Annotated in this window: 55 protein-coding genes (2 of these 55 cut by a window edge); 26 read left to right on the top strand and 29 right to left on the bottom strand. The window is 32.3% G+C overall.

Annotation, left to right across the window (positions count from 1 at the left end; translation table 11 throughout):
- The 4 genes in view from IEV63_RS10970 to tsaD are tightly spaced (at most 47 nt apart) and all read right to left on the bottom strand, a layout consistent with a single transcriptional unit that may run on beyond the window.
- Positions 1–442 carry the 5' portion of a DUF4159 domain-containing protein gene (locus IEV63_RS10970; protein WP_188406863.1) on the bottom strand. 206 nt of this gene lie to the left of the window's left edge, so 442 of the gene's 648 nt are visible here — the first part of the coding sequence; its start codon is at positions 440–442; the stop codon falls past the left edge of the window.
- 2 nt (positions 443–444) lie between these two features.
- Complete coding sequence (locus IEV63_RS10965; protein WP_188406862.1) at positions 445–1,155, bottom strand: 16S rRNA (uracil(1498)-N(3))-methyltransferase; 711 nt, start codon at positions 1,153–1,155, stop codon at positions 445–447.
- Between the two features lie 3 nt (positions 1,156–1,158).
- A complete protein-coding gene (locus IEV63_RS10960; protein ID WP_188406861.1) occupies positions 1,159–1,782 on the bottom strand; it encodes a peptidylprolyl isomerase in 624 nt (207 codons plus the stop codon).
- A 47-nt stretch (positions 1,783–1,829) separates the two neighbouring features.
- On the bottom strand, positions 1,830–2,852 hold the full coding sequence (tsaD, locus tag IEV63_RS10955) for a tRNA (adenosine(37)-N6)-threonylcarbamoyltransferase complex transferase subunit TsaD (protein ID WP_188406860.1): 1,023 nt from the start codon (positions 2,850–2,852) through the stop codon (positions 1,830–1,832).
- A 163-nt stretch (positions 2,853–3,015) separates the two neighbouring features.
- Between tsaD and IEV63_RS10950 the strand changes: the two genes are divergently transcribed.
- A complete protein-coding gene (locus tag IEV63_RS10950; RefSeq protein WP_188406859.1) occupies positions 3,016–7,449 on the top strand; it encodes a translocation/assembly module TamB in 4,434 nt (1,477 codons plus the stop codon).
- 615 nt (positions 7,450–8,064) lie between these two features.
- On the opposite strand, the gene IEV63_RS10945 is transcribed toward IEV63_RS10950, so the two are convergent.
- Positions 8,065–8,415 (bottom strand): 4Fe-4S dicluster domain-containing protein, encoded by a 351-nt coding sequence (locus tag IEV63_RS10945; RefSeq protein WP_188406858.1) that lies wholly within the window; start codon positions 8,413–8,415, stop codon positions 8,065–8,067.
- Between the two features lie 47 nt (positions 8,416–8,462).
- Here IEV63_RS10945 and IEV63_RS10940 point away from each other — a divergent pair, with 47 nt between their 5' ends.
- Positions 8,463–9,536: an acyl-CoA reductase gene (locus IEV63_RS10940; protein WP_188406857.1), complete on the top strand. Its 1,074-nt coding sequence runs from the start codon at positions 8,463–8,465 to the stop codon at positions 9,534–9,536.
- A gap of 92 nt (positions 9,537–9,628) precedes the next feature.
- Positions 9,629–13,540 (top strand): FIDD domain-containing protein, encoded by a 3,912-nt coding sequence (locus IEV63_RS10935; protein ID WP_188406856.1) that lies wholly within the window; start codon positions 9,629–9,631, stop codon positions 13,538–13,540.
- Positions 13,541–13,609: 69 nt separating this feature from the next.
- Here IEV63_RS10935 and IEV63_RS10930 read toward each other — a convergent pair whose 3' ends face one another.
- Together IEV63_RS10930 and IEV63_RS10925 are read right to left on the bottom strand one after the other, a co-directional pair.
- On the bottom strand, positions 13,610–14,032 hold the full coding sequence (locus IEV63_RS10930) for a rhodanese-like domain-containing protein (protein ID WP_188406855.1): 423 nt from the start codon (positions 14,030–14,032) through the stop codon (positions 13,610–13,612).
- Positions 14,013–14,324 carry a rhodanese-like domain-containing protein gene (locus IEV63_RS10925; protein ID WP_188406854.1) on the bottom strand — a complete coding sequence of 104 codons (312 nt, stop codon included), beginning with the start codon at positions 14,322–14,324 and terminating at the stop codon, positions 14,013–14,015. Before IEV63_RS10925 ends, IEV63_RS10930 begins: the two co-directional genes overlap by 20 nt.
- Before the next feature lie 133 nt (positions 14,325–14,457).
- On the opposite strand from IEV63_RS10925, the gene IEV63_RS10920 reads away from it, so the two are divergent.
- Genes IEV63_RS10920 through IEV63_RS10910 form a run of 3 tightly spaced genes read left to right on the top strand, consistent with a single transcriptional unit; the run spans position 14,458 to position 16,157 of the window.
- Positions 14,458–14,913, top strand: a complete 456-nt coding sequence (locus IEV63_RS10920; RefSeq protein ID WP_188406853.1) for a MarR family winged helix-turn-helix transcriptional regulator — start codon at positions 14,458–14,460, stop codon at positions 14,911–14,913.
- Complete coding sequence (locus IEV63_RS10915; protein WP_188406852.1) at positions 14,913–15,551, top strand: NAD(P)H-dependent oxidoreductase; 639 nt, start codon at positions 14,913–14,915, stop codon at positions 15,549–15,551. Before IEV63_RS10920 ends, IEV63_RS10915 begins: the two co-directional genes overlap by 1 nt.
- A gap of 36 nt (positions 15,552–15,587) precedes the next feature.
- The gene (locus IEV63_RS10910; RefSeq protein WP_188406851.1) at positions 15,588–16,157 is read left to right on the top strand and encodes a YceI family protein; all 570 of its coding nucleotides are present in this window, start codon (positions 15,588–15,590) and stop codon (positions 16,155–16,157) included.
- Positions 16,158–16,230: 73 nt separating this feature from the next.
- Here the strand turns inward: IEV63_RS10910 and IEV63_RS10905 are convergent, their stop codons facing one another.
- From IEV63_RS10905 to msrA, 5 genes are all read right to left on the bottom strand, one after another.
- Complete coding sequence (locus IEV63_RS10905) at positions 16,231–17,385, bottom strand: T9SS type A sorting domain-containing protein (protein WP_188406850.1); 1,155 nt, start codon at positions 17,383–17,385, stop codon at positions 16,231–16,233.
- A 95-nt stretch (positions 17,386–17,480) separates the two neighbouring features.
- Positions 17,481–19,319, bottom strand: a complete 1,839-nt coding sequence (locus IEV63_RS10900) for a CocE/NonD family hydrolase (protein WP_188406849.1) — start codon at positions 19,317–19,319, stop codon at positions 17,481–17,483.
- 64 nt (positions 19,320–19,383) lie between these two features.
- Entirely contained in the window at positions 19,384–19,812 is a 429-nt protein-coding gene (locus tag IEV63_RS10895) for a DUF2141 domain-containing protein (protein ID WP_188406848.1), read from the bottom strand.
- A 107-nt stretch (positions 19,813–19,919) separates the two neighbouring features.
- Entirely contained in the window at positions 19,920–20,507 is a 588-nt protein-coding gene (gene folE, locus IEV63_RS10890) for a GTP cyclohydrolase I FolE (protein WP_188406847.1), read from the bottom strand.
- A gap of 11 nt (positions 20,508–20,518) precedes the next feature.
- The gene (gene msrA, locus IEV63_RS10885) at positions 20,519–21,055 is read right to left on the bottom strand and encodes a peptide-methionine (S)-S-oxide reductase MsrA (protein WP_188406846.1); all 537 of its coding nucleotides are present in this window, start codon (positions 21,053–21,055) and stop codon (positions 20,519–20,521) included.
- A 116-nt stretch (positions 21,056–21,171) separates the two neighbouring features.
- Here msrA and IEV63_RS10880 point away from each other — a divergent pair, with 116 nt between their 5' ends.
- Together IEV63_RS10880 and IEV63_RS10875 are read left to right on the top strand one after the other, a co-directional pair.
- Complete coding sequence (locus IEV63_RS10880) at positions 21,172–21,855, top strand: ABC transporter ATP-binding protein (RefSeq protein ID WP_188406845.1); 684 nt, start codon at positions 21,172–21,174, stop codon at positions 21,853–21,855.
- The gene (locus IEV63_RS10875) at positions 21,845–22,603 is read left to right on the top strand and encodes a TIGR02757 family protein (RefSeq protein ID WP_188406844.1); all 759 of its coding nucleotides are present in this window, start codon (positions 21,845–21,847) and stop codon (positions 22,601–22,603) included. Before IEV63_RS10880 ends, IEV63_RS10875 begins: the two co-directional genes overlap by 11 nt.
- A gap of 19 nt (positions 22,604–22,622) precedes the next feature.
- Here the strand turns inward: IEV63_RS10875 and IEV63_RS10870 are convergent, their stop codons facing one another.
- Positions 22,623–23,102: a hypothetical protein gene (locus IEV63_RS10870; RefSeq protein WP_188406843.1), complete on the bottom strand. Its 480-nt coding sequence runs from the start codon at positions 23,100–23,102 to the stop codon at positions 22,623–22,625.
- Between the two features lie 141 nt (positions 23,103–23,243).
- Here IEV63_RS10870 and IEV63_RS10865 point away from each other — a divergent pair, with 141 nt between their 5' ends.
- The 9 genes from IEV63_RS10865 (at position 23,244) to menA (ending at position 32,975) form a co-directional block, all read left to right on the top strand.
- The gene (locus IEV63_RS10865; RefSeq protein WP_188406842.1) at positions 23,244–24,305 is read left to right on the top strand and encodes a 3-oxoacyl-ACP synthase III family protein; all 1,062 of its coding nucleotides are present in this window, start codon (positions 23,244–23,246) and stop codon (positions 24,303–24,305) included.
- 12 nt (positions 24,306–24,317) lie between these two features.
- Positions 24,318–25,181: an FkbM family methyltransferase gene (locus tag IEV63_RS10860; protein ID WP_188406841.1), complete on the top strand. Its 864-nt coding sequence runs from the start codon at positions 24,318–24,320 to the stop codon at positions 25,179–25,181.
- 61 nt (positions 25,182–25,242) lie between these two features.
- The gene (locus IEV63_RS10855; RefSeq protein ID WP_188406840.1) at positions 25,243–26,217 is read left to right on the top strand and encodes a LamG-like jellyroll fold domain-containing protein; all 975 of its coding nucleotides are present in this window, start codon (positions 25,243–25,245) and stop codon (positions 26,215–26,217) included.
- Between the two features lie 10 nt (positions 26,218–26,227).
- On the top strand, positions 26,228–27,100 hold the full coding sequence (locus IEV63_RS10850) for a glycosyltransferase family 2 protein (RefSeq protein WP_188406839.1): 873 nt from the start codon (positions 26,228–26,230) through the stop codon (positions 27,098–27,100).
- A gap of 336 nt (positions 27,101–27,436) precedes the next feature.
- Positions 27,437–29,194 (top strand): DEAD/DEAH box helicase, encoded by a 1,758-nt coding sequence (locus IEV63_RS10845; protein WP_188406838.1) that lies wholly within the window; start codon positions 27,437–27,439, stop codon positions 29,192–29,194.
- 64 nt (positions 29,195–29,258) lie between these two features.
- Positions 29,259–30,026, top strand: coding sequence for a carboxypeptidase-like regulatory domain-containing protein (locus IEV63_RS10840; protein WP_188406837.1), 768 nt, complete (start codon positions 29,259–29,261; stop codon positions 30,024–30,026).
- Positions 30,027–30,036: 10 nt separating this feature from the next.
- Positions 30,037–30,720, top strand: coding sequence for an SIR2 family NAD-dependent protein deacylase (locus tag IEV63_RS10835; protein WP_188406836.1), 684 nt, complete (start codon positions 30,037–30,039; stop codon positions 30,718–30,720).
- Between the two features lie 11 nt (positions 30,721–30,731).
- Entirely contained in the window at positions 30,732–32,069 is a 1,338-nt protein-coding gene (purB, locus tag IEV63_RS10830; RefSeq protein WP_188406835.1) for an adenylosuccinate lyase, read from the top strand.
- Between the two features lie 3 nt (positions 32,070–32,072).
- Entirely contained in the window at positions 32,073–32,975 is a 903-nt protein-coding gene (gene menA, locus IEV63_RS10825) for a 1,4-dihydroxy-2-naphthoate octaprenyltransferase (protein WP_188406834.1), read from the top strand.
- An 81-nt stretch (positions 32,976–33,056) separates the two neighbouring features.
- Here the strand turns inward: menA and IEV63_RS10820 are convergent, their stop codons facing one another.
- Positions 33,057–33,704, bottom strand: a complete 648-nt coding sequence (locus IEV63_RS10820; RefSeq protein ID WP_188406833.1) for a hypothetical protein — start codon at positions 33,702–33,704, stop codon at positions 33,057–33,059.
- An 85-nt stretch (positions 33,705–33,789) separates the two neighbouring features.
- Positions 33,790–34,218 carry an FKBP-type peptidyl-prolyl cis-trans isomerase gene (locus tag IEV63_RS10815; protein ID WP_188406832.1) on the bottom strand — a complete coding sequence of 143 codons (429 nt, stop codon included), beginning with the start codon at positions 34,216–34,218 and terminating at the stop codon, positions 33,790–33,792.
- A 203-nt stretch (positions 34,219–34,421) separates the two neighbouring features.
- On the opposite strand from IEV63_RS10815, the gene IEV63_RS10810 reads away from it, so the two are divergent.
- The 3 genes from IEV63_RS10810 to IEV63_RS10800 are packed head-to-tail and all read left to right on the top strand — an operon-like array spanning position 34,422 to position 36,203.
- Entirely contained in the window at positions 34,422–34,961 is a 540-nt protein-coding gene (locus tag IEV63_RS10810; RefSeq protein ID WP_188406831.1) for a 3-hydroxyanthranilate 3,4-dioxygenase, read from the top strand.
- A gap of 3 nt (positions 34,962–34,964) precedes the next feature.
- Positions 34,965–35,888: a DUF58 domain-containing protein gene (locus tag IEV63_RS10805; RefSeq protein ID WP_188406830.1), complete on the top strand. Its 924-nt coding sequence runs from the start codon at positions 34,965–34,967 to the stop codon at positions 35,886–35,888.
- A 33-nt stretch (positions 35,889–35,921) separates the two neighbouring features.
- Positions 35,922–36,203, top strand: a complete 282-nt coding sequence (locus IEV63_RS10800) for a hypothetical protein (RefSeq protein ID WP_188406829.1) — start codon at positions 35,922–35,924, stop codon at positions 36,201–36,203.
- Here the strand turns inward: IEV63_RS10800 and IEV63_RS10795 are convergent.
- The 7 genes from IEV63_RS10795 to IEV63_RS10765 form a co-directional block, all read right to left on the bottom strand.
- Positions 36,193–36,783 carry a non-canonical purine NTP diphosphatase gene (locus tag IEV63_RS10795; protein WP_373283745.1) on the bottom strand — a complete coding sequence of 197 codons (591 nt, stop codon included), beginning with the start codon at positions 36,781–36,783 and terminating at the stop codon, positions 36,193–36,195. The genes IEV63_RS10800 and IEV63_RS10795 overlap by 11 nt on opposite strands.
- Positions 36,783–37,928 (bottom strand): DUF58 domain-containing protein, encoded by a 1,146-nt coding sequence (locus IEV63_RS10790; RefSeq protein WP_229737234.1) that lies wholly within the window; start codon positions 37,926–37,928, stop codon positions 36,783–36,785. The genes IEV63_RS10795 and IEV63_RS10790 overlap by 1 nt, the downstream gene beginning before the upstream one ends.
- A gap of 186 nt (positions 37,929–38,114) precedes the next feature.
- Positions 38,115–39,245, bottom strand: a complete 1,131-nt coding sequence (locus IEV63_RS10785; protein ID WP_188406827.1) for an AAA family ATPase — start codon at positions 39,243–39,245, stop codon at positions 38,115–38,117.
- 2 nt (positions 39,246–39,247) lie between these two features.
- Positions 39,248–40,465, bottom strand: coding sequence for a DUF4350 domain-containing protein (locus IEV63_RS10780; protein WP_188406826.1), 1,218 nt, complete (start codon positions 40,463–40,465; stop codon positions 39,248–39,250).
- Positions 40,458–41,123 carry a DUF4129 domain-containing protein gene (locus IEV63_RS10775; RefSeq protein WP_188406825.1) on the bottom strand — a complete coding sequence of 222 codons (666 nt, stop codon included), beginning with the start codon at positions 41,121–41,123 and terminating at the stop codon, positions 40,458–40,460. Before IEV63_RS10775 ends, IEV63_RS10780 begins: the two co-directional genes overlap by 8 nt.
- A gap of 77 nt (positions 41,124–41,200) precedes the next feature.
- Entirely contained in the window at positions 41,201–42,076 is an 876-nt protein-coding gene (locus tag IEV63_RS10770) for a hypothetical protein (protein WP_188406824.1), read from the bottom strand.
- Positions 42,060–43,028: a stage II sporulation protein M gene (locus IEV63_RS10765; RefSeq protein WP_188406823.1), complete on the bottom strand. Its 969-nt coding sequence runs from the start codon at positions 43,026–43,028 to the stop codon at positions 42,060–42,062. The genes IEV63_RS10770 and IEV63_RS10765 overlap by 17 nt, the downstream gene beginning before the upstream one ends.
- Before the next feature lie 34 nt (positions 43,029–43,062).
- Here IEV63_RS10765 and IEV63_RS10760 point away from each other — a divergent pair, with 34 nt between their 5' ends.
- Positions 43,063–43,776, top strand: coding sequence for an RDD family protein (locus IEV63_RS10760; protein WP_188406822.1), 714 nt, complete (start codon positions 43,063–43,065; stop codon positions 43,774–43,776).
- 15 nt (positions 43,777–43,791) lie between these two features.
- Positions 43,792–44,595: a transporter substrate-binding domain-containing protein gene (locus tag IEV63_RS10755; protein WP_188406821.1), complete on the top strand. Its 804-nt coding sequence runs from the start codon at positions 43,792–43,794 to the stop codon at positions 44,593–44,595.
- A 3-nt stretch (positions 44,596–44,598) separates the two neighbouring features.
- Here the strand turns inward: IEV63_RS10755 and IEV63_RS10750 are convergent, their stop codons facing one another.
- Genes IEV63_RS10750 through IEV63_RS10730 form a run of 5 tightly spaced genes read right to left on the bottom strand, consistent with a single transcriptional unit; the run spans position 44,599 to position 49,263 of the window.
- Positions 44,599–45,459, bottom strand: a complete 861-nt coding sequence (locus IEV63_RS10750) for a 5-oxoprolinase subunit C family protein (RefSeq protein ID WP_188406820.1) — start codon at positions 45,457–45,459, stop codon at positions 44,599–44,601.
- Positions 45,452–46,192 (bottom strand): 5-oxoprolinase subunit PxpB, encoded by a 741-nt coding sequence (gene pxpB, locus IEV63_RS10745; protein WP_188406819.1) that lies wholly within the window; start codon positions 46,190–46,192, stop codon positions 45,452–45,454. The genes IEV63_RS10750 and pxpB overlap by 8 nt, the downstream gene beginning before the upstream one ends.
- The gene (gene pxpA / locus IEV63_RS10740; protein ID WP_188406818.1) at positions 46,185–46,919 is read right to left on the bottom strand and encodes a 5-oxoprolinase subunit PxpA; all 735 of its coding nucleotides are present in this window, start codon (positions 46,917–46,919) and stop codon (positions 46,185–46,187) included. Before pxpA ends, pxpB begins: the two co-directional genes overlap by 8 nt.
- 11 nt (positions 46,920–46,930) lie before the next feature.
- Positions 46,931–48,154, bottom strand: coding sequence for an Nramp family divalent metal transporter (locus IEV63_RS10735; protein WP_188406817.1), 1,224 nt, complete (start codon positions 48,152–48,154; stop codon positions 46,931–46,933).
- Positions 48,154–49,263: a DUF2891 domain-containing protein gene (locus IEV63_RS10730; protein ID WP_188406816.1), complete on the bottom strand. Its 1,110-nt coding sequence runs from the start codon at positions 49,261–49,263 to the stop codon at positions 48,154–48,156. The genes IEV63_RS10735 and IEV63_RS10730 overlap by 1 nt, the downstream gene beginning before the upstream one ends.
- Positions 49,264–49,375: 112 nt before the next feature.
- Here IEV63_RS10730 and gldA point away from each other — a divergent pair, with 112 nt between their 5' ends.
- The 3 genes from gldA (at position 49,376) to IEV63_RS10715 (ending at position 55,800) form a co-directional block, all read left to right on the top strand.
- On the top strand, positions 49,376–50,275 hold the full coding sequence (gene gldA / locus IEV63_RS10725; RefSeq protein ID WP_188406815.1) for a gliding motility-associated ABC transporter ATP-binding subunit GldA: 900 nt from the start codon (positions 49,376–49,378) through the stop codon (positions 50,273–50,275).
- 10 nt (positions 50,276–50,285) lie between these two features.
- Positions 50,286–51,626: a M28 family peptidase gene (locus IEV63_RS10720; protein ID WP_188406814.1), complete on the top strand. Its 1,341-nt coding sequence runs from the start codon at positions 50,286–50,288 to the stop codon at positions 51,624–51,626.
- Between the two features lie 133 nt (positions 51,627–51,759).
- Positions 51,760–55,800, top strand: coding sequence for a S8 family serine peptidase (locus IEV63_RS10715; protein WP_188406813.1), 4,041 nt, complete (start codon positions 51,760–51,762; stop codon positions 55,798–55,800).
- A gap of 2 nt (positions 55,801–55,802) precedes the next feature.
- Here IEV63_RS10715 and trxA read toward each other — a convergent pair whose 3' ends face one another.
- A complete protein-coding gene (gene trxA / locus IEV63_RS10710) occupies positions 55,803–56,102 on the bottom strand; it encodes a thioredoxin (RefSeq protein WP_188406812.1) in 300 nt (99 codons plus the stop codon).
- A gap of 129 nt (positions 56,103–56,231) precedes the next feature.
- Between trxA and kdsA the strand changes: the two genes are divergently transcribed.
- Positions 56,232–57,050 (top strand): 3-deoxy-8-phosphooctulonate synthase, encoded by an 819-nt coding sequence (gene kdsA / locus IEV63_RS10705; protein ID WP_188406811.1) that lies wholly within the window; start codon positions 56,232–56,234, stop codon positions 57,048–57,050.
- Positions 57,051–57,197: 147 nt separating this feature from the next.
- Here the strand turns inward: kdsA and katG are convergent, their stop codons facing one another.
- Positions 57,198–57,671, bottom strand: the 3' portion of a protein-coding gene (gene katG, locus IEV63_RS10700) for a catalase/peroxidase HPI (RefSeq protein ID WP_188406810.1). The gene runs 1,854 nt beyond the window's last position; 474 of the gene's 2,328 nt are visible here — the last part of the coding sequence; its start codon lies beyond the right edge, outside the window; the stop codon is at positions 57,198–57,200.

Genomic DNA, 57,671 nt, shown 5'->3' with positions numbered 1-57,671 from the left:
GTAAGCCTTTTGGGAATTTAAAATGTGAATTAAAAATTGGATGTGTAACAGGTAATTCTACCAATTCTTTATCTGGAAAAACAGTCTTTATAGCTTCCTTAAAATAAGGTGCCATTCCGTAATTATCATCTACCAACAAAAAGCCTCCACTTAGTAAATAATCTTTTAGATTCTTTGCATCCTCTTCTGAAAAGAAAACATTACCGTGCCCTGTCATATACACAAAAGCATAATTAAACAAATCTGGACTTGCTGTTTCAACTGTAATGGGTTTTGGGTCGATAGCGGTGCCAATTTGTTGATTACTAAAATTTATTAAATTGGGTAATGCGGTAGGATTACTATACCAATCACCACCACCTTGATATTTTAAAAGTGCAATTTCTTGGCTAAAACCAAAACTACTAATCAACAACAAACAACTTACAAAAAAACGATACATTATTAAATTGAATTTTTAATTGAGAAAGTATGACATGCCACTATAGCTGCTGTTTCAGTTCGTAATCTATTTTTGCCTAAACGAATAGCTTTAAAATTATGTTTTAGAGCCGCTTGAATCTCTTGTGAGCTAAAATCGCCTTCAGGTCCTATTAATATAGCATAATTTTGATGGGGTACAATAGCATGAAGCAAATCCTGTTGTTTTAAATAATCTTCACAATGTGCAATGTATTTAACTTGACTATTTACATTTAAAGCATTTTCAAAACGTGTTAAGTTGTTTATTTTAGGAAGATGAAACTGAAGTGATTGCTTCATTGCACTTAGAATAATTTTTTCATATCGCTCTATTTTTATTCGCTTTCGCTCAGAATTTTCAGTTAAAATTGGAGTAATTTCATCTACGCCGATTTCAGTTGCTTTTTCTAAAAACCATTCAAAACGATCGTTGCTTTTGGTAGGAGCAACAAGCATATGTAAAACATAATTGTGGTTTTTAGGATAATACTTGTGTTTTAAAATTTCAATATGGCAAGCTTTGGGTTGAGCTTGCGTAATTTTACATAAAAACCAATCGCCTAAACCATTGGTTACTTCAATTTCATCTCCCACTTGTTTGCGTAAAACTTTTACAATATGTTGACTTTCATGTTTTGAAAAAACAACTTGTTTACATTCAAGGTTTAGCAAAGAGTGATAAAAAAGCTGCATAAATTATTCGTATATTAAAACTAATATTTCTCGAAGAGTAGTTGGTGTAAAAGTTTTTTTAACCAAATAATGCCAATTAGCATCTGGTAAATCTATTGAGTAAACTTCGTTGGCAAGTAATTTAGGGTCGGTAATTTTAGAAAAGAAAATAGGCACTGTTCTTTCTTTTTTAAACCATCCAGAATCTCCGCCATTGTAGGCGTTAGCATCCATAGAATACTGTCTTGCAAGCGATTCGAATTGAATACCTTTGTCTAACATTTCGTTTATTTTCGCTCGCATGCGCTGTATAGCTTTTTCTGACATTTTGTTCCCGTCTAAAAAGATATAATTAATTCGGTAATGCATTACTTCTCGTTCGGCAATTACTTCGTAATTTTTTTTACCAGTTCGTGTTTTTTCTTTGTGCTTCTTCCCTATTTTTTTATCGAATAAAATCGAAGCCAGTTTGGTGCTGTGTTTTGCTTCATTAAAAACTTCAAGTTCGCCTTCATTTTCATATTCGGCAATTTCTTCGCTGCTAAAACCAAATCCTTCTAATTCATTATACGATTGGTTAAATAATCTGCTTTGTGCAAAACTGGATACTGTAGAAATTAAAATAATAGTAAATAAAAAATGTTTCATAAGTTGGTTTGTAAATAGTTTGAATAGTTTAGGTTAAAATATTTTTTTTAAATTGTTAATCTAGCTTGTGCAAGTTTATGCTGGGCAAAATCTTTTTCTTTAAATTTATAGTATCCAACAATAGCAATCATAGCTGCATTATCGGTACAATATTCAAATTTTGGTATATATGCTATAAGTTGGTTCTTGGCATCGGCTTCTAACAAAGCTTTTCGAATAGCAGAATTAGCAGAAACTCCCCCTCCAATAGCTATGTTTTTAATTCCAGTTTGTGCAATAGCTGCATTAATTTTATCCATTAAAATGGAAACTGCGGTATATTGAAAAGATGCACATATATCCTTGATATGTTCTTCAATGAAATTTGGATTTTTCTGTGTTTCTCGTTGTAAAAAATACAATACTGCTGTTTTTAAACCACTAAATGAAAAGTTTAAACCTTCTACTTTTGGTTTTGAAAAACGAAAAGCAGTTGGATTTCCTTTTGCTGCTAATTTATCAATAATTGGGCCAGCGGGATAGTCAAGCTTCATCATTTTACCACACTTATCAAAAGCTTCGCCAATTGCATCGTCTAAGGTTTCTCCTATAACATCCATCTTAAATGCAGAATCTACCTTTACAATTTGTGTATGCCCACCACTAATTGTAATTCCTAGAAACGGAAAAGTGGGTGATTTTTGTGCATCGTCTTCAATAAAATGAGCTAACAAATGGGCCTGCATATGGTTCACTTCGATTAATGGAATGTTTAATGCCATGGCAAAAGATTTAGCAAACGAAGCCCCAACCAACAACGAGCCCATTAAACCAGGGCCTTGCGTATAAGCAATAGCAGAAAGTTCTTTGGCAGTAATACCGGCTTCAGCTAAAGCTTGATATACAACTGGAACAATGTTTTTTTGATGTGCTCTTGAAGCCAATTCGGGAACTACACCACCATAAGCTTCATGTACTTTTTGTGTGGCAATTACATTACTTAGTGGTAACCTATGGTGTAAAACAGCAGCCGATGTATCATCGCAAGAAGATTCTATACCTAAAATATACACGGAATCATTGTTTTGCATTTGGTTTATTTTGTAACGATTATTCAGGCAAAGCTAACTAAATTTGTAGCAGAATTGAAATTATTTGAAGCCTTGTTTTTAAAAAGCATTATATTTGAATTCCTTGATAAATTATACTAAACCTTAAGCTATTAAAAAGTTTATACGCATACTTGGCAAAATCATGATTGCCTTATTGTTATTCCTGCTTTTGGTAGTTGTAGTTTTTACTATTCCAAAGGTGCAGACCTATACTGCTAAAAAATTAACACAAAATATCAATGCCAAGTACAACACTACTATTGATGTTGAAGCGCTTCAAGTAAAGTTAAATGGCGATATTAATTTAAGAAATGTATTTGTTGAAGACCATCGGCAGGATACATTAATTTATATGCGTAAGTTTTCAACTTCATTCATTAGTTTAGCTTCTTTTTGGAATAATTCAGTTCAACTAAATAACACAGAAATTAATGGGCTTAGGTTCAATCTAGTTCGATATAAAGATGAGGATGAAGATAATTTAATTCAGTTTATAAATCGTTTTGATACGAATAAACCAAAAGATTCATTAATAGCTAACCATGCATTTCGACTCTCTGCAAATTTCATTTTAGCAACCGAAACACATTTTTCATTTACCGATTATGCTAAAGAAAATCCTGAATTGTTCAGCATACAAGACATGGTACTCGATGCTGAAGACTTTAGAGTTAATGGAAGTGACATTTCAACACGCATACGGAAGCTTTCTGGGACAACAGGTAGAACATTCGAAATTGAAGATTTAAGAACAAATTTTAGTTATACACCACATCAACTTCAATTGAAAGAGCTTCATTTAATTACCGATGTTTCATCTATACAAGCTGATGTAATAATGAATTACGAATATGGAGATTTTTCAGATTTCAACAATCGTGTGCAATGGGATGCAGAATTCAGAAAAACCGACTTATCTACTTCAGATTTAGCTAAATTATATAATGAATTTGGTTACGGTGAACGCATACAATTTAATGCAAACTTAAAAGGAACCTTAAATCAATTTAGCTTAGAAAATATAGCTTTAAAAGGAATGATTAATTCTGAAATAAAAGCTGAAAAGCTATACTTTTCGAATATGTTTGATCCTGAAAATGATTTTATATTAGAAGGAAATTTTACGGTTTTACAGACCCAATATTCAGATTTAGCTAACTTATTACCTCGATTATTAGGTGGTAATTTACCAGAAGAGTTGAGTCGTTTTGGGGTTTTTAATATTAAAGGATACACCTTGTTAAATGGCGTAAATTTAACTTCAGATTTTACAGCGACTACAGCCATAGGAAACGCAGATGTTAAACTTAATTTTACCGATTTAAACAACAAACAAAATGTACAATACCAAGGCGATTTAAGCTTTGATAACGTACTTTTAAACAAACTTTTACTAGAAGAAAAATTGGGTTCTGTAAGTTTCGATTTAAAGATTGATGGCAAAGGATTTAAACGAAAATATTTAGACACAGAATTACAAGGAAAAATATTTGAAATTGATATTAATAAGTATACCTATCGAAATATAAATGTAAATGGTAAATTAAAAGAGCCCGAGTTTAATGGTGATTTTAAAATTAACGACCCTAACATTAATATGGATTTTACAGGCTTAATTAACTTAGATAACGAGCAAAATCTTTACAACTTCGAAGCAAAAATCAATTATTTAAACTTGCAGGAAACCAATTTATTTACCCGCGATAGTATTTCTGAAATTGCTGGGAATGTAAATATTAATATGCAGGGAAAAGATATAAACGATTTAACTGGTAACATAGACTTAAATAATTTTATTTATAGAAATGAAAATGAACTATTAGAGTTTAGCAATTTCAAGTTAACTTCTCGAATTGAAGATGATATAAAATACATTGAAGTAGACTCGCCCGATGCTATTGAAGGAAGCCTAACTGGTATTTTTGAATTAACAGAATTACCTGAAATTACACTCAACGCATTTCGGAATTTGTATTACAGAAAAAAACCAGTTTCACTTGAAAAATTTGCTTACGTAGATTTTCAATTCAACATTAATAGCAAAATTGTTGAAGCTATTTTTCCACAAGTTCGATTTGATCCAGGCACGAGTCTAGAAGGAAGTATTGTAGCTAACGAAAATTATTTTCGACTTAATTTTATTTCACCAGAAATTGAAGCATACAATAATGTATTTACCAATATTAATCTGCAAATTGATAATAAAGATCCCTTACTCAATACACTGGTAAATATCGAAAAAATAAAAACCCCGATTTACGAAGCCAGCGATTTAGAAATTATAAATCAAACACAAAACGACACCTTGTTTATAAAAGCTAATGCAGTTGGTGGTAAAAATAATCAAGATAAATTTCAGTTAAAGTTATACCAAACTTCTACCGACCAAAACGAATTGATTTTTGGATTAGAAAAATCTAATTTTAAAATTAAAGACTACCAGTGGGAGATTCAAAAAGAAAAACAACAAAATAACCGATTGGTTATTGGCGAAAACTTTCAAAATATTGAGTTTGATTCTATCGTCGCTTCACACAAAAATAGCTTTGTAAAGCTAAATGGAATTGTACGCGATTCAACTTATAAAAATGTTTCGTTAGACTTTAACGAAGTTCAGCTTGCAACCATAACCCCAACTATAGATAGTCTTGCTTTAGCTGGTATAGTGAATGGGAAAGCTTATTTATTTCAAGACCAAGGAGAATATCAGCCCAATATAGACTTTAATATTGTTGATTTTAGTGTAAACCAAACCCCACTAGGTAAATTAGCCTTATTTGCCAATGGGAAACAAGGCTTAGAAAATTTTGATATTAAAGCTGCTTTAACTCGTAAAAATGACACTTTATTTAAAACTAAAGGAGAAATTTATAAGCAGAACAAAACACAATTTATAAATGCTAAATTATATACTAATAACTTAGATTTAAGTATGTTTTCGCCATTAGGTGGAGATGTAATTAGTAAAATGCGTGGGCGTTTAACGGGAGAAGTAGCAGTCACAAATCGATTAAATGCGCCTAATTTAGAAGGAACTTTATTGCTTCAAAAGGGTGGTCTACAAATACCTTATTTAAATATTGATTACGATTTTTTAGGAAATACAGAAATAAACGTTTTAAAAAATGCATTTATATTTACAGAAGTAGAACTTAAAGATACCAACTATGAAAGCACAGCTAGATTAGATGGATTAATTGGACATAATAACTATAGTGATTGGGAGTTAGATTTAAACATTAGCGGTGCAAACTTTGTAGCATTAGATACCGAATTTGAAGACGGAAAACTATATTATGGTACTGCTTTTATTACAGGTTATGCCGAAATAATTGGTCCTACCGACGACCTAGAAATCAATGTAAACGCTACGACCAATAAAAACACCTTATTTAGGATACCATTAGACGATTCTGAGTTTTTAACCGATGCATCTTTTATTTATTTCTTAACTGAAGCTGATAAACAAGCAAAAGCTGAAGGCAAAAGCCTAGAGATTAGAGATGTAAAAGGTTTAAGTTTAAATTTTGATTTAGATATTACTGAAGATGCAGAAGTAGAAATTGTTGTTGACCAAGAAAGCGGAAGTACACTGCGTGGTCGCGGTACTGGTAACTTGCTGATTGAAATAGATACCAATGGAAAGTTTAATATGTTTGGTGATTTTGAAGCCAAAGAAGGAATTTACGATTTTAAATATGCTGGATTAGTAAACAAAAAATTCTCGGTTGTACCAGGCGGAACACTTACATGGAACGGCGACCCATTACAAGCTAATATGAATGTAGAAGCCATTTACAGAACACAGGCAAATCCTGCAATGATTTTAGAAAATCCAAGCATTAATAGAGATATACCTGTAGAAGTAAAAATTAGCTTAAATGGAGAATTAGTTCAACCTGACATAAACTTTGATATTGATTATCCCAATTTATCATCTATTATAAAATCGGAATTAGATTACCGAATTCAAGGTAGAGAAAATACAGAAATACAAGCTATTTCTCTGGTTGCCCAAGGTACATTCTACAATATTGAAGGTATTGGTGGACAAGGTGCCATAACAGGAAATTTAGTTGAAGGGGCTTCAGGTCTTATTGATAAATTGTTTACAGACGATGAAGGTAAATTTAAGGTAGGCTTAGATTATACACAAGCTCAACGTACACCCAATCAAAACCAAACTGGAGATCGTGTGGGAATGAGTTTTCAAACACAAATTAGCGATCGCGTTCTCATTAATGGTCGTTTTGGTGTTCCCGTTGGCGGTACTACAGAAAGCTTCGTTTTTGGTGATGTAGAAATTAATTTATTGCTAAATGAATCAGGATCCTTACGAGCCAATGCGTTTAATAGAGAAAGCGATATACAATTTATAGGTGAAGAATTAGCTTACACACAAGGAATTGGTTTATCGTACAGTGTCGACTTTCAAAGTTTAAGAGATTTGGTAAAGAAAATTATAAACAAACCAGTCAAAAAACAAGACCAAACTGAAAAAGAAAGTACCGAAAAAATGAAAAATGAAAAATCAGTTTTACCCGATTATATAGAACTACCAAGTTCATTAAATTAATTGAATTTCAAGAATATGATACAAATTACACATCATAGGAATCTAGCCATCAAATGAAGCTATTTAACGCATTCATTTTTACTTCTATCTTAAGGTACACAACTACCCTAGCCAGCTAAAAAATGCATTTTCGCTATATTAATGGCATTTAATAGTCAAATTGGTATAACATAAGTGTAAACAGAAGCTAAGGAATTATTCCAACTCGATTAGAAAAAACAAATCCTGTAAAAAGTAAGGTGATAATTCAGTTAATAATTGAATACTTAAAGTATAAAATTAAGGCTCTACACCATTAAATTGATTGAAAGCGAATTTTAATTTTTCAGAACCTATGTATAATATTCAACAAGTTTAATTTTTAAACTTCCTTTCAGAAAATTGTCCAAGGAAATAGGCCAACATGATAGGTATTAAAGATAATCCTCCATACTTTTCCAGTAAGTCAAATTCCAATATAATCAACAATAAGGCTCCTGAGATAATTATAAAAAGTAAATTGAATGTTTTCTTTTTCATGTTTATTATCTTTATAAGTCGGATAAATACAGCAATAAACTACTTAAGGTAAGTATTCAAATTTAGCAATTACTAATAAAAAACGGGGTTATAAAATTATTCTTTATGCATAAATGCCTGTTTGCCAAGTAATTCTTCTTTTGTTTCTACATGTTCTTCATCAGGAACACAACAGTCTACAGGACAAACTGCAGCACATTGGGGCTCTTCATGAAATCCCATGCATTCTGTACATTTATCGGCAACAATATAATACACTTCGTCGTCTATAGGTTCTTGCGCTTCTTCTGCATTGGCTTCTTTTCCGTTAGGTAAAACTATATTTCCTTCTAAATCGGTACCATCGGCATAACGCCAATCGTCTGCACCTTCATATATTGCTGTATTTGGGCATTCAGGCTCGCAGGCACCACAATTTATACATTCGTCTGTTATCTTGATAGCCATCTTTATTTTTTTAGTAATTTTGTTCAAAAATACACAGAAAATAACTTATGGCAAAGCCAGGAAGCCTGCAAAACACAATAAATTCACTACATCAACTCGGCAGTACATTGAGTGAATTTCTTCAAGAAAATACAAAAGCAAATCCTTCATTTAAAGATGAATTACAAGCAGAATTGCATCAAATTGTTCAATTAGCAAAACACCATAATTCTTGGTTTACTGAAAATGAAGTTCTGTACTGTTTACAATCTTGGAGTGAAGCTTTATCTCATTCAAATTTAACTACATGGCTAGCAAAATATAAGTTTGAAGAAAAATCTCCAAAACGTGTAGGCTTGGTACTTGCAGGAAATATTCCTTTGGTCGGATTACACGATATAATTTGTGTTTTACTTTCAGGAAATGATGTGGTTGCTAAATACTCATCAAAAGATAAGTTGCTTGTGCATTGGATTGTGAAATTTTTAATTCACACCGATTCATCTTTTGGCTGCAGAATTGAACTAACCAAAGACCAATTGAAAAATTTTGATGCTGTAATTGCAACAGGAAGTAATAACACCGCTCGCTATTTTGAATATTATTTTAGAGATAAACCACACATTATTCGGAAAAACAGAAACAGCCTTGCTGTACTTACAGGCGATGAAACCGAAACAGATTTTGCCAATCTAGCCGAAGATATTTTTCGTTATTTTGGTTTAGGTTGCCGAAGTGTTTCAAAATTAATGGTTCCAAAAGGCTATGATTTTACACCTTTTTTTGAAGGTATTTACCATAGAAAAGACTTGCTACAGCATGATAAATACACCAATAATTACGATTATAATAAAGCTGTGTATTTAATGAGTAGTGTAAAACTTTTCGATAATGGCTTTTTAATTTTAAAAGAAGATAAAACCATGACATCTCCAATTGGCTGTTTGTTCTTCGAATTTTACAATTCTAAAGCAGAATTGGAGAATACAATAAATCAACAAAAAAATAATTTACAGTGTGTGGTTGGAAATCTTCAGTTTTCTTCTCGAATTAATACAGCTTTTGGTCAATCTCAACAACCTAACTTATGGAATTATGCAGATGGTATCGACACTTTAGAGTTTCTAATGAAATTAAAATAAGCATTTACTCCTAGTTTTTCATAAAATATCTTACAGAAGTCTTCTCTTGAAGTTTCTTTTTTTCATATTTTTAACGCAAATTAAATTATTTTATGAAAATTTTTTATTTGCCCTTCGTATTACTATTTACTTATTTTGGATACAGCCAGGATTTTAATTGGACATCCGATTTTAACGATACCGACCAGATAGATACCTGTAATGCAACGCTTGCACTCAATAATAATGATGGCAACTTAAGTAACCAAAACAAGACGCTTACCATTTGCCCTAGCGACCCAGATGAAGTAATTTCTTTAGAATTTATCAGTTTTAGTTTAAACACTACATTCAGTACCCTAGAAATTTATAATGGTAATAGCACAAATTCACCTTTGGTTTTTGAATATGTAAGTGACGCTATTCCACCAAATCCTTCTTATATAGCATCTAATCCGAGTGGCTGTATAACTATAAAATTTACAACAACTTTTATTCCTAGTATTATTAATATTGGCTTTGGTGCACAATTTGTATGTGGCGACCCATGTCAAGATATTTTCCCAGAAGTAAACATCGATGGAAATACTACTTGCGAAACCACAGATGATATTCCTTATTATCTTACTAATGAAATGCTCACTTTTAATGGCTCTGCATTAACTTCAAACAATACACCAGCAGAAGATTTAAATTTTGATTGGGAGATTGATGGAGATGATTACAGTGGAGAAAGCATTCAGCTTACTTTTACAGAAGTAGATGAAATTGATGCAACATTAACTGTTACCGATGCTCAAGGTTGCCAACAAAGTATTGATTTCGAATTTGAAATTAGAAACGATTTACTTAACATCAATGAAGTTGATGATGAATTTACACTAAACGAGTTGGTTTCTGATGTATTTATTGCCGGTGATTGTGCTATTGTAGACAACATTAACTCACCAAACAATTTGAATATATATAATTCTGACGACCAAAGCATAGGATATTTTTCTAAAGGATGTAGCGATTTTCCTTTCGAAAACGGAATAGTAATAGGTTCTGGCAGTGTAAACAATATAAAAAACCCATCAAGTGGCGAAAACAATAATTGGCCAGGAGAAGATGAGTTAGCTACATTAGTAACAGGCGACCCTAATGTTGGAACAAGCAATAATGCAACTGTAATTGAATTTGAATTTAGCTCGTACGAAAATGAAATCAGTTTCAATTATATTTTTGCTTCAGATGAGTACGGAGGGAACTTTGTATGTAATTTTGCTGATACTTTTGCTTTTATTTTAAGCGGTCCAGGAATTAATGATATCAATACATACAATAATGATGCAAACCCAAATACTCCAGCCATCGATTTAGATTTAGGAGGTTTAAACATTGCGTCAATCGATGATGGTAGCGGTAATGGATTAATACCTACTACACCTACCAATATACATCCAAATACTGATTGTGCAGAAGGAAGCTTAGGCGAATTTGCTTTATTTCAGCTATACAACCAAGACAATCCACCCTATCATACTTTAGATGGCGAAACCCAAGTATTAACAGCTACCGCAACCGTAATTCCGTGTGAAACTTACACTATGAAAATTATGGTAGCCGATTTCCAAGACAATATCTTTAATTCTTTTGTTTTTTTAGAAGGTGGTAGTTTTAATTTAGGAGCAAACTTAGGAGATGATATTTTCTTTACCGATGCGGAGCCTTTATTTGAAGGCGATGTATTTACCGTTGAAGCTTTTGAAGACGATTTAGAAGGTGGAGTTTGTAATTTTAGTATTGAGTGGTATAAAGATGGCGAATTAATTCCTAATGAAACCGATTTAACTTTAGATATTACTGAAACAGGCAACTACGAAATTTTTATTATTAGCGAAGAAAATTCTACACTAGCCAACTGCAATAGCAGCGATTCGATTTATGTAGAGTTTATTCCTGTTCCTAATCCAGATAATATTGATGATATACAAGATATATTAATTTGCCAACCGCCCTTAAACGTATTCAATATTAATTTACGAACAAATGATGATTTTGTACTAGGTACACAAAATCCCGATAACTTTAATGTGGACTATTTCTTAAGTGAAGTCGATGCCAATGCTGGAGTAAATGCTATTGATGATCCTGAAAATTTTGAAATTAATGCAACAGAACTGCAAAACGAAAACATTACAATTTGGATACGTGTAGAAGAAGCTTTAACAGGTAACGCACAAAGTTTTGTAACTTCTAGTTTCCAGATAAGAGTAGCAGAACCAGATTTGAGCTCTGGTATTCCTAACTTGCAGTCTTGTCAAAACGAAAATACAGGATTTGGTGTATTCGATTTAAGTGAAGTTGAAAGCAGTATTTTTCAAATTAATGAATCTTCTGCTTTTGTAATAAGTTATTTCAACTCTGAAGCAGATGCTCAAAATAATACAAGTCCCATCATTAATATTAACAATTATGAAACCGACTCTACTTCAGAAACCATTTGGGTTAGATTAGAAAGTAATTTTAATTCCGATTGTTACGAAGTTGCTTCCTTTGAAGCTGAAATTTACCAACAACCAGAAATTAATCAGTTACCAGATTTGCAAGTCTGTGGAGATTATTCAGACAATCCAAGTTTCGATTTGAGCAGCATAAGTCCTAACTCTGTAAATACACCCAATCCAGACGATACATTATTAAGTTTATACACTACGGAAGCAGATGCCATAGCCAACATAAATCCTATTACACAAGATTTAAGTAACTATCAGTTACCAAACGGTGTTTTTTCACAAGATTTGTATGTAAGATTAACCAACAATAATGAAAATGGAAGTTGCTTTACAATTAGTAACTTTACATTAAACATCAACAATGTAACTATAAATCCAGTAGAAGATTTAGTGGCATGTCAAGATGATACAACCGCTTTACCTGTTTTCGATTTAACTCAACAGTCTTCTACATTATTAGAAGGAAACTCTATTCTTGATAGCAACAGTCTTAGTTTTTATCAAAGCGAAAATGATGCTATCAATGCTACTAATGAAATTGTAAATCTGCAAAATTTCTCAGCTTCAAGTCTAAATCAAAGTATTTGGGCACGAGTAGAAAGTGGAGCCAATCCAGATTGTTTTGAAACAACAAGTTTTAATTTAGTTACTCAAGAATTGGCTGATGTGAACTTAAACGTAGATGATATCATTGTTTGCGATAACACCAATAATAGCGGATTTTATGAAGATTTTAATTTTAATGTACTCATACCGCAAATCAATAACCTAAGTTTGTCTGATGTAACAATTAGTTTTCATGAAACTCAAATTGATGCAGATAACGGAATAAACGCAATTTCTAGTCCTTATACCAACATCCTAGCATTTGCACAAACTATTTTTGTACGTGTTGAAAATGGAACCAACTTAAGTAGCTGTAAACAATTTACAAGTTTCGATATTTTTGTAAATGCGCTTCCTGAAGTTACACTACCCAACGAACCGCTTTTAGATTGCGATGAAGATGCCGATGGCTTTGCTAATTTCGATTTAACTGCTTTTGAAGCGATCTTGTTCGAAAATACCAACGCAAATAACTTTAGTGTTGCGTATTACGAAACAGAAGCGGATGCAATTAACCAAACCAACCCGATTGCTAATCCGCAACTGTTTATCGCTTTAACCGGCTTCACTCCTATTTACATCGCTGTAGATAATGGTGATTGTCCTATTGTAATTTCAACAGGAGTTAACGTAAACCCAGACGATGTTTCTTGCGAAGGAATTGGTGTAGACGATTTTAGCAAATACATAAATGTATATCCTAATCCTGTTTCAACTAATTTACAAATCAACTACAGTGCAGGAACTCCCATTGAAACTATACAAATATTCAATTTAAATGGTCAATTGGTTTTTCAAAAGCAATACAATGGCTTGCAAAGTCATTTAGAATTGAATTTTGATGAATATGCCGCTGGGGTTTACTTGATTAAAATTAGTGCTGGAAAACAAACCAATATTCAAAAAATAGTGAAAAAGTAAAAAACAAAGCAAAACAAAAAAGCGAGTAGGTTATAAATCTACTCGCTTTTTTTATTTATTAAATTGATTTTAATTTTCTACATCAGTATTACTTTCAATCAATAAATCTTGGTATTCCCATTTTTCAAGTCCACCTTTTAATTCATAGATCTTTGTAAAACCTTGGTCTTTTAAAATTTGGCTACACTCTTTGCTTCGTCTTCCCGTTCGACAATACACTGCAACCGGTTTTGTTTTATCGAGTAATTGTATATTTTCTTCAAAATCTGAATCAAATACAATACTTTGAGCTCCTTTTATATGTTTATTTTGAAAATCTTCGAAGGAGCGCACATCTATTAATTGAACCGAATCTGCTAAAATTAAATACTCCATTTCATCTGAAGTAACTATTTCAATTTGCGAATTTCCAAAATTACACGAAACAAGCAAAAAGCTAGCTATGGAAATATTTACAAATGGTTTTAATATTTTATTTTTCAATATCTCCATCCCATTCTATTATGCCAGTAGCTAAATTATTTACGTCTTTAAAACCCATATTTTCCATCACTTGGCAGGCCATTTCACTCCTTCTTCCAGAACGACAGTAAATGTAATAGGATTTATCCTTATCTAGCTTTTTTACTTCTGCTGTAAAGCCAGCAGGATTTTGTATATTAATTAATTTAGAATTTGGTATAAATCCTTCAGCATATTCATCTGGAGTTCTTACATCAATAATCGCTGCAGCGTCTGAATTTTCGTAACCTAGCTTCCAATCTGTATTGTTCAAATTTTTCATATGTGATTTAATTTTATGCAAAATTAGTAAATATTTAAATCTTATGCCTATTATTTTCTTAAGAAGAAAATTAACAAAACTATGTGATTGTTGTGTATACAATTATCATACATTTGTGCATACAATTGTTAAGATGAATATTGAAGAAGAGATACAAACTAAAAAAAGACTCCCAGATTACAAGCGAGCATTAATAAATGTAATCTACACAGGGAATTGGATTACAGATGAAATGAATTCTGTATTAAAACCATTTGATATTTCTACCCAACAGTTTAATGTACTTCGAATTTTGAAAGGACGCGAAGGAAAAACTACCAACCTATCTACTATACATGAAAGAATGATTGCTAAGAACAGTAATACAACTCGATTAGTAGACAAGCTTGTAACTAAAGATTTGGTTGATAAGCGAATTTGTGTAACCAATAAACGCAAAGTTGAAATACAAATTACAAAAAAAGGACTAGCGTTTTTAGAAAACGTAAACCAAGCTGTAGAAAATAGAGAAAAGAAAATTACTGCCTCGTTAAATATTGAAAGTTTAGAACAATTGAGTGAACTATTAACCTTATTAAGACAAGAATAATGACAAACATAGATTACATAGATCAATTAAAATGGAGATATGCTACTAAGAAATTTGATTCGACTAGAGCTATATCTGATAATGATTTGGAAAAATTATTAGATGCTATACAACTATCTGCTTCATCATATGGCTTACAACCATACGAAGTTATGGTTATTAAAGATGAAGAAACTCGAAAAAAATTACATCTAGCAGCATTTGAACAACCCCAAATACTCGATGCTTCTTATGTTTTTGTTTTTGCAGCTAATACTGTTATAGATGAAGGATATTTAGATAGATACATCAATAATATTGTGGAAACACGTAATATGACGAAAGAAGATTTATCTGGTATGAAAAATATGATCATGAATGCAGTAATTAGTCAATCTGCTGAAAACAAAATTGAATGGGCAAAAAAACAAGCCTATTTGGCCTTAGGAAATTTACTTTCTGCTGCGGCACATTACCAATTAGATGTATGCCCGATGGAAGGCTTTAATGCTGCTCAATTTGATGAAATTTTAAACTTAAAAGAAAAAAACTTAGCATCAGCTGTAATTGCTACCGTTGGATTCCGACATAAAGATGATGGATTACAACATACTAGTAAAGTAAGAAAACCAAAAGAAGAATTATTTAATCGAATTTAATATAAACCTTAATACTAATAATTAATTTTAAACACTATGAAAATGAATGTACTAAAAGGCATATTTGCCACAGCAATTGTTGCAGTAATTGGATTTACAACTGCAAACGCACAAGAAAAAGTAAACATTAAAGAGAGCCAGATTAAATGGGTAGGTGAAAAACTAACCGGATCTCACGATGGAACTATCGATTTAAAAAGTGGATATTTCCTAATGGAAGGTGGAGAACTTGTTGGTGGAGAATTTATAGTTGATATGACGACTATAAATGTAACCGACTTAGAAGGTGATAGCAAAAGCGACTTAGAAGGTCACTTAAACTCAGACGACTTTTTTGGTGTAAGCAATCATAAAACTGCTAAGTTTGTTATCAATACAGCTGCTAAAAAAGGAAATACCTATGGCGTTTCTGGGACTTTGACTATTAAAGGAAAATCTAATCCGATTGCTTTCGACTTAGATATGGCTAATGGAAAAGCTAATACTACTTTAAAAATTGACAGAACTAAATACGATATTAAATATGGTTCTGGTAGCTTTTTTGATAATTTAGGCGACAAAACAATTTATGATGAATTCACTTTAATGGTAAATTTAAATTACTAATTCAGTAAAACATTTAAAATTAAAAAACCACTTGCAATGCAAGTGGTTTTTTTAATTCTAAGAAATAAATAAATTATTGCTTTACAAGTTTTAGCGTCTTGGTATTTCCAGAAGTAGAAATAAGTTGAATCATATACATCCCTGCATCTAAATTTGATGCATTGATTTCTATTTCAGTTTGATTACTTATGTTCATTTTCTGAACTAATTTTCCCGTAATTGAAAATATTGAAATTTGATTAATATCTGCACTTCCAGTTAAAATATTCCAATTTCCTTTCGATGGATTTGGATACACTTTCAACTCATTAAACTCTACATCAACAGTAGACAAAGTAACAAACATATAACTTAAATTTTCACGATCGAAAGTTACATCGTAAAAACCAGCTTCAGTAACCAAAATATTGTTTGGAGAATTTAATACCAAATCGCCAGAAGGGAAAGCACCACCACCCCAATTTACATTCCAGCTTTGGTTTTGTCTGAATTTAACTTCATCTTCAAAAAATTCTTGAGCACTTAAGGTATAAACTGAACCATCTGCTGAAGTCATTAAAACATCTGGTGTTGGATTGTCTCCAGGCCATTCTGAAACGCCAGGACCAACTAAACCTACATCAGGAATATTTAACGAATAATTTAAATTATTTAAAAAGAATTCAATTTCGTAATATCCAGCAGAAACTGCAATAGGATCTCCATTTAAAACTAAATTTCCTTCCGGTGTATCACTATTCGCTCCGTATACTTCACCAGTAGAACTTGTAAAAGTTATTGTCCCATCGTTAAATTGACTAACAGAAGCTTCGTAAAAATCTCCATCTGCTGAAGATAAATCAATAGGCGACTCCAATGCCGTTCCTGATATACTTATTTGCTCAAATGTAGCTACATCAGAAAATGTATAAGTATTGTTATTTAAATCGAGAACAATATCATATACTCCTGCTTGCACTGGTATATCACCACCAGTAATTGCCCCAGATGGAAAATCGTCTCCACCATAATTTACAGTCCACTGTTGGTCTTCTCTAAATTTTGCTGGACCGGTGGTTAAGGTCAAATCTTCTATACTGTATGTACCATCTCCATTATTGGTAAGCATAATATCAGTCGGATTATCATCACTTGGCCAACCATTTGCAGCTGGACCAACTATTCCAATTTCTTGAGCCTGTAAAAAGCCAAAACTGAAGCATAAAATAATAAGTAGTAATTTTTTCATAGTTATAAATATTTAAATTTTCAATAAAAGTATTGATAATATGTATCTTAAATCAAGAATTAAAGAAAAAGTTATCAATACGAAAACGTTTTCGCTTAGTTTATAATTTCTATAAATTGAATAAAAGAGTCATTATATACCCGATGGGTTTGTGTTTTAAAATCTTCTGGTTTTGCTTTAAAGATATTATCTACATAAGTTTGTGGGTTTCTATCTATGTATGGAAACCAAGTACTTTGCACCTGTATTTGTAGTTTGTGCCCTTTTTTAAAAGTATGGTTTATATCTTGTAAACTCAGTTTTACTTCAGTTTTTGTATTTGGTTCAAAAGCTTCTGGTTGACTAAAAGAGTTTCTATATTTACCACGTATTACTTCACTTCTTACCATCATATGGTAATTACTCATTTGTAAATGATCTTGCATTTCTTCTGTATTTTCAGCATCATGCGGATGTACATCGATAACTTTTACAATCAAATCGGCGTCAGTTCCAGTTGTAGCAACTTGAAGGGATGCTAAAATTTCTCCAGTAAGTTTCATGTCTTGTTCAAAAACTTCAGTTTCGTAAACCAATACATCTGGTCTGCGAGCTGCAAAACGCTGATCGTCCGTCATGTACTTTCTAGGTGTAAAAGTTACTTTAATATTTTCTGTAAACGGTACTGGTTTTGTAATATCGCTAATAAACTCTTGATATGTATCTACCGATGCTGTTTCTTTTAATTGTTGACCTTCTCCGAGATAAAATATTTTTTGTTTACTTTGTTTTGGTGGCCATTCACTATATTCATTCCAATTTTTAGTTCCTGTATTAAAGACCAAAGCTTCGGGTAAATTCATTTCACCTTCATTTTTTAAAAAATGATTAAAGAATTTAGCTTCAATTTCTTCTTGGTAATATTGAGATAAATCATCTCCAAAATAAATATTTCCTACAGCCTGACGCTTCCGTAGTCTAGCCCAATCGCCATGACTCCATGGCCCGAATACCATCATGTTAAAATTATCGCTATTTTTTTCTAAACTTTTATAAATCTCAAATGGTCCGTATAAGTCTTCGGCATCAAACAAACCACCAACGGTCATTACAGCTGGTTTAACATCTTTCATGTATTGAATTAAACCGCGTTTTCGCCAAAATTCATCGTAATCAGGATGATTTTTTAATTGTTGCCAAAATACATTGTCTTCTTTATAAAATTCATCTAAATTAGATAAAGGGCCAATATCCATAAAAAATTGATAAGGATCTTTAGTTCCAATATCTGGAATGCTATACCATGCTGAAGCAGTTGGTTCTTCTTTCATATAACCAAAAACCGCTGTAGCTATCCAGTAACTCAATAAATAAGCTCCGTTATGGTGAAAATCATCAAAATAAAAATCGCCGATTGGGGCTTGTGGTGATGCTGCTTTTAGTGCTGGATGACCAGATAACACAGATATAGCTGCATAGTGTCCTGGATACGAAATACCCCAAGTTCCTACATTTCCATTATTGTTCTTTACATTTTTTACCAACCAATCAATGGTATCGTATGTATCTGAAGCTTCATCAGTTTGTTTTTTCTTTTTGTTAGGAATATAAGCGCGCATATTATCGTAAACGCCTTCGCTCATCCAACGGCCACGCACATCTTGATAAACAATTATATAGCCTTCTTCCATTAAAGTTTTACTAGGGCCAATACTTCTCCGATATTTATCTTCGCCATAAGGCCGACAACTGTATGGTGTACGTTGAAGCAAAATAGGATATGCTTTGGAAGTATCTTTGGGTGCATAAATGGTGGTGTGTAGTAGAATACCATCACGCATTTTGATTTGCACTTCTTGTTTGTTGTAAAGTTCTGAAACTTCAAACTTTTCTTGTGCTTTTGCAAAAAACAAAAAACCTACAAAAAACAAAACTAAGGCTGTATTTTTAGTCATATAATTTATTTTCGACTAAAATAACAAATTGCTTTTTGTAGGTTATATTTAACTTAACTTTTAACTAGAAATTGACGTTAATCATTGTAGTATCTTCATGGTAAGTAAACTTCACTTCTTCCCATCGTGGTGGTCCCATTTCATTTGGAGTGCCAGACATGGCATAATCTTCGACTGGCATGCCATTTTCATTGAAATCCATTTGTTGATTTCCATTGATGTCATGAAAGGCTGAAACTGCATAAACGCCAAAAGGCACATCTTTAAAAGTAATTTCGAAACTATACTCTTCTCCTACTTCATGTATTGTAGATTGATAAAAGTTTTGCGTCATAAAATTTTCTTTGGTAAAAAGGGCTAAATAAATTTTCCCTTTGTTTTCAACATTTACGTTCTTGATTTTTAATTTTAATTCACCTGTTACTTGAGTTGAATTAAAGTTTGCCGTAAAGTTTGAAGCAATAAACAAAAAAATGTAAAAAAATGATTTCATGATATGTTTTTTTAAAATTATATACCAAATGTAATTTTAAACTTAATCTACCAAGAACACAACAAGATGAACTGTCGTTTTTTAAAGTTGAATTGAAGATATTGCAATTACTTGCCAATTAAGCGTAAAAATTCATTGCGAGTTTCATTTTTTTTAAATTCCCCTCGAAAACCAGATGTGGTAGTAGCTGAATTTTGTTTTTGAACTCCACGCATCATCATACACATGTGGTATGCTTCAATTACAACTGCTACTCCTTTAGGTTGCAGGGTTTGGTTTATGCATTCTAAAATATCGTGTGTTAAGCGTTCTTGAACTTGTAAACGTCTAGCAAACACATCAACAATTCTGGGTAATTTACTTAAACCTACAATCCGGCCATTGGGAATGTAAGCAATATGTGCTTTTCCGAAAAAGGGCAACATATGGTGTTCACAAAGAGAATACAATTCAATGTCTTTAACAATAACCATGTCGTCGTAATCTTCAGGAAACATGGCAGATAACAAAATTTCTGTGGGATCCATTTCATAGCCTTGTGTTAAAAATTGCATAGCCTTAGCTGCACGCTCTGGTGTTTTTACAATTCCGGCACGATCTGGATCTTCACCTACAGAATTTAAAATAGACAAATAGCTATTTTTCATTTCCTGGGTGTAGGTTTGTGTATATTCTTCGAATATTTTATAAGACATATTGTTTTATTTTATTGAACTATTAAGTGTTGAAATTCAGCTTTTAAGGTAGCTAACTTGGGTTCGATAATTAATTGACAATACCGAAATTCTTTATTTTGATTGTAAAAATTTTGATGTTCTTCTTCGGCAACATAAAATTCTGATAATTTTGTTATTTCAGTTACAATAGGGTTGTTGAATATCTTTTTTTGCTTAATTTCTTCAATAACTTGTAAAGCATCTTTTTTTTGTTTTTCATCAACATAAAAAATTGCACTTCTATATTGTGTACCAACATCGTAGCCTTGTCGATTTAAGGTTGTAGGGTCGTGAGTTGTAAAAAAAACGTACAGCAACTCTTTGTAACTAACTTGTTCTTCATTAAAATATATCTGAATAGCTTCTGCATGCCCAGTTCTGCCCATTACAACTTCACGATAAGGTGGATTTTTAATTTTACCACCTGTAAATCCAGATTCTACTTTTTCAACTCCTTTTAATTGTAAAAAAACAGCTTCAGTACACCAAAAACAACCATTCGCAAAAACAGCTTTAGATAAACCCATATATTAATATTTGTTAAACAAAATTAGAGATATATTAAACAATTAAATTTCATTTAACGTATAATTAGCAGCTGCTAAAAGCAAGTGTTTTTTATCTTAGCAAAAAATTAGTTTGTATGATTTATGCCAAACACATTTACAAGCATTATAAAAATCTTCAAGTTTTAGACAACTTAAGTTTATCTATTCAAAAAGGTGAAATCGTTTCAATTGTAGGTGCATCAGGAGCTGGAAAAACAACCTTGCTTCAAATATTAGGAACTTTAGAAAAAGCGGACGAATCACCAACTCCTGAAATTAAAATTGATAATGTAGATGTAACTAAGCTTTCAACTAAACAGATGGCAGCTTTCAGAAATGAACATATTGGATTTATATTTCAATTTCACCAACTATTACCCGAATTTACAGCTCTCGAAAATGTATGTATTCCTGGATTCATAAAAAAAACACCAAAAGCTAAACTCGAAAAAAGAGCCAAAGAGTTATTGTCCTTTTTAGGTCTTTCCGATCGTGCTGAGCATAAACCAAATGAATTAAGTGGTGGTGAACAACAACGAGTTGCTGTAGCTAGAGCTTTAATAAATGAGCCTTCGGTAATTTTTGCAGACGAACCAAGCGGTAATTTGGACTCAACTTCTGCTGAACAACTGCATAAACTCTTTTTCGATTTACGCGATCAATTTGGACAAACCTTTGTAATAGTTACTCATAACAACGATTTAGCAAATATGGCCGATCGAAAATTAGAAATGCTAGATGGCAGAATAATCAATAATACAACACCTATTGAAGCTTAACCAACTTAAATTATTTTTAGACGAAAAAGCCGAATTGTACAATCAGCCTAAATTTATTGGTACAGATCCTATTCAAATTCCCCGTAAATTTATTCTAAAAGAAGATATTGAAATTGCTGGTTTTTTGATAGCCAGCTTTGCTTGGGGTAACCGGAAAAGCATCATTAATAATGGAAATAAATTACTCCAAATTATGGGACAATCTCCCCATGATTTTGTAATGAATTACAAAGCGAAGTCTCCAAAATACAATTTTGTTCATCGTACTTTTAATTCGGATGATTTGCATTATTTTTTTCAAGGTTTAAAGCATATTTATACTAACCATGATGGCTTAGAAGAAGTTTTTATGAAAAATCAAAAAGAGAAATTTTTAATGCCTGCCATACATAATTTTAAAAACCTATTTTTTGAATTACCCCATCTTAAAAGAACTGAAAAACATGTTAGTGATCCCTTAAAAAATTCTGCTTGCAAACGCATCAATATGTATTTACGCTGGATGATACGTAATGACAATAATGGTGTAGATTTTGGAATATGGAAACATTTAGCTCCTAGTAAATTATCCTGTCCATTAGATGTGCATTCTGGTAAGATTGCTCGAGAATTGAAGCTTTTAAAACGAAAACAAAACGATGCTAAAGCGGTGTTAGAATTAGACACAAAGCTTAGAAAATTAGACCCTAAAGATCCCGTTAAATACGATTTTGCTTTATTTGGTTTAAATGCCTTCGAAGATTTTTAATACTAAAAATAGCTTCTCATTAAAAGAAAACGCGTACAAAAGGCATCCATGCTTCGGTATAGATGTTAATGCTTTTTTTGAACAACACATTGTAACGAATGCCGAAGGTGAAATTTCGCTGTGTGTAACCCAGTCCTAAAAACAGAGCTGTATTCCAAAAATCGTCTTTAAAACCGTTTTCTAACTTGGTATTTACCCGAAGCTGCTCTAATTCTGTAGATAACTGCATCTCAGGAATGGGTTGAAAAATAGAAATCCAACTACCGCCATATACATGGCTTCTAAAATCATTCCGACTACTTAAATAACTATATTGAAGTCCTAAACCTGTAGAAAAATATGCATTAACAGGGTAAATTGCTTGTGGAGCTATACTAATAGTAGTAAAATTATTCGAAAAATTCAGTGCACCGGTGCCGCTCCATTGCAATTGCCTAAAGAATTTTTTATCATTTTGTTGTTGTGCACTTACAATTGTAATTAAATTACTAACACACAAAAAAATCTAAACTTCATACCTCTAGAATTTTATTTTTCAAATATATATAATGAATTTTATCACTTTTAAGGCTTTAAACTTATATATGTCATAAATCAAACCAAAACATTTATTAACTTGCACCTCCAAAAAATCAAATGTATGGCTCAAGTTAAAATTACAGGTAGTGGGAGTTATATTCCGAATGTAATTCGAAAAAACGAAGATTTTTTAAATCACCATTTCTATAATGAAGATGGAACTGCTTTTGATGAGCATCCAGAATTAATCATTAAAAAGTTTGAGAAAATTACAGGAATACAAGAACGGAGATACGTAGAAGATCATCTTACCGTTTCGGACATTGCTACAATCGCTGCAAAAAAAGCCATTAGCAGTGCTGGTATTGATGCAGAAGACTTAGATTATATAATTTTTGCTCACAATTTTGGCGATGTAAAGCATGATAGTGATCAAACTGATATTGTTCCAAGTTTAGCTTCACGTGTAAAGCACTTTTTAAAAATTAAAAAATCGCGGTGTGTAGCTTACGATATAATTTTCGGGTGTCCAGGTTGGGTAGAAGCTAGTATTCAAGCCAAAGCATTTATCGATAGCGGTATTGCTGAAAAATGCTTAGTTATCGGTGCAGAAACCCTATCTAGAGTAATCGACCCACATGATCGGGATAGTATGATTTATGCCGATGGCGCGGGAGCAACTATCTACGAAAAAGTTGAAGAAGAAGGTGGCATTTTAACTCACGAATCAGCTAGCTTTACTTACGATGAAGCAAATTATATTTATTTTGACCGAACCTTTTCGCCTAAAATCGACTCGAATACAGCTTATATTAAAATGTATGGCCGAAAAATTTACAATTTTGCATTAAGCAATGTTCCAGATGCTATGAAAAATTGTTTGGACAAAAGCGGAAAAGACATTAACGATTTAAAAAAGATTTTTATTCATCAAGCTAACGAAAAAATGGACATTGCTATATTGAAGCGTTTTTACGAATTATATGATACAGAAATTCCTGAAAACATTATGCCAATGACCATTAAAACCCTTGGAAACTCAAGTGTTGCGACTATTCCTACTTTATACGATTTATTCTTAAGAAAAGAACTTGGAAATGAAGAATTAAAAAAAGGAGACATTGTTATGTTTGCAAGTGTTGGCGCAGGAATGAATGTAAATGCAATAATTTATCAGTATTAATGTACCAAGGAATTGATCAAAAAATTAATTTATAACAGTCAAGTAAATTTCTTTATTAGAAATCTTTGTTACTTTTTTAAAGCATTAATTCCAAATAACCTAAGAATCCCTGTTTCTGGAATATTTAAGCTCAAAGTTGAGAAAAATTTAAATTTAAAAATTAGCACAAACCAAACTAGTTATATCTCAAAACAGTTATTTTGGGAAGGTTCAGAAAATTACGAGTACACACCTATATTTAAATCAATTTTAAAAGAAACTAAGACTTTTATAGACATAGGAGCTAATTTTGGCTATTATAGTTTACTAGCTGCAAAACTAAATAAGAACATAAAAGTTTTCGCATTTGAACCGAGTCCTGGTCCCTTTGTTTATTTAAAAGAAAATATAAAAATAAACAAGCTTAAGAATATTGAAGTCTTTAAATTAGCACTGTCAGACTTTAGTGGTTTATTAGATTTTTACGAAGTAAGAAACCGAAAATATAAAAACGTTCCAAATCTTTCTGGAGAACATAATACAGGAAGCAAAAAACACCTTAATACCAATAAAATAAAGGTAAAATGTGAAAAGCTAGATTCAATTTTCCGAGGTGATGACATTGAAAAAATAGATTTGATAAAAATTGATGTTGAAGGTTCTGAAAATCAAGTGATCATTGGTGCAATTGAAATAATCAGGAAAGTTAAGCCTACTATAATTTGTGAAATTTTAGAACAAAAAAAAGCTGAGTTAATCGAAAAAAAATTAATTTCTTTAGGGTATTTAATATATGTTCATCATAATAATAAACTTTTAAAAGTAGATAACATCCAAGTAAGAAATTATATAAAGAAAGATTTCTTCTTCATTCACCCAAAACGAATAATTGAATAAATGTTAATTGATGTGTAAAACAAAAAGCTAATAGATTTTTTTATATTTGATAAAAATTATTATGAAAAAATTTCTTTTTGTTTTATTGATATGCATAACACCCGATATATTTTCCCAACAATCAATAAATAGCGATTTAGTAGTTCATTACAGATTTGACAACAATTTTGAAGATTCATCAGGCAATAGTTTCCATGCTACTAATCAAGGATCTATTTTATCAGAAGATAGACATGGAAATTCAAATAGCGCTGTTTATTTTAATGGAATAGATAGTTACATTGATTTACCAAATGAAGATGATCTAAAACCAAATATGCCTTTTACAATCTCATTTTGGATTAAATATGCAAGTGATGACTACCAAAATCAAGAAGTTTTTGAGCTTTCTTATGAAGAAAATAGAAATTCAGGTGTTTATTTTAATTCTGAGATTGGCACAAATAATTTAGCTATAAATATTGCAAACGGAGCTTATAATTACGTTTCATTTGCTCGAAAATCCTTTGTAAGCTCTAATTCAATTGAACTTAACACTTGGAAAAACATTAGCGTAGTTGTAAATAACCCATCAGACATGAAAATCTATTCAGACTGTAATGAAACAGGAGGTAATTATAGTGGTACGGCTAATAATTTGGTATATTCTAATACTATTGGAGTTCTAGGAAAAAGACAAAGGGATTTAAATTCTAACCCGAATTTTTTTAATGGATATATTGACGATTTTAAAATTTGGGATAGAGCCCTAAACCCAGAAGAAATTTCATCTTTATGTAAAAACCTATCAAATAATCAATTTGATAATTTCGGAGAAAAATTAACTATTTATCCAAATCCAAGTGATGGAAAATTATTTTTAAAAACTAAAATTGACTTTACTAAAATTATAATTTTTAATCAAATTGGATCTAAAATTTTAACTCTAAACTACCAAAACGAAGTTAATTTAAATAGTCTAGATAATGGGATTTATTTTTTAAATTTCATTGGAAATCATAACTCAATTACCAGAAAAATAATAATTAGTAAATAGCTTATATTTTATGAACATCTGCATCATTATTCCTGCACATAATGAAGAAGCTTTTATAGAGAGATGTTTAAAATCTTTAGTGAGCCAAACCTATCAAGCAGCTCAAATAATTGTAGTTAATGATAATTCTACAGACCAAACCCCAATTTTAATAGATGAGTTTGCTAAAAAACACTCATACATTCAAGCTGTTCACGCTACATCTTCTGAAGCACACGAACCTGGAAGCAAAATTATTAATGCATTTTATAAAGGGTATAATCTAATAAATGCTAACTACGACATCGTGTGTAAATTTGATGCTGATTTAATCTTCCCAAAAAATTATTTATCCGAATTAAAAAAAGCGTTTTCAACCAATCCGAAACTCGGAATGTTTGCGGGTTTTTGCTATATACAAACTGATCATAAAAATTGGGAAATAGAAAATTTAACTAACAAAGAACATATTCGCGGTCCTTTAAAAGCTTACCGAAACTTATGTTTTCAACAAATTGGCGGACTACAATCTGAAATGGGTTGGGATACAGTAGATGAGCTTCTGGCTCGCTATTACGGTTGGGAAACTAAAACCACCGAAACCTTAATTGTAAAACACCTAAAGCCAACGGGGAAATTATACTCCAGTACTTTAGCTCAACGTTTTGGAGTTGCTTTATATAAAATGGAATATGGCATAGTTTTAAGCTTTATAGGTCTTTTAAAATTGGGCTATCTAAAAAAGGAAACTTCATTTTTTGTAAATGGAATAACTTCCTACATCAAAGCAGCTTTACATACAAAACCCGAAAAGATGGTAAATGCTAAACAAGGAAAGTTTATCCGTAATTATCGCTGGAAAATGATTTTTAGGAAAATAAATTTAACTTCAAATAATTCCTGATAAAAACATACTGTTTCATATCTAAAATTTGATGTTACCTATTCCCTATTGCAATATTTATAGTATGATTGTACTAAAAATAGTTAAAAAAGGAATCATTTACAAGTCACTATATATTACATAAAATTTGCGCAAATTATTCAGGTTTTAAATAAACAAAATTTTAATCAATGCTTTTTATAATAATGCATGGCTTGTTATCATTTTACTTATAGGAAAAATTATATAAGTTTCTAATTATACATTCAAGAATGAATAAAATAAAGTTAAAACTTAACTTACAAATAATCAATAGTTCTCGGCTAGAATGTGTACTTTTGCAACTTATTTTATTATATGACAAATTTTTCAGAATTAGGCTTACAAGAAGATTTATTGAAAGCCATTAGTGACTTAGGTTTTGAGTCACCAAGCGAAGTTCAAGCACAAGCCATTCCTATTTTACTAGAAAAAGATACCGATTTGGTAGCTTTAGCACAAACAGGAACCGGAAAAACAGCTGCTTTTGGATTTCCGCTTATTCAGAAAATTAACCTTGACCAAAGACATACGCAAGGATTAATTTTATCGCCGACTAGGGAATTATGCTTACAAATTACCAACGAATTTCAAAATTACGGAAAGTATAGCTCAGGTTTAAGAACCGTTGCTGTATATGGTGGTGCTAGCATTACCGACCAAGAAAAGCAAATTAAAAAAGGAGCACAAATTATCGTTGCTACTCCTGGACGAATGAAAGATATGCTAAAACGTGGAATGATTGATATTTCTCAATTAGCTTATTGTGTTCTCGATGAAGCAGACGAAATGCTAAATATGGGTTTCTACGAAGATATTACCGATATTTTAGCACACAGTCCAAAAGAAAAGTCAACTTGGCTTTTTAGCGCTACCATGCCCAAAGAAGTGTCAAACATCGCTAAAAAGTTCATGAATAGTCCTAAAGAAATTACGGTAGGACAACGAAATGTAAGTACAAAAAATGTTAGCCACGAATACTTTTTAGTTTCGGCAAGAGACCGCTATAACGCGCTTAAAAGATTGGTAGATGTAAACCCAGAAGTATATGCTTGTGTTTTTTGTAGAACCAAACGCGACACCCAAAAAGTAGCCGAGCGCTTAATTGAAGATGGATACAATGCAGCTGCTTTACATGGCGATTTAAGCCAAAGCCAACGCGACATGGTTATGAAAAGCTTTAGAAACAAACAGGTGCAAATTTTAGTAGCTACCGATGTAGCTGCTCGTGGAATTGATGTAGACGATATTACGCACGTAATTAATTATCAATTACCCGACGAGGTTGAAATTTATACTCACCGAAGTGGAAGAACAGGTAGAGCTGGTAAAACAGGAAAATCTTTAGTGATTTTAACCAAATCTGAATTGCGTAAAATCAAACAAATTGAACGCATTATTGGTCAGAATTTTACCGAAGAAAGTATTCCTTCTGGTGAAGAAATCTGTGAAAAACAGTTGTTTCATTTGGTGAATGAAATTAAAGAAACTGAAATTAATCCTAAAATTGATGCATATCTTCCAAAACTAGAAGAAATGTTGATAGATTTAACAAAGGAAGACTTAATTAAGAAATTTTTCTCGGTAGAATTTACTCGTTTTTACAACTATTATAAAGATGCAGGTTCCATTAGCAAACCTTCGGCCAGCGAAAGAGATTTCCAAAGCAACGAACGCTCAGACGAAACCCGTTTCTTTATCAATCTTGGTGAAAAAGATGGCTTTAACTGGATGCAACTTAAAGACTTTTTAAAAGAAACCTTAGATTTAGGGAGAGATGCTGTGGCTAAAGTAGATGTAAAAGATAGCTTTTCATTTTTCAATGTTGCTAAAACTGACGAACCTAAAGTGATGCAAATCTTTGAAAATTTTACCTATCAAGGTAGAAACATCAATGTTGAAATAACCAAAGACAAAGGTGGCCGTGGTGGCGGAAGAAAAAGAAATGACCGAAAAAAATCTGGTGGTTTTGGCAAACGCAGAGATGATAATAAAAGTGGATTTTCTGGAGCTAGAAAAGGGAAAAAGAGCAATGTAGAATCATCATTTAACCGAAGACGCTCTAAAAAGAAATAATTAAGTATTAAAATTATAAAAAGAACTCGTTTAACTTCAAAAAAAACTAGTTTCTTCGCTTCTTATGAAGATATACTTTTTCAGCATATTATTTAGTTTAATTTGTTTTTCATCTTGGTCGCAAAATCAAGATGAATTACAAGTTATTGCTGGCGAAGTGCTCAATGCTGCTAACGACAAACCGCTAGACGGTGTTAATATTGTAAACACAACACGCGTTAAAGGAAGTATAACCGATCAAAAAGGACGCTTTACTTTAATGGCAGCGGTAAACGACACGCTGTTTTTTCAATACTTAGGCTTTAAACCCATTCAAGTAAAAATTACTGAAGACTGGGTTAAATTTGGCGAAGTAAAAATTAAAATGACAGAAGTTGCCATTGCGCTTGAAGAGGTTACCGTAAAAGATATTAAACTTACTGGTTTTTTAGAAATCGATGCTAAAAACATCCCCATTTACGACGACTTTAGATACAGTATTTCTGGTTTAAATTATGGTTACGAAGGTGGTAAATACCAAAAATCTGCATTTTCTAAAACCTTAGAATCTATTTTCAATCCAGCAGACTTTCTGTATCAAACTTTTGGCAAAAAAGGCCAAGAAATGAAGAAATTACGCAAAATGAAAGAAGACGATGAAATTAGAAATATTTTGCAAGATAAATTTGACCGGGAAACTTTAGCTGCTGTATTAGGTATTAGCAAACCAGATATCGATGAAATTTTGAGCCGTTGCGATTATTCTAGACAATTTATAACTTCTGCAAACGATTTGCAAATATTAGATGCTATTAGCGGTTGTTTTGAAGAATATAGAGCGATAAATCGATAAAAACAAAAGCATGAAAATTGCAGTTCTTACCGGAGCAGGAATTAGTGCAGAAAGTGGAATTCAAACTTTTAGAGACCAAGACGGTTTATGGGAAGGCCACGATGTTATGGAAGTTGCCACACCAGAAGGATGGCAAAAAAACAAACAAAAAGTTTTAGATTTTTATAATGTGCGTAGACAGCAACTTTTACAGGTGCAACCTAATTCAGCTCATTTTGCATTAACAAAATTACAAACACACTTTCACGTAGATGTTGTTACACAAAATATCGATAATTTACACGAAAAAGCTGGCAACAAAAATGTGCTGCATTTACATGGCGAATTATTAAAAGTACGAAGCGAAAAGAGTGATAACTTAATTTATTCTTGGAAAAAAGATATAAAAATTGGCGATTTAGCCAAAGATGGCAATCAACTACGTCCGCACGTAGTTTGGTTTGGAGAAGCTGTACCTTTAATTGAAGATGCTGCTCAAATTTTTAGCAATGCCGATTTAATTATGGTAATAGGCACTTCGCTTCAGGTTTATCCGGCTGCAGGCTTAATAGATTATGCTTCAGTAAATACCAAAATTATTCATATTGACCCAAAACCCAGTGTTTCTGAAACGAAACGTATTTCAGTTTTTACTGAAAAAGCTTCAATTGCAACACCTAAAGTAGTTCAACAACTTATTTCAACTTATTTATAAACACTTATCGCATGAATGCCTTAAACAACATTTCACCAATAGATGGTCGCTACCAAAATAAAACAGAAAATTTACAAGCTTATTTTAGCGAATTTGCATTGATTAAATACCGTGTTCGTGTTGAAGTAGAATATTTTATTGCGCTTTGCGAAGCCAAAATACCACAACTTAACCATGTAGAAGCTACTTATTTTGATGCACTTCGAAATATTTACAAAGATTTTTCAGATGAAGATGCTCTGCAAATTAAAACAATAGAACAAGTAACTAACCACGATGTAAAAGCAGTTGAGTATTTCTTAAAGGAAAAATTTGAAACACTTGGTTTAGTTGAAAGCAAAGAATTTATTCATTTTGGACTCACATCGCAAGATATCAATAACACGGCGATTCCTTTATCTATTAAAGAAGCAGTAGAAGAAATCTACATGCCGATGCTCGAAGAATTAAAAGAAAAATTAATCGAATTAAAAGTAGAATGGCAAGATATTCCGATGTTAGCTCGCACTCATGGCCAACCGGCTTCTCCTACTCGATTAGGAAAAGAAATTGAAGTATTTACCAAACGAATTGAAGAACAAGAAGTACTGTTGTTGCAAATTCCATTAGCGGCAAAATTTGGCGGAGCAACTGGTAATTTTAATGCGCATCATATTGCTTATCCCGATGTTGATTGGAAAAGTTTTGCAGAAAATTTTGTTGAAAATCAGTTGGGTCTCCACTACTCTTTTCCAACCACACAAATTGAACATTACGATCATTTAGCAGCACTTTTTGATGCATTAAAACGTATCAACACCATCTTAATTGACTTTAATCGAGATATTTGGACTTACATCTCGATGGATTATTTCAAGCAAAAAATTAAAAAAGGCGAAGTGGGTTCATCGGCTATGCCGCATAAAGTAAATCCTATTGATTTTGAAAATTCTGAAGGGAACTTAGGTATGGCAAATGCCGTATTTGTTCATTTAGCTGAAAAATTACCCATTAGTAGATTACAACGCGATTTAACAGATTCTACTGTTCTTCGCAACGTTGGCGTACCATTTGCACATTCGTTAATTGCTTTTCAATCGACTTTAAAAGGATTGAATAAATTACTTTTAAATGAAGAAAAAATAACAGCTGATTTAAACAGCCAATGGGCAGTTGTAGCTGAAGCAGTACAAACCATTTTAAGAAGAGAAAATTATCCAAATCCTTATGAAGCTTTAAAAGAATTAACCCGAAGCAACGAGAAAATAACGCAAGCTTCTATTCAAGATTTTATTCAAAGCCTAGATGTAAACAACGAAGTAAAACAAGAATTGCTTCAAATTACACCATTTAATTATACAGGAATTTAGAATATGCTAAAATTAAAAGCTTGGATTTCTGCTGCTCGATTACGTACACTTCCCCTATCTGTTGCTGGAATTTTAGTCGGATCAACTTATGCACAGATTAATGGATATTTTAATTTAATAATTTTTTGCTTAGCACTAGCTACCACACTAGCCTTACAAATCCTTTCTAATTTTGCCAACGATTATGGCGATGGCGTTAAAGGAACTGATAACCATGAACGTATTGGACCAATGCGTGCTTTACAAAGCGGAATTATTAACGATCGAGAGATGAAAATTGGAATTATTATTACCAGCTGTATAGCTTTAATATTAACTGTAGCTTTAATTTACGTTTCATTTGGAAGTGAAAATCTATTGTATTCATTAGCTTTTATAGCCTTGGGTTTACTCGCCATTTATGCAGCTATAAAATATACGGTTGGGAATTCGGCTTACGGTTATCGCGGATTAGGTGACTTGTTTGTGTTTTTGTTTTTTGGTTTAGTAAGTGTAATTGGTACTTATTTTCTATATAGCCAAAAGTTAGATAGTTTAATCGTATATCCAGCCATAAGTATTGGCTTGTTAAGTACTGCCGTTCTTAATTTAAATAATATGCGAGATTTAGAAAGTGACAAAAAAGCAAATAAAATTACCTTAGCTGTAAAATTAGGAATTACAAAAGCTAAACAATACCACGCCAGCTTAATCGGAATTGCATTGGCTTGTTTGGTGTATTATATCTATAGTTTAGCTGAAAATTTACACTATATTAGTTTATTGGCATTTATTCCTTTACTGATGCATTTAAGTAAAGTAAGTAAAACAAAACAAAATAAACTTTTTGACCCAGAACTTAAAAAAGTAGCATTAAGTACATTTGCACTTGCAATGCTTCATTTTGTTGTAAGCCATTATAACTAAGCTACTAAATAAAAAACAAGTAGATTAAATTCATTCAATTTTATTGAATAACAGATCAATCATTTTAGTACTTGTAAATCTTTAAAATTCAAATGAGCGTAAAATATAGTTTGCATCATCAATATATACTGGATATCTAAATTCAGTAGTATAATAAACAAGCTCATAAAGCTTTTGTCCATCACTTTTTAAATACACTTTGTAACGACTCGATGAATACTTATATCCATTGTTAGCATTGTAGGCTTTATCATAGAGTTTAACGATGTAAAAATTATCAGCTATTTTTTTAAAATCTAATTCTAGGTTTGAATTTTTTTTGGAATTCTCTAACTTAAAATCTAAATAATCTTGTAATGTTTTTCCGTTTAGGCTGATTTTATTGATATACACATAAGTGCTCGTCATGTCTATATTTTTATCAATTACTTGAAGATTTTCGGCAATAGGTTCGTCTTCTTTATAGCGTTTTCTTATGGTATCTATTTTTCCGTTGGCATAATCTAAATACCGTAAGCCTTTAAAAATTTCTTTGCTTGGTGTAAGTTGTAAAATCCGGTTTCCTTTTTTGGTCGTATCTATTATTTCCCAATTTCTAGGATATTTAAGACTAAAGTCAACAGTTGTATAAACCAAAACTCTTTTGCCTAAGTTAGCATCATAAACACTAGGTACACTACTGCAGGAAAGCAAAACAAGCGTAAAAAATATTATATAAAAATGCTTCATTTTAAAAGGATGGAATTTCAAACAAACCTACAAAAAAACCCTGAGTACAATTGCACTCAGGGCTTTAAATATAAAAAAGTAGAACTTATTTAATTTCAACAATTTCTAAGTCAAAAACTAAATCTTGTCCTGATAATGGGTGATTAGCATCTACTACAATGTGGTCTTCATTTACTTCAGCTACACGAAGTTGACGCTCGCTTCCATCTGGATTTTGAGCAACTAGTCCCATACCTACTTCTGGTTTAATATCTTCAGGTAATTGTGCTTTTTCTACTTTCTGAAAAAGTTCATCTACTTTTTCTCCATAAGCTTCAGCTACAGGAATATTTACTGTTTTTTTCTCGTTTACTTTCATGTTAACAACTGCATTTTCAAAACCAGGAATCAACATGCCTTGACCTAAAGTAAATTCTAACGGCTCACGCTCTAGTGAACTATCAAAAACTTCACCTGAAGTTAATTTTCCTGTGTAATGTACGCGTACGGTGTCTTTTTCTTTAACTTGACTCATAAAATATAATTTTAATAATTTTTCAATCTAATGACTGAATTTGGGTGCAAAACTACATTATATATATTGAAAGCCAATATTTTAAGCAGATAATCTGTTGTTTTACATTTATCTTAACATTTTGAAGCTGAAAAAGAAAAAATGAAGCAAGTTCAGCTCGGTTCATTTTACTAAATTTACCATTCTATTTTAAATTTAGCACTATGGCCATAGCAAAACCTTTTAACCTACAAGCTTGGATTGATGATAATAGATCGCTCTTAAAACCACCTGTGGGAAACAAAAACCTATATAAAGATGCAGGCGATTACATTGTTATGATTGTTGGCGGACCTAATGCTCGCAAAGATTACCATTACAATGAAACCGAAGAGCTTTTTTACCAACTAGAAGGTGAAATTGAAGTTCATATTCAAGAAAATGGTGAAAAGAAAACCATGAAGCTAAGTGCTGGAGACATGTATTTGCATCCAGCTAAAGTTCCACATTCGCCAGAAAGAAAAGAAAATTCTATAGGTTTAGTTATCGAAAGAAAACGAACAGATTTACCAGGTAAAGATGGTTTGTTATGGTTTTGCGATAATTGTAACAACAAATTACACGAAGTTTATTTTCCTTTAGAAGATATTGAAAAAGACTTTTTGAAGCACTTTAAACATTTTTACAGCAATAAAGATTTACGAACTTGCAATAAATGTGGAACAACAATGCCGGTTGATCAACGTTTTGTAGCCGAAGAATAATTTATGAAATTAAAAACCGACAGCTACCCTATTTACAATTTTGGCAACTTGCCACTTTTAGCAAATCAAATTGTTGAAGGTTTTATTTCTGGAATTCATAAAAGTCCGTTTCATGGTTTTTCAGCTGAATTTGCTGAACATAAAATCTATAATACAGGAGAAAGCACCAAGCATATTGATTGGAAGTTATTTGCTAAAACTGATAAATTGTACACCAAACGCTTTGAAGAAGAAACCAATTTACGTTGCCATTTTATAATCGATAGTTCTAGCTCGATGTTTTACCCTCAAAATTCAGGCGATAACCAACCGAACAAAATGGGCTTTGCCGTTGTTGCTACAGCAGCTATCATGCAAATTTTGAAAAAACAACGCGATGCAGTTGGCTTAAGTATTTATAATGAAAAAATCGACTTTTCTTGTCAGGAAAAAGGAAGCGATCGGCATTTTAATATGATTTATAATGAATTAGAAAAGTTATATAAGCTAAAACCTAAAGCTAAAAAAACAGAAACCTTTACCTTTTTACATCAAATTGCTGAGCAATTAAAACGAAGATCTATGGTCATTTTGTTTAGTGATATGCTTCAAGATCCAGATGCACAAGACGAAGTTTTTGAAGCTTTGCGACATTTAAAATACAATAAACATCAGGTTATTTTATTTCATGTGGTAGACCAAATTCATGAAGTAGATTTCAACTTCGATAATTCACCTAAAAAATTTGTAGATGTAGAAACGGGAGATCAAGTTCAATTATATGCAGATCAAGTTAAAGATGATTACCAAAAAGCGGTAAAAAGCTATTTTAAAGCGTTGAGCCTGAAATGTGCCCAATATAAAATCAATTATCAACAAGTAGATATTAATCAAGGCTTTGATCAGATTCTACGAAGTTTTCTTGCAGAAAAGGTGCGTGTTCGTTAAGTTTGGATAACAAAATTAAACACAGTTCAAGTTATGCAACTAAAAATTAAAGTTTTGGGGTATTTACTGTTCAGTAGTTTTGGATTTGTAGTTTTAGGTGCAATTGCCAAATTATACAATTGGGAAAATGCTAACTTCGTTTTGGAATTTGGTCTTTTGGTATCGGTAATGACCTGGATTGCGTTTGTATACGACATAAATCAACTAAAAATTAATAAGCGTTTATTCTGGATAATTTCAATTTTGATGTTTCCTACTTTTGCAATGCCGTATTATCTATTGAAAAGAGAAGAACTGCTAAAAGCTAACCATTAGATTTTAAATATTCGTAAAATTTAGCAAAAGCCCTTCCCCGATGACTAATCTCGTTTTTTTTAGTGGATAGCATCTCAGCAAAACTCAATTCACTTTCATCAGGTTTAAAAATGGGGTCGTAACCAAAGCCTTTTTCTCCTTGCTTTTCGGTTAATATCTCGCCTTTACATAGGCCTTCAAAAAATAAATTTTCAGTTGGAGTTTTATAACAAATAATCGTTTTAAAGTGAGCTTTTCGATTGCTTTTTCCTACTAAATTATTTAGTATTTTTTGCATGTTGGCCTCGCTATTTTTTTCTTCTCCAGCATAACGGGCACTAAAAACACCTGGTTCGCCTTGCAAAGCTTCAACTTCTAAACCAGTATCGTCTGCAAAACAACTCATTCCATAATTTTCGAAAACAAAATCGGCTTTAATTTGAGCGTTTTCAGTTAAAGTGCTTCCATCTTCAATAATTTCTTCATGGCAATTTATATCGTTTAATCCAAGTATTTTAATGTTAGAAGGCACCATATCCTGTACTTCTTTCAACTTATTGAGATTATGTGTAGCAAAAACTATTTCAATTTTTTTATGCATTATAAAATTCCTTTGGCTTTAATTTCTAAATATTTGTTGATGGTATTGATGCTCAAGTCTTTTGGCTTGGTTAAAATACTTTGTATACCATTATTTCTTAATTCTTCAACCATTAATTGCTTATCGTAAATAAATGTACCAGCAATTGTTTTTTCGTAAACATCGCGAATGCTCTCAGAATCGATGTGGTGTAAACGTTCTAACTCTGTGTTTTCGAAAAAAATAACAACCAACATGTGTTTTTTAGACATGGCTTTTAAGTAGGGTAATTGTTTACGCATTGCATCTAAATGTTCAAAATTAGTAAACAACATTAACAAACTACGTTGATTAATTTTACGTTTAACGTAGGTGTATAATTTGCTGTAATCGCTAACTAAATAGTTGGTTTCTATATTGTATAAATGTTCTGAAATGCTGTTTAAATGTGTTTTCTTATTTTGTGCGGGTAAGATTCTGCCAATCTGATCGGCAAAATCCATCAAGCCTACTTTATCATTTTTTTTAATGGCCACATTGCTAAATGCCAAGGTAGAATTAATGGCGTAATCCAATAAACTTAAACCTTCAAAAGGCATTTTCATTACCCTGCCCTTGTCTATTAAATTATAAATGGGTTGCGATTTTTCATCTTGGTATTGGTTTACCATTAAATTTCGATGTTTGGCCGTAGCTTTCCAGTTAATGGTGCGTACATCGTCTCCAACAACATAATCTTTAATTTGCTCAAATTCTAAAGTATGCCCAATTCTTCTTATTTTTTTGAATCCGAACTCGGTTAATTTTTTACTATGTGCTAAAAAGTCGTACTTCTTCATTTGGATAAACGACGGGTAAACTTTCACCGTTTGTTCGTTAGCAAACTGATAGCGTTTTTGTATAAATCCAATTTTTGAACTAGCATACACATTTAAATTTCCAAAAACATATTCTCCTCTCCTTTTAGGAACTAATTGATAGGTTTTTAAGCTCGATTCTTTTGAAGCCAATTGCAAATAAAGACTAAAATCGCGTTTTTGAAATTGCTCAGGAATCTCGTCAATAATTTCTAAATTTAATGCAAGTTGAGATGTATTTTGTATCGAAATCTGAATTTCATTTTCATCAGAATTAGAAAATTTATCGGCTGCTTTGCGTCTCGCCATTAGATTGTTTTTCGAAAATAAAACTACAGCATCTGCCACTACTAAAATTACAAAACCAAAAAGCAAAAGCGTTGTTATAGAAAATAAAAAACTAATCCAGTTACTTATTAAAAATAGGAACGCAATGCCAAATAAGGCATAAAAAAACCGAGCTTGTAAAAAAATACGTTTATAGAAAGTGATCAATTAGCGTGGAATTTCAACAGATTTTACAATTAAATCAATTACATCTTCTGGGGTCATGCCTTCCATCTCGCGTTCGGGTGAAAGTACGATTCTATGGTTCAATACAGGTTTAAGTGTTTTTTTAATATCTTCTGGGGTAACAAAATCTCTTCCGCTAATGGCTGCATAAGCTTTTGAAGCATTTAAAATAGCAATCGATGCTCTTGGCGATGCTCCTAACATTAAATGCGGATGATTACGCGTATGGTCTACCAATTCCGCGATATAGGTAAATATTTTTTCTTCAACAACAATTTCGGTGAGTTGTGTTTTAAAAGCTAATAGGGATGCTGGATTTAACACAGCTTGAATTTGTGTTTCGGGCAGTTTGTTTTTTCTTTTATGGTGCGATGTTATAATTTTTACTTCGCTTGCTAAATCGGGATAACTCAATTTAATTTTAAAGATAAATCGATCTAATTGCGCTTCAGGTAAAGCATAAGTTCCTTCTTGCTCAATCGGATTCTGTGTAGCTAGCACCATAAACGGAGCTTTCATGGTATACACTTCGCTATCCATACTCACTTGTTTTTCTTCCATTACTTCAAACAAGGCGGCTTGTGTTTTAGCTGGCGCACGATTAATTTCGTCAATTAAAACAATGTTTGAAAAAATAGGGCCTTTTTTAAATTCAAAATCTCGTTTGTTTTCGTTATAAATGGAAGTTCCTAACACATCGCTCGGCATTAAATCTGGAGTAAATTGAATGCGGTTAAAATCGGTTTCGATGCTTTTAGCAAACAATTTTGCAGTCAAGGTTTTGGCAATACCTGGAACACCTTCAATTAAAACATGCCCATCGGCTAGTAAACCTACTACCAATTGCTCTAAAAATTCATCCTGACCAATAATTATTTCTTTTAAATTATCTTTAAGTTGGTCTACAGAATCTTTTAGTTCTTGCAACGGAATTCGGTTTTGAAAATCTTGATTTTCTTTGAGATTTTCATCTTTTACACCTTCTTTATTGGCTATCGAATTTGCAGCATCTTCTTTTTGAGTTGCTTTAGTAGATGCATTTTTTTCTATATCTTTTAAAGGTTTTTGATCTAATTGATTTTGGTCTTGTGGTTTTTTTTCTTCGTTTTCCATGACTAATTTTTTATTTTTTGAACAAACTCATTGAACTTTAAAAGTTCATCTTTACTTATGCTAGACTGCTCTTCAATATATTGAATATGAAGAAAAGTTTGTTGAACTAAATTGAAACTTAATCCTGTTTTAGCAGCCAACTCTTTATAAAACTTTTCATTAATTGTTTTAGTTGATAATCCGTACTGCTTACGAATGTAATGCAATAACAACTTAATTTGTTTAGTAGCAATGTCTTTATTCGCATTTTCTTCTAAAAACATATGGGCTACGGTTTTTGTAAATTCATATGTTTTATTGGCAAGTGGCTCTCGAATTGGAATGGGTTTTTGCTTCCGTTTTCCTTGTATAAATACAAACAACAAGGCTGCAAAAATACAGGTATAATAAGCCCACTTTAAAGCTTTATTTTGAATTACGTAATACAATAAACTATCAACTTGTTCTCTTCCTGTTTTATAGTATTGATCTATATAAACTGGATTTTCCCAATTAATGTACTGCAAACTAGCTAAGGTATATTCGTAATTAGTTTCGTTTACAAAAAAATGATTTCCGAAAGCAGGTGTAAATGAGTGCAAATAAAACTTTCCTTCTCCAAATGGAGCTTCAATAAAATTGACAAGTTTTTTGTTTTTATCGGGTTCTATATCATTTTCTGAAATCGGTTTAGCGTAGCCTAAAACACGTTGATTTAAGGTATCTAATTCTGAAAAATAATAAATATTGTAATCAGTTGCACTCGGAAAAACCTGTTTACTTAGGTTAGGATTGGTAAGTGCTAATTCACTTTCGTAATTAAATTGGTACTGAAAGTTGAATCTCTTCGTGTTTAAATTCAGTGTGTCTTTTAAAGAAGACGGAAAGTTAATCGCAGAAATATATACCGTGTTTCCATTATCTACCCAGTTTAATAATTGATCTGTAGTTTCTTCATCTAAATCAAGATAATTATTAAAAAAAAGCAAACTAGCAGCATCATTAATTTCATTGTTTTGAAAAGCTTCAAATGTAGGTTTATGTATTTCTTGAATATGCTTTTTAGTTTCAATTAAATTTTCAAAATATAAATTAATGGCCTTTGCTCCCAAAGGTGTAGATGCTTTTTTAGAGTAGTTTGGCATCCAGTTTAGTGGCATTGGCCGATTCGCTTCCATAAAAATGCTTAATGCTATGATTATGAGCAAACCCCCTAAGATTATTTTATACGATTTACTCATGCTTTTTGTTTATTTGTTGTTGAAGCTGAATAAATAAGCGATCTATTTTTTGAAACTGTAGTTCGTTGACATCAAATCCACCATACCAAGCAAAATTGTAATAATTAGTGGTTTGTTTAAATGAATTTGCAAAACTTAAATTTTGTAATTCTTGAGCATAATCTGAATTTGTTTTTTCAAATTCGTATGCAATGAGTTCTAAATCGTCCAAGTCTTTTAATATTAACAAATACCAATACCTAACCGCTAATCTAAAATTATTGTTAGCCATTGCATCGGCTTTCAATTTATTTAAATCTTTGGTTTTTATTAATTCCTCTTCATTTGAAAAATAGACTTTATCTCTTTTTGGCTCTGCTAATACATTTTGTCCTGGATTCAGCTTAATGAATAACCAAATAATAAATATAATTACAAGTCCAAGAATTAAATAAGGTAAAATTTGCGTAACGAAATACACAAAACTATCAGGTTCAATATCGCCAAAAATCGCTTGTAGCAAATCCTTCCATTTCCCGTTAAGCCATTCGGTAAAATCATCCCACCAAGATTCTTGCTGGAATTGCTTCTGATAATCGAATTCCGATTTAGATTTTATTTCTTGTATTACAGACTCTTTTATTTCTAAAGATTTATCTATGGAATTTTTATCTACCACAAGACTATCTTTTTGCGGGTTAGAAAAACCAACAAATTGGATTAAAAATATAGAAATACAAATGAAGTAGTTATGCATTAATTATTACCTATAGAGTCAATTTCCTGTGCCGTTCCCGTTAGGTTGTGTTTTTCATTTAAATTGTAATATACTAATGAAAATGAAATTAAACTAACTAAAGATAAAACGCTAGAACCTAGCGTACCTAGTGTGTTTAAAATTAAGAAAACCCAATCGGTTTCAACTGCTGCATTATAATCTACCGTTCTAGCTTCTAATGCAGAAATTTGATTGAATAATGAGTAAATTATAAGGGGTACTTGAAAAATTCCTGAAGCAAAACCAATAATAAGAAATACAACAATAATGGTGAGTAATGTCATCCAAAAGTTTTCTTTAATTAGCTCAAAAGCATGAGAAATAGTATCGCCAACCGACCGGTCTTCGAAAACCATAATCGAGTACATTATGGAAACTGGAACCATAAAATAGAAAACTGGTAATACACATAATAAAGCAGAAACAAAAATTATAATAAAACTTACTATAAGTAAACCCAACATACTCCAAAACTTCTGTTTTACTTCAGACTGTACGTATTCGATTTCAATTTCACCTTTTAAAACATAACTTTTTATGCTACAAAGTATGGCTAAATAACTAACCGTATAAAACAACACAGCTGAAATTATGGTTAAGATTAAGGGTAAGATGAGTTGAGAAATGTTATTAAAAATATCAAAAGCGCTGTTTTGACTTAATATATCATTGCTTACATGCAGCGCAGCATATTGATAGTATAAACTTATGGCTAAATTAACCACCAAAAATGGTAGAATAATTTTTGCAAATATCTGCGCAAGCGATTTGAATTGTTCTCGAATAAAAACAAAAGTATCGGTAATTACATCGCCTAATTCGCGTTCTTTTTCAAATTTAAATGTTTGTTGCATGTTGTTTTTTGTTTAGTTGAATAGGGTGTAATACATAGTAGTATATAATTAAAAATAACGATGCCAGTATAATACAAATTGCTAATGCATCGGGCATTTGGGTATATCGAGTAACAAAACCTTCTAAGAATCCGGCAACTATAAAAAAAGGAACCGTACTAATTACGATTTTTAGTCCAGATTTAACACCATTAATAAAAGATTGAAGCCGTGAATAAGTTCCTGGAAACAACATTCCTTTTCCTACAACAATTCCAGCACAAGTAGCTATAATAATCACTGAAATTTCAATCGTGCCATGTATCCAAATTGTTCTTGCAGACTCCCAAAGTAGGCCTTGGTCATAAAAAAAATACTGAAACGAACCCAACATTATTCCATTTTGCATGGCGATAAAAATGCTACCTAAACCAAAAAAGAGACCATATGCAAAAGCCGTTAAAGAAACACGAATGTTATTCACCGTAATTCCCATAAACATATCGGCTTGGTTTGCTTTTTTATAAACCGCCATAGGATCGCCATTTTCTATGTTGGCTAAGGTCATATTCACGTAACCGTCTCCTAAAATTAAGCGAACAAAACTATCGTCTACCGATGCCGAATAAGCGCCAATAATACTAAATACCAAAAAAATTGAAAAAGCCAACAACAATTGCGGATGGTGTTTTTTAAAGGCCAAAGGAAACTCTTGAAAATAAAAACGGTAAAATCGATTTCTAGATTCTTTTTTGCTTTTGTATATTTTTTGGTGCGAAATAGATGCAAGCTCATTTAAATAGCTAGTTGTTTCACTATTAGGATAAAAAGTTTGACTGTAACTTAAGTCTTCAGTTACATTTAAATATAAATTGGAAAGCTGGTCTGGAGAAAGTTTTGCATTATTTTGCAGAACGCTTTCAAATTTTATCCATTTGTTCTTATTTTGCTTGATGAACGCTGCTTCTCGCATAGATTAAATATAAGCAACCAAATTTAAAACAATTATGAATAAATATAGCATTCAAACTGCACAAAATATTACTATTACTCAACAAGTTGCTTCTATAACAGACCGAATGCTTGCCTATTTAATTGATGGATTGGTTATTGTAGCTTATGTAATTCTTTTTTTGTTTTTAGCCAATGCTTCTGGAATGGATAATTTTGAAAGTTGGGTTTTTCAACTTGTTTTTTTACTTCCTATTTTTCTATACCATTTATTATTCGAAATTTTTAATAATGGTCAAAGTTTAGGGAAGAAAGCTATACAAATTAGAGTAGTTTGTCTTGACGGAAGCAAGGCAAAGTTTTCAAATTATTTAATACGTTGGTTAATTAGACCCATCGATTTTATTTTTACTGGTAGCATTGCCATTGTATGTATTTTAAGCACACAGCGTGGACAACGTCTTGGAGACTTGGCAGCCAAAACAACGGTTATTAATGAGCGTAGAAAAACAGGTTTTACCAAAACAGTGGCTACCTATTTGCCTGAAAATTATACGCCAAAATATCCGCAGGTAACTATCTTTAATGATGTAGATATTCAAAAAGCAAACCGCATTTATAAAAAGGCAAAGTCTACTGGAAATCACAAAGTAATTTTAATGCTTAGTAAAAAATTAGCCGAACAAATGGATTTAAAAGAGTATGATGAAAAACCAATTGGATTTGTAGACCGTGTTTTAACAGATTATACCTATTACGCTCAGCAATAGATAAAAATCAACTACATGTCAATACAAACAATCAATTTTTGGAGCGGAAACCGATCTAAGGCTCGCCAAACTTACGAATCAAAGATTTTAGAAGCTGTATTAGAAGCTACTAAACATGAATACCCAAAATACACCTTAAAAGAGAATTCAACAGACTATCCAGGTCATCATGAATACAAGGTGTTTACCGAGAAAAATGCTGATTTATTGGTTACGGTTGCAGGCAATAAAAAATTTGAAAACATCCATAAAATTGTTGTTAATCTTCCAATTGCAAAAAACTTGTTAGGTTATCGCCTATTAATCATTAGAAAAAGTGATGAGCATTTATTTACAAAGATTAATTCAATTACTGAATTGCAGCATTTAAAACAGGGTATACCAGAAAGCTGGAGCGATGTAGATGTGTTTAAACACAATAAATTTAAGGTGGTAGAAAAAGGAAATTTCGAAGATATTTTTGCTCGACTCTCAGCCAAAGAATTCGATTATTGTAGCTTTGGAACAAACGAAGTAATAGATATTTTAAATCAAAATGCGGCTAAATATGAAGATTTAATGATGGAAAAAAAGGTACTGCTCTTCTACCCTTTTCCCTTGGTCTTTTATGTAAATGCAAACAAAATTGAATTGGCAAAACGCATCGAAAAAGGCCTTGAACAAATTTTAAACAATGGTGTTTTAAATCATATTTTCAATACTTTTTATGCGAACATAAAAAAACAACTTCATTTAAATGAACGAAGACTCATTACCTTAAAAAACCCTCTAGTTTCAGATAAATTTCAAGATGTAAAACCAGATTTAAAAAGTTTATAATGGCTATATCTTCAATTTTTGAAATTGTATAGCTTCATTTTGTCTTTTTTGTGCTAAAAGCGAAATAGCTTTTCTACCCAACTGCAAAACACGAGGATAACCCCCTGTGATTTGAGCATCTTTCATTAAAACAATCAATTTTCCATCGGGTGTTAATTGTACGGTGCCTGGAATTACAGGCGAAGTAATTATCGATTCCAATTGGTTAGAAAAAATTTCTTCTATTTGAAAAGCCATACGATTGTAATTTTTAGAAAGATGAAATTTAGCATTCAATAATTTATCTTGCTGAACTTGAGATAAACAATGAAATTCGGGACCTTCAAAAACTTCTAAAATATCATTTTTATACTGCTCTTTTTGAAACTTTAATTGTGCATGTTTTTCAGTTGAAGCTCTTGCTAATTGATAAGAATTAGACATTGCTAATTCATCTTGTTTTTCAACTTTTTCTTGCGGGGTAATACCTTCGTAAAAACTTCTTGAATTAAAAACTACATCGCTAATAAAACCACCATTGCAAGCCAAATACACATAATTTCCTTCGCTAACTTGTTGAATGTGCAATACATCTCCTTTTTTTACAGCCAAAACTTCATTGATAGGAACTTCAACCGAATTTAATTGAATTTTAGCTTTTAAACCCGTACAAACAAGTTCAGTTTCCTTTTCAAATAGCAATTTCGGCCCGAATAAGCTAATTTCTAAAACAGGGTAATTCGCTTTATTTTGAAGCAATAAATTGGCTAATTTGGCAGCATACTCATCCATAACTCCCGATTGTGGAATTGCATATTGAGCTACACCAAAACGGCCTATATCTTGGAAAGTGGTATGTAAACCTGGATGTAAAACCTTAATCATGTGTAGTAGATTTAATGTGGTAAATTCCGGCTTCTACTTGTGTTTGTATTTCTTTATGTTCCTTTTTATCCACAACTTTAAATTGAATTTGATCGCCTGCTTGAAACAAGCTAGGTGTTTTTCGGCGTACATCAAATATTTCCAAGGGACAATTGCCAATGAGTTGCCATCCGCCTGGGCTTGAACTCGGGTAAATTCCAGTTTGTTGACCACCAATACCTACACTTCCTTTTGGTATTTTGAGTCGGGGTGTATTTTTTCTTGGAAAATGCAATTTTTCGTTCAAACCACCCAAATAGGGAAATCCGGGTAAAAACCCAATGAAATAAACAGTATAAGTTGCTTGACTGTGTAAACGAATTATTTCTTCTTGTTCTAATTGTAATTGTCCAGCTAAAAAAGCTAAATCGGGTGCAAACTCTTCTTTATAACAAACAGGAATATGATATACACTAGGACTAAATTTCGAGTTATTTTCATTTAAACTAATACATTCAATAAAACTCTTAATTAATTGTTTTTCAGTATTCAGATTAAATTCATTAGCATTTTTAAATCGAATTGAAAGACAAGTATATGTATTTGTAATTTCAACATTTTTGTTTTTGTATTTATCTTCAAGTTGAATTTTATAATGCAGTAAAACGTTTAAATCTTCAGTAGAAATTGACATGTCGAATTCCACTAAAAGCACTTGTTCACCCAGTTGAAAAATACGTTTTAATTTATGCATTAGCCTTTCTAATTTTAATGTGGTTTTCATTTAAAATTTGATGCACCGATTCTAAATTTTTTAATGCATTGGGCGAATCGCTATGAAAGCAAATGGTATCGAAATTAAGAAGTAAAAGTTTACCTTCTACACTTTTTACTTTGTTTTTGGTAGCCAAGTCTAAAACTTGTTTAGATACGGCTTCTGCATTCGCTAAAACAGCATTAACATTACTCCTACTTACTAAATTACCATTGGTATGATATGCACGATCTGCAAAAACTTCTTTAAAAATTCGGTCTTTATCGATTTCAAGTTCCTGTAAAACCGAATTAGGTGCAGTATACACAATGATATGCTTATCGAATTCCTTCACCACTTCTAAAAACAATTCTGCAATGCTAACATTTAAAGCAACATCGTGGTACAATGCACCATGCGGTTTAACATGATGAACTTTTGCATTTAATTTGTTAGCAGTTTCAAAAAAAAGCTTCAATTGTTGGCGAATACTTTTTTTTAAGTCTTCTTTATTCATTTTCATGGAAAATCTTCCAAAGTTAATAGCATCGGGATACGAAGGATGCGCACCGATAAAAACAGAATTTTGAATGGCAAGTTGCATGGCAGTTTTCAGACTATTCGCGTTTCCAAAATGACCACCACAGGCAATATTACAGCTAGAAATCAGCGGCATAATTTCTGCATCAAAGGTTCCACCTTCGCCTAAATCACAATTAATATCCATATATTTTTTCATCATAAAAAGAAAAAGAATAAACTTTTAGCTCCTAAAAAGACAGCAAACAATAAAATGAGTAAACCTAGAATTTTTTGTAGAGCATTGTTTTTATACTTCCCCATCCATTGAGAATTATTTACTGTAATATACAAAAAAATGGCGGCAAAAGGCAAAACAATGGCATTGCTAATTTGCGCAGTTTGTATTAATTGAAGTGGCTGAATGTTTAAACTTGAAAACAAAACTCCAGCTAAAACAATTAATATCCAAACTAATTTAAAGTAGATTTTTCCTGATTTCCCCTGCCAATTTAAAGCTGATTTTAACACATAAGCTGCGGCTAAAGCAGCAGTAATACTCGATGTTATTCCTGCGGCAAAAAAACCAAATCCCAGTAAATAGGTTGCATAGTCTCCATACAAAGGAGCTAAACTCAGCGCTAAACTCGAAAAATCTTGCGTAGTAATTTCGCTTGTATGTAAAGCAGCTCCAGCAATAACGACACAAACCGAAACTAAACCACCTAAACCAATGGCTATAAAAATGTCCCAACGCGCATGTTTAATAGAACTTACAGATTTCCATTTTTCTTGTACAATCGCAGAATGTAAAAATAAATTATAAGGCACCACCGTTGTGCCAACAATCGCTAAAATACTAGTAAGTGAAGTTTCTGGAAATCGGGGAACAAAAATCGATTGTAAAATATCCAACCAATTAGGAGCTATTAATAAAGCTGAAATTACAAAAGATAGACTCATTAAAACCACAAGCAACATGAGTACTTTTTCAATTTTTTTATACGAACCTAAAGCCAAAACTAAAATTGAAACAAAACCAATTAATATGGGTAATATATTGATATTTTGATTTAAAAATGAAAACTCAGCAACCTGAAAAACAGCATCTAAGCCTAAAACTGCTCCCGTAATATTTCCGGCTTCGTAGGCTGCATTTCCAAAAACAATAGCTAAAATCACCAAACTTAAAGCCAGTAATTTTTTCCAAGTTGAGCTAAAATAAATCCGAATAACACTTGCTAAATCCTTACTGGTAACTAAACCTAAACGTGCCGACATTTCTTGTAAAACCATAGTCGCAACTATAGAAAAAACCAATGCCCAAAGTAAATCGTAACCAAAGTTAATGCCTGCCAAACTACAAACGCTTATGGTACCTGGACCAATAAATGCAGCAGCAATTAAAGTACTAGGCCCAATATTTTTGAGCAATTTTTTCATTAATTTGGTGCTTTATTAATGGCATATAGAGCAAAACTACCTAGCCAATGTGAGCCTTCGTAGGCATCGCCAACCAAATTAGGATAAGCGGCCATAAAGTGCTGATTCCCTAAATTAGTTAAATGTTTTAGTTGTGGGTGTTTAGCCAATTCAAATAAATTCCAAGCTCGACTAAAGTTTAAACCGTCTAAGTGCACTAATTTTCCATCACTTCGGTCACTGACTTCTGCTATGTTTAATTGAAAATCTTCTTGGAATAATTCGGGTAAAAATGTTTTTAACCATGCTAAAAATTCTTCATCTGAAAGAATCTTAGCCATCAATTTAGCTTCTTCTAAACAAGGCGATAAAAAATCATAACCACTTGGCTCCCATTCTAGTGGACAATCAACATCTTGTAAATAATAATCCTTTGCGCGTTTTTCAATTAAGTCTTGTAGGTTTTTCTTTTGAAAAGCAATTGCATAATCGTAGCTTAAGGATAATGCAAACGCCGTATTAGAATGTTCGCCTACGCGAATTGGATATACTAATTTAGGAAGGAAGTTCATCATTTTTTCTTCAAGCACTTCAACCAAAGGCATTAGATTAGTAAGTAATTCTTCTGAAATTTCATCGTCCCAAGTTTGCAATTCCGTGGCCAATTGAAACAACCAAGCCCAACCATAAGTGCGTTCAAACGAAGCATTTTCTTCGGTTTTAAAAAAAGCAATTTCAGTTTGTATATGTTCTTTTGAAAGGTGGTTTTTCAAAAGTTCTTTTATTTCTTCCGCTTGACTAAGATTAGGGTATTTCTTTAGCAAAACCACCAAAGACCAATGTCCATGAACAGCCGAATGCCAATCGAAACATCCATAAAATGCAGGACGTAATTGTTTAGGAGTTGCCAAATCGGCTTGGCTTGCTAAAACTTGCCCCAGTTTATTAGGATATTCTTGTTGAATGCAAACTAAGGGCAAACTTGCTAATTGCTCTGCATTTGCTTTGGTAAATTCTGGAAATTCGGTAATTTGTATTTCAGTTTTTGGGGTTGATCTAGGCGCCTTTTTATTAACAGCTTCACAAGCAAACAAAGCTATACAGCAACTTAAAAAAATAATTTTCTTCAAAATGGTCTAATTTTATTTTCAAAAATAGTGGAATACTCGGACTTTTAAACAAAGTTTAAGGGCAAATGCCAAATGAATGATTTATTATTGTATTCCTTATTAAAATTAAAGTATGTCCATAAAGGTTTATCAAGTTAGCAAATCGTACAAAGAGCAAAAAGCCTTAAACGAAGTTAGTTTTTTTGTTCCGAAAGGTCAAATTCTTGGTTTTTTAGGTCCTAATGGAGCTGGAAAAACTACTTTAATGAAAATCTTAACAGGCTACCTTTCTGCTGATGAAGGCTATGTAGAAATCAATGGAATTTCAGTAAAAAATCAAAAATTAGATGTTCAAAAAATTATTGGTTATTTACCAGAACATAATCCCTTATATGAAGAAATGTATGTAAAAGAATACTTGGCTTTTCATGCAGAAATTCATCAAATTTCAAAATCAAAAATAGCACATTACGTTGAGCTTACAGGCTTGAACGAAAATGCCCATAAAAAAATAGAACAGCTTTCTAAAGGCTATCGACAACGGGTAGGTTTAGCAGCAGCTTTACTGCACGAACCTAAAGTTTTAATTTTAGATGAACCTACTACAGGTTTAGATCCCAAACAATTGGTAGAAATAAGGCAGTTGATTCGTTCGTTAGCTAAAGACAAAACGGTTATGCTTTCTACGCATATTATGCAAGAAGTAGAAGCCATCTGCGATCGTGCTATTATTATTAATAATGGCAAAATTATAGCCGATAAAAATTTGAATGAAGAAGCTTCGAGCCAACAAGTTATTGAAGTGGAATTTAACTACCGAATTGAAGAACAAGCTTTAAAAGATTTACCACATATAGAAGCAATTTCAAATCCTAGAGGCTTTTTATATGAACTCAGTTTTAAAGTTGAAAAAGATATGCGATCCACGGTATTCGACTTTGCCTACGACAGAGGATTAAAAATTATTCAACTGAATAAAAAAACACAAAGTTTAGAAAACCTTTTTATTGAATTAACTTCAGAAAACGCTTAAATATTAAACTATGAAAAATATAATTTTATTTACGCTATTATTTATTTCTGCAAATACAATTGCACAAACCAATCCTAAAGTTTACGATATAATCGATGCTGTTTCAGCAGAACATTTGGAAAATAAGGTACAGCATTTAGTCGATTTTGGAACACGAAACACTTTTAGCGATACCTTGAGTGATACACGAGGAATCGGTGCTGCTAGGCGATGGGTAAAAAGTGAGTTTGATAAAATTTCGGAAGAATGTGGTGGCTGTTTAGAAGTTTTTTACCAGAAAAAAATGGTGACAACCGAAATGGGAAGCCGTGTTCCTTTCAATACTTACGTGGTGAATGTAGTCGCCATTCAACGTGGCAAAAAATATCCAAACTCGCTGATTATGATGAGTGGCGATATCGACTCGCGTGGGTCGAATACGATGAATTACGAAATTGATGCTCCAGGTGCAAACGATAATGCTACCGGCGTAGCAGGTGCAATTGAAGCAGCTCGAGTTTTAAGCAAATATGAATTTGACCATAGCATAGCCTATGTAGGATTAAGCGGTGAAGAACAAGGTTTATTTGGTGGTCAATTTTTAGCTGAATACGCGAAAGAAAACGATTGGGAACTCATCGGAATTTTCAATAATGATATGATTGGAAATATTGAAGGCGTAGATGGTGTTATTGATAACCGTAGTTTTAGAATTTTTTCGGAAGCACACAATCCACTAGAAACCGAACGCGACCGAAGCATGAAACGCTTCTACGGTGGCGAAGTTGATGGCGCATCGCGACAATTAGCACGCTATGTTCATAAAACTACACAAACCTACATGCCCGAAATGAATCCACAAATGGTTTATCGTTTGGATCGATTTGGACGTGGCGGACATCACAAACCTTTTAATGATGTGGGTTACCCAGGAATTCGTATTATGGAAAGCCATGAAAATTACAACCGCCAACACCAAGACATTCGAACTGAAAACGGAATTGAATACGGCGATGTAATCGAATACGTAAATTTTGATTATGTAAAAAAACTAACCGCTGTAAATGCCATCAACATGGCAAGTTTAGCTTGGGCTCCACCGGCTCCAAAAGTTGTAAAAATCGGCGGAATTGTAGAAGCTTCTGTAAAACTAAAATGGAACGAAGTAAATGACGAAGATTTAGCCGGTTATAAAATTTATTGGCGACACACCACTTCACCTACTTGGCAACATTCGCGATTTGTTGGTAAGTTGACCGAATTTACGCTCGAAGGCATCGTTATTGACAATTATTATTTTGGAGTAAGTACAGTCGGTAAAAACGGTCACGAAAGTCCCGTTGTTTTTCCAAACAGCTTATTACGAGATTAAAAGCTTACTAAACCAATCATTTTTTGTATATTCAAGATTCATATAAATTTCAATTTTGAAAAAACTACTGCTACTATTCATCTTATTTAATTTTTATGTTGGATTTGCTCAAACTGAAGCGCAAATCCAACAAATGAATAAAGCGTATAATTTTTCTGAAATCAATGATTTAAAAATAAAATATGAAGCTACATTAGCTAAAAACCGCAAAGATGTTGAAGCTTTTGCAAGACAAAATAATATTCCAATTCAATATAAAGATTCTCTCGGAAATAAAGTATTAATGGTTGAAATATATAAAGGAAAGCCTTTGTATTTAACCACATCTACTACACAAACGGCAAATTCTACCAGAACAAATTGGCTATTTGAAAACCAAATACTCAATTTAAATTTACAAGCAGAAAATCTAACTTCTTATGTTTGGGATTCGGGTCACGCTCGGATTACACACCAAGATTTTGAAAATGAAAACGCAACTAGTAAAATTTCTATAGGCGAAGGTATTTCAAATTATCTATTAGACAAGCATTCTACTCATGTTACTGGTATAATAGCAAGTACAGGAAACAATCAAATTCGTGCTCGTGGAATGGCAAAGAAGGCACAAATTATAGCTTATGAATTTACTGATTCAGAAGTAGAAGTAATTAATGAATTAGGAAATGGTATGTTGGTTTCTAATCATTCTTATGGTTTAAGTAGTCAGCAAATTAGTGATGGTGGTTTTTCTGCAATAGTTGGTGCTTACATCGACCGATCAAGACGTTGGGACTCCATTACTTTTGTAGCTCCTTATTATTTGCCAGTTACTTCAGCTGGAAACGATGGAAATTTCGATTTTAACGATGAGCCTTTAGATCCATCAAACCCTGAATTTGACAAGCTTTCGGGGATGAAAACCAGTAAAAACCCATTGGTTGTAGCCAATGCTAGTCCAGCAACTATATCACAATCTGGTGAATTGATTTCAGTAAATATTAACTCTTCGTCTAGCCAAGGTCCAACAGACGATTTTCGTATAAAACCAGATATTACTGGTGTTGGAACACAAGTTTTTTCAACCATCAGCGGAGCCGATGATACGTATGGATATTTAACAGGAACTTCTATGTCTTCTCCAAACGTAGCTGGAACTTTATTGCTCTTACAGGAATTGTTTGAACGTGAACAAGATACTTTTATGCGGGCTTCAACTTTAAAAGCTTTGGTTTTACATACTGCCGACAATGTAGGATTAGCTGGACCTGATGCAATACATGGTTGGGGTTTGCTCAATGCCAAAAAAGCTGCTGATGAAATTTTAAACAAAAAAAAAGACAAAAGCATTATTATTGAAGATGTTTTAGTGGATTCTGCAACCTATACATTAATAGTTAATGCCAACGAAGTAGATGATTTAGAAGTTTCTATTTCTTGGACCGATCCAGCAGCTACAGTAAGTACAACAGCAAACGATGCAACTCCACTTTTAGTTAACGACTTAAATGTAAAAGTAACACAATCTACAACCGATTACTTACCTTGGAAATTAACGAGTGTAAATTCCAACACAACAGGAATAAATGAAGTCGATCCTTTTGAAAAAGTAGAAATTAACAACGCAAGCGGAGCCTATACTATTGAAATTTCACATGCTGGAACTCTAACCAACGGTGAACAAGATTTTAGTTTAATCGTTACTGGCATTTCTCCCAATACGGTTACCTGTTCGCCTGTTCAAAATTTAATGGAAAGCAGTATTAATTCTTCAAGTCACGATTTTAGCTGGGATACTTCATTAAATGAGACTAATGGCTACGATTGGGCTGTTTTAGAAGCAGGAAAACATCCAGACGAGCATAGTTCAATTCAAACTGGAACAGTTTCAACTGGGACAACTTCAGTAAGCATTACAAGTTTAAGCCCAGCAACAAACTATTCATTTTTTGTAAAAACGAATTGTACTTCAGAAGAAAGCGAATGGAATTCAGTTGACTTTTCTACAGCTTGTGATACCATTAAGCAATTACCTTTTATAGAAAATTTTTCTACAACTTCGGCCTCATTAAGTTGTTGGAGTGTTAATGCAGCTTCTACAGCGAGTTGGGCAACTACTAATGCTGGAAGTAGTTTTGGTTCAGTTTTAACTTCTTTTACAGGTACTCAAAATGCCGTTTTTATTCCTGATGGTACAGAAGAATTAGGCTTTGTTTCTCCTTATTTTGATACTTCTAGCTTTAGTGAAGTTCAATTAGAATTTTACATCGTTCAACAAGATAATGCAGGAAACCAAAATGAAACCAAAGTTTATATCCAAGAACAAGCTAGCTCAACTGTTGAAATTGCTCACTTAACAGCGAATTATTCTGATTGGACAAAAATTAGCTTAGCACTCAATACAACTTCTACTCCATTCCGAATTATCCTTGAAGGAATTAGTAAAAATGGGCCTAACATTGCTATAGATGATTTTAAAATTATTTTTGATGGTTATCATTTTCAGGACTGGGTCTGGAAACCACAAAATCCAGAAAATGAAATTTCAGCTTTAACAGATGCCATTTGGGTAGAAAATAAAACTGCCAAACTCAATAAGAAAACCTTAGCTAAAAGCATCCAAATTGATACGGGTGCCACTTTAAAAATTGCAGATATTTTAGAAGTGGATGATTATATTAATGGAAATGGATTACTTCAATTTGTCAATAATGAAAATGAACTAGGTCAATTAGCTTCCTTGTCTCCTACATCAACGGTTACTGCAGAAACCCAAGTAGAACGATGGATTCCTGCTGGAAATCAAAATACACGAGCATTTAGAATGATTTCTAGTCCTGTAACTTCTACAAGTAGCATTTTTGAAAATTGGCAAGAAAATGGAAATCATCCATCAAATTTAGGCACCCATATTACTGGAAGTTCTACTGGAGCAAATGGTTTTGATGCAAGTACCACAGGAAATCCTTCGCTTTTTTGGTTTGATCATGCTGAAACTAATCAATCAGGTGGATCAGCTTGGAACGCCATTGTTAATACCGATATAAATACCATTTCTGCTGGAAAACCTTATCGTTTATATGTTCGTGGTGACCGAAACATTAACTTAAGCACCAATTCGCCTACACCAACCAATACCATTTTAAGAACAAAAGGAAGTTTACATACTGGCGATTTTAACTCGACTTTAGCCACTGGAGATGCACAATTTAGTTTTATCGGAAATCCTTATCAAGCAATGGTAGATGTAAATTTGTTAGATTATACTGGCGATATTAATACGAACTACATCTATGTTTGGGATCCTAATTTAAATTCAGAAGGTGGTTTTGTTAGTATAGAAGCTTCAACTGGAAACCATGCAACAACTTCAGATGCAAATCAATTTATTCAACCTGGACAAGGTTTTTTTATTCGAAATAATTTGGATGTAACCACTACACCTATCATAAATTTTACAGAAGCAAGCAAAACAGTTAATGCGTTGCCCACCCAAGTTTTTTCTAATGAAGAACCAGAAAGCGTATTAAACTTGAAGCTTTTCAATTCACTAGAAGAAATTGATGCAGTTGGAATTTATTTCAATGAAAATTACAACAATGCGTTTACAGATGAAGATGCAGGGAAATTAGGAAATGTCGACGAAAATTTTGCAGTTATTGGTGAGAATCAACTATGGAGCATTAATAAAAGAGCAGCCTTGTTGGAAAATGAAGAAATTGCACTATTCATCAATAATTATGCTGAAAACAATTATGCATTTATACCAGAAATTTCAAGTTTTACAGAAGAAACACAACTTTTTTTAAAAGATGATTATACGGGTGAAGAAATTGAAATAGTAGATGGTAATCCAATTCTTTTTGAAATTGAATCGAACAATCCTGAGAGTATAAATCCGTTTCGTTTTAGTCTTGTAGCTCGAAATGAAACGCTATCAAATACTGTTCAAGATGAAGCAAAAATTGAAATTTATCCAAATCCTGTTTCAGATTGGCTTCATATAAAAATTCCCAACACAACTCATTTACAATCGATTGAAATTTTAGATGTGCTTGGGAAAATTCATTTGCAAAAGGAATTCAAATCAAGTGAACAATTGCCTGTCGACTTAAATGAATTAGCTTCAGGAGCATATTTTATAAAAATAAATTCAAACAATCAACAGTGGATTAAAAAGTTGATTAAAAAGTAATTTTAAGCCTTCGATTTAATAATCTGGATAAGGTCGTCTTTTTGAAGAACGCCACTTTGTCTCCATTTCTGTACTCCATTTTTAAAAAGTATCATAGTAGGAACTCCGCGAACTTGGTACTTAGCAGCCAGTTCTTGATTTTGATCAACATCTATTTTTACAATCTTCACCTCGTCTCCTAATTCTGATTTAACTTCCTGTAAAATTGGTGCTAACATTTTGCAAGGCCCACACCAGTCTGCGAAAAAATCGATTAGTACCGCTTTATCTTCTTGTATTATTTCATTAAAATTAGATTTCATAGTATTGGATTTAAATTTCCTACAAAAATACAAATACAAGCTTTATAAGAAGGTAACAGATGTTACAATTAAACATTAAGCATGAAATGCAAAATGATTTATAAAACTTATCTTTGAAAAAAAATTAAAATGGATTTAAATCAAATTCCTAAACTCAAGCATTTAAACGCTAATAATTTCTTTTTACTAGCAGGACCTTGTTCTATTGAAGGAGAAGACATGTCTTTTAAAATTGCTGAACGTATTGTAGAAATCACCAATAAATTAAAAATCCCCTTTATTTTTAAAGGTTCATTTAAAAAAGCAAACCGCAGCAGGATTGATTCTTATACAGGTATTGGAGATCAAAAAGCACTAAAAATTCTATCTAAAATAAGCGAAGAATTTAATGTACCAACTGTAACCGATATACATGAGGTAAATGATGCACAAATGGCTGCAGAATATGTAGATGTATTACAAATTCCTGCTTTTTTAGTTCGTCAAACAGATTTGGTAGTGGCAGCCGCTAAAACAGGAAAAGCTATAAATTTAAAAAAAGGCCAATTTATGAGTCCAGAAAGTATGAAACATGCAGTTACAAAAGTAATTGATTCTGGAAATTTTAAAGCTATGATTACCGATCGTGGAAGCATGTTTGGTTACCAAGATTTAATTGTAGATTTTAGAGGAATTCCAACCATGCAACAGTTCGCTCCTACCGTTTTAGATGTAACACATTCCTTACAACAACCTAATCAATCTTCTGGTGTTACAGGAGGTCGACCAGATATGATTGAAACAATAGCTAGAGCAGGAATTGTAAACAAGGTAGATGGTTTGTTTATTGAAACTCATTTTAGCCCTAAAGATGCTAAAAGTGATGGAGCAAATATGTTAGACTTAGAACATTTAGAAGGTTTATTAACGCGACTTGTAGAAATTAGAAAAACAATTAATAAATTTTAAGCTTAGAAGCTTTTATAGCTAAATAACAGTAATACCAATTTAACCATAAAAAGACGGGTATTTAATAGTTAAACTAGTGTAATTTGGAATCTTTTAAAACAAAAAAACCGCCTATATAGGCGGTTTTTTTGTTGATAGAAATTAAAACTATTGTTTATATGGACCATATTTTAAATCGAAACGATCTAAAGTCATTACTTTATGCCAAGCTTTTACAAAATCGTTTACAAACTTTTCGTTTGCATTTTGAGCAGCGTATACTTCAGATAAAGCTCTTAATTCTGAATTAGAACCAAATATTAGATCTGCACGAGTTGCAGTCCACTTTACTTCTCCAGTAGAGCGGTCTTTAATATTATACAATTCAGCTTCTTCATCTAAAGCTTCCCATTTAGCATTCATATCTAACAAATTCACAAAAAAGTCGTTAGTCAACACTCCTTTATTATCAGTTAATACACCATGTTCAGACCCATCGTAATTAGTATCTAACACACGCATTCCACCCACTAAAACAGTTAATTCTGGTGGAGTTAAAGTTAATAAATGAGCTTTATCAATTAATAACTCTTCAGTTGTAAAAATATACTGCCCACTGGTAAAATTTCTAAAACCATCTGC

The organism is Psychroflexus salis, assembly GCF_014640175.1.
Lineage (GTDB): Bacteria > Bacteroidota > Bacteroidia > Flavobacteriales > Flavobacteriaceae > Psychroflexus > Psychroflexus salis.
The sequence above is the reverse complement of the archived record's forward strand: the minus strand, read 5'-3'. Positions and strand labels throughout refer to the sequence as shown.

Excerpts from the sequence above, each read along its gene's own strand:
- IEV63_RS10935 (WP_188406856.1), top strand. The coding sequence starts at position 9,629 with ATGAAAATTTTTTATTTGCCCTTCGTATTACTATTTACTTATTTTGGA.
- IEV63_RS10760 (WP_188406822.1), top strand. The coding sequence starts at position 43,063 with ATGAATAAATATAGCATTCAAACTGCACAAAATATTACTATTACTCAA.
- IEV63_RS10965 (WP_188406862.1), bottom strand. The coding sequence starts at position 1,155 with ATGCAGCTTTTTTATCACTCTTTGCTAAACCTTGAATGTAAACAAGTT.
- IEV63_RS10750 (WP_188406820.1), bottom strand. The coding sequence starts at position 45,459 with ATGATTAAGGTTTTACATCCAGGTTTACATACCACTTTCCAAGATATA.
- IEV63_RS10785 (WP_188406827.1), bottom strand. The coding sequence starts at position 39,245 with ATGGAAAACGAAGAAAAAAAACCACAAGACCAAAATCAATTAGATCAA.
- IEV63_RS10855 (WP_188406840.1), top strand. The coding sequence starts at position 25,243 with ATGAAAAAATTTCTTTTTGTTTTATTGATATGCATAACACCCGATATA.
- IEV63_RS10920 (WP_188406853.1), top strand. The coding sequence starts at position 14,458 with ATGAATATTGAAGAAGAGATACAAACTAAAAAAAGACTCCCAGATTAC.
- IEV63_RS10715 (WP_188406813.1), top strand. The coding sequence starts at position 51,760 with ATGAATAAAGCGTATAATTTTTCTGAAATCAATGATTTAAAAATAAAA.
- pxpB (WP_188406819.1), bottom strand. The coding sequence starts at position 46,192 with ATGCATAAATTAAAACGTATTTTTCAACTGGGTGAACAAGTGCTTTTA.
- IEV63_RS10930 (WP_188406855.1), bottom strand. The coding sequence starts at position 14,032 with ATGGAGATATTGAAAAATAAAATATTAAAACCATTTGTAAATATTTCC.
- gldA (WP_188406815.1), top strand. The coding sequence starts at position 49,376 with ATGTCCATAAAGGTTTATCAAGTTAGCAAATCGTACAAAGAGCAAAAA.
- IEV63_RS10815 (WP_188406832.1), bottom strand. The coding sequence starts at position 34,218 with ATGAGTCAAGTTAAAGAAAAAGACACCGTACGCGTACATTACACAGGA.
- IEV63_RS10915 (WP_188406852.1), top strand. The coding sequence starts at position 14,913 with ATGACAAACATAGATTACATAGATCAATTAAAATGGAGATATGCTACT.
- IEV63_RS10840 (WP_188406837.1), top strand. The coding sequence starts at position 29,259 with ATGAAGATATACTTTTTCAGCATATTATTTAGTTTAATTTGTTTTTCA.
- IEV63_RS10795 (WP_373283745.1), bottom strand. The coding sequence starts at position 36,783 with ATGCATAAAAAAATTGAAATAGTTTTTGCTACACATAATCTCAATAAG.
- tsaD (WP_188406860.1), bottom strand. The coding sequence starts at position 2,852 with ATGCAAAACAATGATTCCGTGTATATTTTAGGTATAGAATCTTCTTGC.
- folE (WP_188406847.1), bottom strand. The coding sequence starts at position 20,507 with ATGTCTTATAAAATATTCGAAGAATATACACAAACCTACACCCAGGAA.
- IEV63_RS10770 (WP_188406824.1), bottom strand. The coding sequence starts at position 42,076 with ATGCAACAAACATTTAAATTTGAAAAAGAACGCGAATTAGGCGATGTA.
- IEV63_RS10900 (WP_188406849.1), bottom strand. The coding sequence starts at position 19,319 with ATGACTAAAAATACAGCCTTAGTTTTGTTTTTTGTAGGTTTTTTGTTT.
- IEV63_RS10880 (WP_188406845.1), top strand. The coding sequence starts at position 21,172 with ATGATTTATGCCAAACACATTTACAAGCATTATAAAAATCTTCAAGTT.
- purB (WP_188406835.1), top strand. The coding sequence starts at position 30,732 with ATGAATGCCTTAAACAACATTTCACCAATAGATGGTCGCTACCAAAAT.
- IEV63_RS10780 (WP_188406826.1), bottom strand. The coding sequence starts at position 40,465 with ATGAGTAAATCGTATAAAATAATCTTAGGGGGTTTGCTCATAATCATA.
- IEV63_RS10800 (WP_188406829.1), top strand. The coding sequence starts at position 35,922 with ATGCAACTAAAAATTAAAGTTTTGGGGTATTTACTGTTCAGTAGTTTT.
- IEV63_RS10805 (WP_188406830.1), top strand. The coding sequence starts at position 34,965 with ATGAAATTAAAAACCGACAGCTACCCTATTTACAATTTTGGCAACTTG.
- trxA (WP_188406812.1), bottom strand. The coding sequence starts at position 56,102 with ATGAAATCTAATTTTAATGAAATAATACAAGAAGATAAAGCGGTACTA.
- IEV63_RS10905 (WP_188406850.1), bottom strand. The coding sequence starts at position 17,385 with ATGAAAAAATTACTACTTATTATTTTATGCTTCAGTTTTGGCTTTTTA.
- msrA (WP_188406846.1), bottom strand. The coding sequence starts at position 21,055 with ATGGGTTTATCTAAAGCTGTTTTTGCGAATGGTTGTTTTTGGTGTACT.
- IEV63_RS10735 (WP_188406817.1), bottom strand. The coding sequence starts at position 48,154 with ATGAAAAAATTGCTCAAAAATATTGGGCCTAGTACTTTAATTGCTGCT.
- IEV63_RS10895 (WP_188406848.1), bottom strand. The coding sequence starts at position 19,812 with ATGAAATCATTTTTTTACATTTTTTTGTTTATTGCTTCAAACTTTACG.
- IEV63_RS10820 (WP_188406833.1), bottom strand. The coding sequence starts at position 33,704 with ATGAAGCATTTTTATATAATATTTTTTACGCTTGTTTTGCTTTCCTGC.
- IEV63_RS10865 (WP_188406842.1), top strand. The coding sequence starts at position 23,244 with ATGGCTCAAGTTAAAATTACAGGTAGTGGGAGTTATATTCCGAATGTA.
- IEV63_RS10945 (WP_188406858.1), bottom strand. The coding sequence starts at position 8,415 with ATGGCTATCAAGATAACAGACGAATGTATAAATTGTGGTGCCTGCGAG.
- IEV63_RS10835 (WP_188406836.1), top strand. The coding sequence starts at position 30,037 with ATGAAAATTGCAGTTCTTACCGGAGCAGGAATTAGTGCAGAAAGTGGA.
- IEV63_RS10940 (WP_188406857.1), top strand. The coding sequence starts at position 8,463 with ATGGCAAAGCCAGGAAGCCTGCAAAACACAATAAATTCACTACATCAA.
- IEV63_RS10950 (WP_188406859.1), top strand. The coding sequence starts at position 3,016 with ATGATTGCCTTATTGTTATTCCTGCTTTTGGTAGTTGTAGTTTTTACT.
- IEV63_RS10925 (WP_188406854.1), bottom strand. The coding sequence starts at position 14,324 with ATGAAAAATTTGAACAATACAGATTGGAAGCTAGGTTACGAAAATTCA.
- pxpA (WP_188406818.1), bottom strand. The coding sequence starts at position 46,919 with ATGGATATTAATTGTGATTTAGGCGAAGGTGGAACCTTTGATGCAGAA.
- IEV63_RS10845 (WP_188406838.1), top strand. The coding sequence starts at position 27,437 with ATGACAAATTTTTCAGAATTAGGCTTACAAGAAGATTTATTGAAAGCC.
- IEV63_RS10720 (WP_188406814.1), top strand. The coding sequence starts at position 50,286 with ATGAAAAATATAATTTTATTTACGCTATTATTTATTTCTGCAAATACA.
- menA (WP_188406834.1), top strand. The coding sequence starts at position 32,073 with ATGCTAAAATTAAAAGCTTGGATTTCTGCTGCTCGATTACGTACACTT.
- IEV63_RS10960 (WP_188406861.1), bottom strand. The coding sequence starts at position 1,782 with ATGAAACATTTTTTATTTACTATTATTTTAATTTCTACAGTATCCAGT.
- kdsA (WP_188406811.1), top strand. The coding sequence starts at position 56,232 with ATGGATTTAAATCAAATTCCTAAACTCAAGCATTTAAACGCTAATAAT.
- IEV63_RS10765 (WP_188406823.1), bottom strand. The coding sequence starts at position 43,028 with ATGCGAGAAGCAGCGTTCATCAAGCAAAATAAGAACAAATGGATAAAA.
- IEV63_RS10810 (WP_188406831.1), top strand. The coding sequence starts at position 34,422 with ATGGCCATAGCAAAACCTTTTAACCTACAAGCTTGGATTGATGATAAT.
- IEV63_RS10850 (WP_188406839.1), top strand. The coding sequence starts at position 26,228 with ATGAACATCTGCATCATTATTCCTGCACATAATGAAGAAGCTTTTATA.
- IEV63_RS10790 (WP_229737234.1), bottom strand. The coding sequence starts at position 37,928 with ATGGCGAGACGCAAAGCAGCCGATAAATTTTCTAATTCTGATGAAAAT.
- IEV63_RS10910 (WP_188406851.1), top strand. The coding sequence starts at position 15,588 with ATGAAAATGAATGTACTAAAAGGCATATTTGCCACAGCAATTGTTGCA.
- IEV63_RS10755 (WP_188406821.1), top strand. The coding sequence starts at position 43,792 with ATGTCAATACAAACAATCAATTTTTGGAGCGGAAACCGATCTAAGGCT.